45 protein-coding genes (1 of these 45 cut by a window edge) are annotated in these 46,606 nt (G+C 73.2%); 26 read left to right on the plus strand and 19 right to left on the minus strand.

The window, feature by feature from the left end; all coding sequences use genetic code 11:
- Positions 1-562, minus strand: partial view of a Dyp-type peroxidase gene (locus tag PH189_RS24165; protein ID WP_274191395.1) — the 5' portion only. It extends 383 nt beyond the left edge of the window; only the first 562 of its 945 coding nucleotides appear in the window; it begins with the start codon at positions 560-562; its stop codon lies off the left edge, out of view.
- 116 nt (positions 563-678) lie between these two features.
- Between PH189_RS24165 and PH189_RS24170 the strand changes: the two genes are divergently transcribed.
- Positions 679-1,455, plus strand: coding sequence for a class I SAM-dependent methyltransferase (locus tag PH189_RS24170; RefSeq protein ID WP_274191396.1), 777 nt, complete (start codon positions 679-681; stop codon positions 1,453-1,455).
- A 4-nt stretch (positions 1,456-1,459) separates the two neighbouring features.
- Here PH189_RS24170 and PH189_RS24175 read toward each other — a convergent pair whose 3' ends face one another.
- The 3 genes from PH189_RS24175 to PH189_RS24185 form a co-directional block, all read right to left on the minus strand.
- Positions 1,460-1,870 (minus strand): hypothetical protein, encoded by a 411-nt coding sequence (locus PH189_RS24175; protein ID WP_274191397.1) that lies wholly within the window; start codon positions 1,868-1,870, stop codon positions 1,460-1,462.
- 134 nt (positions 1,871-2,004) lie between these two features.
- Entirely contained in the window at positions 2,005-3,186 is a 1,182-nt protein-coding gene (locus PH189_RS24180; protein ID WP_274191398.1) for an MFS transporter, read from the minus strand.
- Positions 3,183-3,329, minus strand: a complete 147-nt coding sequence (locus PH189_RS24185) for a hypothetical protein (protein ID WP_274191399.1) — start codon at positions 3,327-3,329, stop codon at positions 3,183-3,185. Before PH189_RS24185 ends, PH189_RS24180 begins: the two co-directional genes overlap by 4 nt.
- Positions 3,330-3,431: 102 nt before the next feature.
- On the opposite strand from PH189_RS24185, the gene PH189_RS24190 reads away from it, so the two are divergent.
- A complete protein-coding gene (locus tag PH189_RS24190) occupies positions 3,432-3,818 on the plus strand; it encodes an ATP-binding protein (protein WP_274191400.1) in 387 nt (128 codons plus the stop codon).
- A 27-nt stretch (positions 3,819-3,845) separates the two neighbouring features.
- Here the strand turns inward: PH189_RS24190 and PH189_RS24195 are convergent, their stop codons facing one another.
- Entirely contained in the window at positions 3,846-4,121 is a 276-nt protein-coding gene (locus PH189_RS24195) for a hypothetical protein (protein ID WP_274191401.1), read from the minus strand.
- Between the two features lie 111 nt (positions 4,122-4,232).
- Here PH189_RS24195 and glyA point away from each other — a divergent pair, with 111 nt between their 5' ends.
- Genes glyA through PH189_RS24230 form a run of 7 tightly spaced genes read left to right on the plus strand, consistent with a single transcriptional unit; the run spans position 4,233 to position 13,550 of the window.
- On the plus strand, positions 4,233-5,537 hold the full coding sequence (gene glyA / locus PH189_RS24200; protein ID WP_274191402.1) for a serine hydroxymethyltransferase: 1,305 nt from the start codon (positions 4,233-4,235) through the stop codon (positions 5,535-5,537).
- Positions 5,534-6,802 carry a sarcosine oxidase subunit beta family protein gene (locus PH189_RS24205; protein ID WP_274191403.1) on the plus strand — a complete coding sequence of 423 codons (1,269 nt, stop codon included), beginning with the start codon at positions 5,534-5,536 and terminating at the stop codon, positions 6,800-6,802. The genes glyA and PH189_RS24205 overlap by 4 nt, the downstream gene beginning before the upstream one ends.
- Positions 6,803-6,811: 9 nt before the next feature.
- Entirely contained in the window at positions 6,812-7,111 is a 300-nt protein-coding gene (locus tag PH189_RS24210; RefSeq protein ID WP_274191404.1) for a sarcosine oxidase subunit delta, read from the plus strand.
- Positions 7,108-9,891, plus strand: coding sequence for an FAD-dependent oxidoreductase (locus PH189_RS24215; protein ID WP_274191405.1), 2,784 nt, complete (start codon positions 7,108-7,110; stop codon positions 9,889-9,891). The genes PH189_RS24210 and PH189_RS24215 overlap by 4 nt, the downstream gene beginning before the upstream one ends.
- Positions 9,884-10,495 (plus strand): sarcosine oxidase subunit gamma, encoded by a 612-nt coding sequence (locus tag PH189_RS24220; RefSeq protein WP_274191406.1) that lies wholly within the window; start codon positions 9,884-9,886, stop codon positions 10,493-10,495. Before PH189_RS24215 ends, PH189_RS24220 begins: the two co-directional genes overlap by 8 nt.
- A gap of 31 nt (positions 10,496-10,526) precedes the next feature.
- Positions 10,527-13,004 (plus strand): GcvT family protein, encoded by a 2,478-nt coding sequence (locus PH189_RS24225; protein WP_274191407.1) that lies wholly within the window; start codon positions 10,527-10,529, stop codon positions 13,002-13,004.
- Positions 13,005-13,037: 33 nt separating this feature from the next.
- On the plus strand, positions 13,038-13,550 hold the full coding sequence (locus tag PH189_RS24230; RefSeq protein ID WP_274191408.1) for a cyclodeaminase/cyclohydrolase family protein: 513 nt from the start codon (positions 13,038-13,040) through the stop codon (positions 13,548-13,550).
- A gap of 32 nt (positions 13,551-13,582) precedes the next feature.
- Here PH189_RS24230 and PH189_RS24235 read toward each other — a convergent pair whose 3' ends face one another.
- Positions 13,583-14,257, minus strand: coding sequence for a GntR family transcriptional regulator (locus PH189_RS24235; RefSeq protein ID WP_274191409.1), 675 nt, complete (start codon positions 14,255-14,257; stop codon positions 13,583-13,585).
- 100 nt (positions 14,258-14,357) lie between these two features.
- Here PH189_RS24235 and PH189_RS24240 point away from each other — a divergent pair, with 100 nt between their 5' ends.
- On the plus strand, positions 14,358-15,722 hold the full coding sequence (locus PH189_RS24240; RefSeq protein ID WP_274191410.1) for an L-serine ammonia-lyase: 1,365 nt from the start codon (positions 14,358-14,360) through the stop codon (positions 15,720-15,722).
- 23 nt (positions 15,723-15,745) lie between these two features.
- Positions 15,746-16,588: a formyltetrahydrofolate deformylase gene (gene purU / locus PH189_RS24245; protein ID WP_274191411.1), complete on the plus strand. Its 843-nt coding sequence runs from the start codon at positions 15,746-15,748 to the stop codon at positions 16,586-16,588.
- Positions 16,589-16,596: 8 nt separating this feature from the next.
- Here the strand turns inward: purU and PH189_RS24250 are convergent, their stop codons facing one another.
- The 3 genes from PH189_RS24250 to PH189_RS24260 all read right to left on the minus strand — a co-directional run bounded on the left by PH189_RS24250 (position 16,597) and on the right by PH189_RS24260 (position 18,884).
- Positions 16,597-17,394 carry an IclR family transcriptional regulator gene (locus PH189_RS24250; RefSeq protein WP_274191412.1) on the minus strand — a complete coding sequence of 266 codons (798 nt, stop codon included), beginning with the start codon at positions 17,392-17,394 and terminating at the stop codon, positions 16,597-16,599.
- 102 nt (positions 17,395-17,496) lie between these two features.
- Positions 17,497-17,703: a hypothetical protein gene (locus PH189_RS24255; protein ID WP_274191413.1), complete on the minus strand. Its 207-nt coding sequence runs from the start codon at positions 17,701-17,703 to the stop codon at positions 17,497-17,499.
- 41 nt (positions 17,704-17,744) lie between these two features.
- Positions 17,745-18,884: an aromatic ring-hydroxylating oxygenase subunit alpha gene (locus tag PH189_RS24260; protein ID WP_274191414.1), complete on the minus strand. Its 1,140-nt coding sequence runs from the start codon at positions 18,882-18,884 to the stop codon at positions 17,745-17,747.
- A 431-nt stretch (positions 18,885-19,315) separates the two neighbouring features.
- Between PH189_RS24260 and PH189_RS24265 the strand changes: the two genes are divergently transcribed.
- Entirely contained in the window at positions 19,316-20,503 is a 1,188-nt protein-coding gene (locus PH189_RS24265; protein ID WP_274191415.1) for an NAD(P)/FAD-dependent oxidoreductase, read from the plus strand.
- Between the two features lie 19 nt (positions 20,504-20,522).
- Here PH189_RS24265 and PH189_RS24270 read toward each other — a convergent pair whose 3' ends face one another.
- Positions 20,523-21,953, minus strand: a complete 1,431-nt coding sequence (locus PH189_RS24270; protein ID WP_274191416.1) for an MFS transporter — start codon at positions 21,951-21,953, stop codon at positions 20,523-20,525.
- Between the two features lie 172 nt (positions 21,954-22,125).
- On the opposite strand from PH189_RS24270, the gene PH189_RS24275 reads away from it, so the two are divergent.
- Entirely contained in the window at positions 22,126-22,473 is a 348-nt protein-coding gene (locus tag PH189_RS24275) for a bifunctional 3-phenylpropionate/cinnamic acid dioxygenase ferredoxin subunit (protein ID WP_274191417.1), read from the plus strand.
- 7 nt (positions 22,474-22,480) lie between these two features.
- Here PH189_RS24275 and PH189_RS24280 read toward each other — a convergent pair whose 3' ends face one another.
- Together PH189_RS24280 and PH189_RS24285 are read right to left on the minus strand one after the other, a co-directional pair.
- Positions 22,481-22,780 carry a DUF3040 domain-containing protein gene (locus PH189_RS24280; RefSeq protein ID WP_274191418.1) on the minus strand — a complete coding sequence of 100 codons (300 nt, stop codon included), beginning with the start codon at positions 22,778-22,780 and terminating at the stop codon, positions 22,481-22,483.
- A 164-nt stretch (positions 22,781-22,944) separates the two neighbouring features.
- Entirely contained in the window at positions 22,945-23,688 is a 744-nt protein-coding gene (locus tag PH189_RS24285; RefSeq protein ID WP_274191419.1) for a GntR family transcriptional regulator, read from the minus strand.
- Between the two features lie 99 nt (positions 23,689-23,787).
- Here PH189_RS24285 and PH189_RS24290 point away from each other — a divergent pair, with 99 nt between their 5' ends.
- Genes PH189_RS24290 through PH189_RS24310 form a run of 5 tightly spaced genes read left to right on the plus strand, consistent with a single transcriptional unit; the run spans position 23,788 to position 29,036 of the window.
- Complete coding sequence (locus tag PH189_RS24290) at positions 23,788-25,020, plus strand: acyl-CoA dehydrogenase family protein (RefSeq protein WP_274191420.1); 1,233 nt, start codon at positions 23,788-23,790, stop codon at positions 25,018-25,020.
- Positions 25,021-25,032: 12 nt separating this feature from the next.
- On the plus strand, positions 25,033-25,929 hold the full coding sequence (locus tag PH189_RS24295; protein WP_274191421.1) for a fumarylacetoacetate hydrolase family protein: 897 nt from the start codon (positions 25,033-25,035) through the stop codon (positions 25,927-25,929).
- Positions 25,926-26,909, plus strand: a complete 984-nt coding sequence (locus tag PH189_RS24300; protein ID WP_274191422.1) for an alpha/beta hydrolase — start codon at positions 25,926-25,928, stop codon at positions 26,907-26,909. The genes PH189_RS24295 and PH189_RS24300 overlap by 4 nt, the downstream gene beginning before the upstream one ends.
- 9 nt (positions 26,910-26,918) lie before the next feature.
- Positions 26,919-27,527, plus strand: coding sequence for a VOC family protein (locus PH189_RS24305; RefSeq protein WP_274191423.1), 609 nt, complete (start codon positions 26,919-26,921; stop codon positions 27,525-27,527).
- 3 nt (positions 27,528-27,530) lie between these two features.
- Entirely contained in the window at positions 27,531-29,036 is a 1,506-nt protein-coding gene (locus PH189_RS24310) for an FAD-dependent monooxygenase (RefSeq protein ID WP_274191424.1), read from the plus strand.
- Positions 29,037-29,042: 6 nt separating this feature from the next.
- Here PH189_RS24310 and PH189_RS24315 read toward each other — a convergent pair whose 3' ends face one another.
- The gene (locus tag PH189_RS24315) at positions 29,043-29,888 is read right to left on the minus strand and encodes a universal stress protein (protein ID WP_274191425.1); all 846 of its coding nucleotides are present in this window, start codon (positions 29,886-29,888) and stop codon (positions 29,043-29,045) included.
- Between the two features lie 118 nt (positions 29,889-30,006).
- Here PH189_RS24315 and PH189_RS24320 point away from each other — a divergent pair, with 118 nt between their 5' ends.
- From PH189_RS24320 to PH189_RS24330, 3 genes are read left to right on the plus strand one after another with little or no spacing between them, the layout of a single operon-like run.
- Entirely contained in the window at positions 30,007-31,404 is a 1,398-nt protein-coding gene (locus tag PH189_RS24320; RefSeq protein ID WP_274191426.1) for a dihydrolipoyl dehydrogenase family protein, read from the plus strand.
- Between the two features lie 15 nt (positions 31,405-31,419).
- Positions 31,420-31,749, plus strand: coding sequence for a putative quinol monooxygenase (locus PH189_RS24325; protein WP_274191427.1), 330 nt, complete (start codon positions 31,420-31,422; stop codon positions 31,747-31,749).
- Between the two features lie 35 nt (positions 31,750-31,784).
- Positions 31,785-33,164, plus strand: a complete 1,380-nt coding sequence (locus PH189_RS24330) for a dipeptidase (RefSeq protein ID WP_274191428.1) — start codon at positions 31,785-31,787, stop codon at positions 33,162-33,164.
- Positions 33,165-33,176: 12 nt separating this feature from the next.
- Here the strand turns inward: PH189_RS24330 and fahA are convergent, their stop codons facing one another.
- The 3 genes from fahA to PH189_RS24345 are packed head-to-tail and all read right to left on the minus strand — an operon-like array spanning position 33,177 to position 36,829.
- The gene (gene fahA / locus PH189_RS24335) at positions 33,177-34,367 is read right to left on the minus strand and encodes a fumarylacetoacetase (protein ID WP_274191429.1); all 1,191 of its coding nucleotides are present in this window, start codon (positions 34,365-34,367) and stop codon (positions 33,177-33,179) included.
- Positions 34,364-35,569: a homogentisate 1,2-dioxygenase gene (locus PH189_RS24340; protein ID WP_274191430.1), complete on the minus strand. Its 1,206-nt coding sequence runs from the start codon at positions 35,567-35,569 to the stop codon at positions 34,364-34,366. The genes fahA and PH189_RS24340 overlap by 4 nt, the downstream gene beginning before the upstream one ends.
- A 12-nt stretch (positions 35,570-35,581) precedes the next feature.
- Entirely contained in the window at positions 35,582-36,829 is a 1,248-nt protein-coding gene (locus PH189_RS24345; protein WP_274191431.1) for a cytochrome P450, read from the minus strand.
- A 161-nt stretch (positions 36,830-36,990) separates the two neighbouring features.
- Here PH189_RS24345 and PH189_RS24350 point away from each other — a divergent pair, with 161 nt between their 5' ends.
- The 3 genes from PH189_RS24350 (at position 36,991) to PH189_RS24360 (ending at position 41,083) form a co-directional block, all read left to right on the plus strand.
- A complete protein-coding gene (locus PH189_RS24350) occupies positions 36,991-39,327 on the plus strand; it encodes a phosphoketolase family protein (protein ID WP_274191432.1) in 2,337 nt (778 codons plus the stop codon).
- Positions 39,324-40,415: an acetate/propionate family kinase gene (locus PH189_RS24355; protein ID WP_274191433.1), complete on the plus strand. Its 1,092-nt coding sequence runs from the start codon at positions 39,324-39,326 to the stop codon at positions 40,413-40,415. Before PH189_RS24350 ends, PH189_RS24355 begins: the two co-directional genes overlap by 4 nt.
- Positions 40,416-40,498: 83 nt before the next feature.
- Positions 40,499-41,083, plus strand: coding sequence for a dihydrofolate reductase family protein (locus PH189_RS24360; RefSeq protein ID WP_274191434.1), 585 nt, complete (start codon positions 40,499-40,501; stop codon positions 41,081-41,083).
- Here the strand turns inward: PH189_RS24360 and PH189_RS24365 are convergent, their stop codons facing one another.
- Together PH189_RS24365 and PH189_RS24370 are read right to left on the minus strand one after the other, a co-directional pair.
- Positions 41,084-42,091, minus strand: a complete 1,008-nt coding sequence (locus PH189_RS24365; protein WP_274191435.1) for an RNA polymerase subunit sigma-70 — start codon at positions 42,089-42,091, stop codon at positions 41,084-41,086.
- A 77-nt stretch (positions 42,092-42,168) separates the two neighbouring features.
- Positions 42,169-43,137: a CPBP family intramembrane glutamic endopeptidase gene (locus PH189_RS24370; RefSeq protein WP_274191436.1), complete on the minus strand. Its 969-nt coding sequence runs from the start codon at positions 43,135-43,137 to the stop codon at positions 42,169-42,171.
- A gap of 420 nt (positions 43,138-43,557) precedes the next feature.
- Between PH189_RS24370 and PH189_RS24375 the strand changes: the two genes are divergently transcribed.
- Both PH189_RS24375 and PH189_RS24380 read left to right on the plus strand, forming a co-directional pair.
- Entirely contained in the window at positions 43,558-43,839 is a 282-nt protein-coding gene (locus tag PH189_RS24375; protein WP_274191437.1) for a DUF3040 domain-containing protein, read from the plus strand.
- 120 nt (positions 43,840-43,959) lie between these two features.
- Positions 43,960-44,433 (plus strand): GyrI-like domain-containing protein, encoded by a 474-nt coding sequence (locus PH189_RS24380; protein WP_274191438.1) that lies wholly within the window; start codon positions 43,960-43,962, stop codon positions 44,431-44,433.
- A gap of 190 nt (positions 44,434-44,623) precedes the next feature.
- Here the strand turns inward: PH189_RS24380 and PH189_RS24385 are convergent, their stop codons facing one another.
- The gene (locus PH189_RS24385; RefSeq protein ID WP_274191439.1) at positions 44,624-46,249 is read right to left on the minus strand and encodes an MFS transporter; all 1,626 of its coding nucleotides are present in this window, start codon (positions 46,247-46,249) and stop codon (positions 44,624-44,626) included.
- Positions 46,250-46,606: the final 357 nt, after the last annotated feature.

Raw genomic sequence — 46,606 nt, forward strand, 5'->3', positions numbered from 1 at the left:
AGCCGTCCATGTCGTGCAGGTACTTCTGGGTGATCACGTAGCTGCCGCCCGCGAACCCGGGGTCCTCGTCGCCGACGAGCACCGCCTCGCGGGCCGCGGCGCCGTCGGGGTTCTCGGTGCCGTCGACGAAGCCGAGCAGGTCGCGCTCGTCGAAGAACCGGAAGCCGTGGACCTCGTCGACGACCGTGGCGTGCGTGCGCAGGCGCGTGACCAGCAGCTGCGCGAGCTCGAAGCACATGTCCAGGCGATGGGCGCGGAGATGGAACAGGAGGTCCCCGGGCGTCGACGGCGCCTCGTGCGCCCCGTGCAGGGCGCGGAACGGGTGCAGGGACGCCGGCCGCGGGCCACCGAACAGCCGATCCCAGGCCTCCGACCCGATCCCGACGACACAGGTGAGCTCGCCCTCCGGGAGCCGGAACCCGACCGAGCGCTTGAGGCCGGCGACGTCGGTCAGCAGGTCGCGCACCGCCGCCGCGTCACCGCCGGGGTCGAGCGTCAGCGTCAGGAAGATCGACGCCTCGGTGATCGGTGACAGGACCGGCTGGGGCTCACCGTGGACCATGCGTCGCACCCTAGAGGCGCGGTCGGCGCAGGAAACAGTGTTCGGCCATCCGCCCGCGGACCTGTCACGCTGTCGCGGCGACACCGCCGTCCAGGATCGTGCGAGGGGAGTCCGCCGTGACCGAACAGATCGCCGAGCACTACGAGCGTGTGGCCGCGACGTACAACGACCACTGGACCTACGACCCCGACTACGTCCGGCAGCTCGCCCACGCCATGAGCGACGCGCTGCGCCTGACGCGCTCCGACGCGATCGCCGACATCGGCTGCGGCACCGGCCTCTACACGCGCCACATCGCCGACGACGTCCGGCCGACCCGGCCCGTGCTGTGCGTGGATCCGGTGTCGGCGATGCTCGACCAGCTCCCGCGGTCGCCGGCGTTGCAACCGCTGCACGCCAGCGCCGAGGACCTGGCGTCCGGACGCGTCGCGCTCCCGGAGTCGGCCCCGCTGGACGCGATGATCATCAAGGAGTCGATCCACCACATGACGGATCGGCGCGGGACGCTCGAGGGTCTCGTCCGGCTCCTGTCACGCCACGGCCGGATCCTCGTCGTCATGCTGCCGACGGCCATCCACCACCCGCTGTTCCGGGCGGCGCACGAGCGCTTCGAGGAGCTGCAGCCGGACCCCGCGGACATCCAGGAGATCGTGTCCGCCGCCGGGCTCCGGGCGTCGGTGAGCCAGCGGACGTTCCACGTGGCCATCGAGCGCGAGCGCTACGTCCGCATGCTCGAGGCGCGGTACATGTCGGTGCTCGGCGAGTTCTCGGACGAGGAGCTCGAGGAGGGCATCGCGCAGTTCCGGCGGTCCTACCGGGACACCCCGGTGCTGCGGTTCGAGGACCATTTCGCCTTCGTCAAGGGCTGGGTCCCGGGCCGGCCGCCGGCCTGACCCGTCAGCGGCGCAGGACGAGCACGGTGGTGATCAGGAGGACGATCGTGCCGGCCGACTCGACGACGAGTGTGGTCGGCGCCAGGGCGTAGTCCAGGCTGGACTCGATCCCGAAGAGCCCGACGGTCAGGGCGATCACCAGCGCGGCCAGCGTGCCGGCCATGAACAGCAGGCCCAGCACCGTGGCCACCTGCAGGAGCCGTCCCTGCAGCACGGTGATCCCGATGGCCAGCACGAGGCCGCCGATCGCGTTGAGGACGAACAGCATGCCCAGCACGCCGCCCGTGCTCGTGAGCACCAGGTAGAGGTGGATGCCGCCCATCGCCAGCAGGGCGAGGGCGCTGAGCAGCCGCCACACCATGACCGAGCGGGACGAGCCGCTGGCGGGACGCGCCGGGTGCGCAGCGTGGGACATGTCCGTCTCCCTGCCCGGGGACCGTGCGCGGTGCACGGTGCGGTGACGGAACTGGTTACCACAGTTCGGGCGCCGGACCCAGGGGCAGGAGGGACGGCGGCGCAGGTCAGAGGGTGCAGGTCGGACCGCGCAGGTCAGGGCGTCACGAGCCGCCGCGCTCCGGGCAGGCCGAGCAGCAGCGCCGCCCCCGCCGAGACGACCGCCAGCCCGGCGAGCGGGCCGGCGAGACCGCCGGCGCCGGCGAGGGCCGAGAGCAGGTAGGGCACCCCGAAGCCGAGGTACGCGCAGGCGTAGAAGGTGCCGGTGAGCGCGCCGCGCTCGCTCGGGGCCGCCAGCCGCGCGACCGTCGTCAGTCCCGACGCCAGGCACAGCCCGTAGCCCACACCGAGCAGCAGCGCCACGGGGACGAGCAGCGGCCACGCCGCCAGCGCGACCCCGAGGAGGGCGATCCCGAGCCCGAGCGCGCCGGTCCCCAGCCCCACCGGGCCCGCCCGCTCCGCCCCGAGGCGCCGGGCCAGAGGCGGCACGAGCGCGCCCGTCGCCAGGGTCAGACCCGCCACCAGGCCGGTGACGGCCACGGCGATCGACGGCATCTGCGGGGTGAGCAGCAGCGGCAGCAGCGTGACCGCGGTGGACGGGAAGGCGAACACCCCGACCGCGACCGGCACGACGACCAGCGCGAACGGCCGGCGCGCGTCCGGCGGCACCCCGAGGTTCACGACGGGACCGCCGTCGCGCCGACGGTCCGGCGGGAGGGTGTCGGGGATGCCGCGCAGCAGGGCGATCGCGCCGATCATGAGCACGACGTGCAGCAGGTACGGCAGCACCGTCGGGGCGGGCGCCCACTGCGCCAGCAGCCCCGAGAACAGCGGGCCGAGCGCCCAGCCCGCGGCGAGCGCGACCGTCGTGAGCCGCGCCGAGCGCCCCGGCTCGCCGATCAGCTCGCCCAGCCACGCCGTCCCGACGCTGAACACCACCCCGGACACGGCGCCCTGGAGGAACCGTCCGAGGAACAGCACCGCCACCGACGACGCGGCCCCGAGGAACAGCAGCGAGACGAGGCCCGCGAGCACGACGAACGGCACCACGACCGCCCGCCGTCCGAGGCGGTCGGACGCCGGCCCCGACAGCAGCAGCGCCGGGATGAGCCCCGCGGCGTAGACCCCGAAGGCCGCGGTGAGGGCGGTGGGACCGAGCCCGAGCGTGTCCCGGTAGACCAGCAGCAGGGGGGTCGGCACGTTCGTCCCGTAGGCGACGACGAACACCACGACCCACAGGGCGCGGGAGGGAGCGAGGCCCGCGGCGGCGCGTGTCACGGCGCCATCACCAGCGGCGCGTGGGGGTCGCGGACGGGGACCCGGCCCGCGACGCGCGCGATCTCGAACGGGACGGCCTCGACGAGGCGCCCGCCCTCGACACGCGCGCGGGAGGCGCCCCGGTGGGACCCGTGGATGGTCATCGCCGACGATCCTCGCCCGTGCCACGGACCCGGCGCCATCCCCGCCCGGGAGCGCGGGACACTGATGCGCGTCGAGACACCGGCACCCGGGAGGACACGGCTGTGGGGACGTTCCGCGCGTCGTTCGAGTTCCCGCCCTCGCCGCACGCCCCGGGCATGGCCCGCCGCCTGCTCGGGGAGCTCTTCGGCGCGTGGGCGCTCGACGGGGCGCGGCACGTCGACGCGACGATCCTCGTCAACGAGCTCGTGTCCAACGCCGTGGACCACGCCGGCACCGACGTCGTCCTCGAGCTCGACGTCACCGCCTCCGACGGGTGGCTGCGGGTCGGCCTCGCCGACGGCTCGACCATCCGCCCGGTGGTCCGGGAGCTCGACCACAGCGCCCCGCGGGGCCGCGGTATGCAGATCGTCGCGGAGCTGGCCGACCGGTGGGGCAGCGAGGAGCGCGACGGGGGCAAGCGGGTCTGGTTCGAGCTGGGCTCGCCCTGACCGGCTCCTGACCGGCGGGAACAGCCCTCAGGGGCGCTCGTCGACCGGCCAGAACTCCGCCCACAGGGCCCCGGGCTCGTCGACCTCCTGGACGTGCAGCGCATAGCCGCGCCGCCGAGCGATCACCTCGGCGCCGCCGCGGTTCACCCGCCGGATGGTCAGCCCGACGCGGTCGGCCAGCACCCGTGCGGCGAGCTGCTGGTCGAGGCGGCCCATCTCGAAGCCGGCCTCCCACCAGTCGGCGGCGCTCCCGGCCGCGTTCCCGGAGGTGACCCCCGGATCCCCTGACGTCTCCGTCGTCATCCCTGACCTCCGTCCTGTCGCTGAAGACGGCACGAGTGTTGACCCTGCCGACCTTCTGTGTCTACAGTCAGCGCCGCCAGATATATCAATTGGCTACGATGAGGATCGCGAATGTCGGTCACAATCGCCCGCGAGGGTCGGATGCCCGTCGCGTCGGTCCTCGACCGGTCGCTCGCGGCGGCGGACCCCGAGGTGCACGCCCGGATCGCCGACGAGCGGAGCCGCCAGCACCGGACGCTCGAGATGATCGCGAGCGAGAACTTCGCGCCCCGGGCGGTGATGGAGGCTCAGGGCTCGGTCCTGACCAACAAGTACGCCGAGGGCTACCCGGGTCGGCGCTACTACGGCGGCTGCGAGCACGTCGACGTCGTCGAGCAGCTCGCGATCGACCGGCTCAAGGCGCTGTTCGGGGCCGAGTACGCCAACGTCCAGCCGCACTCCGGGGCCCAGGCCAACGCCGCGGTCATGGCCGCGCTGCTGACGCCCGGCGACACGATCCTCGGCCTGGACCTGGCGCACGGCGGCCACCTCACGCACGGGATGCACCTGAACTTCTCGGGGCGCCTCTACGACGTCGCCGCCTACCACGTGCGCCCCGACGACCACCGCGTCGACATGGCCGAGGTCTCCCGGCTCGCCCACGAGCGCCGCCCGGCACTGATCATCGCCGGCTGGTCGGCCTACCCGCGGCAGCAGGACTTCGCGGAGTTCCGCCGCATCGCCGACGCGGTCGGCGCCTGGCTCATGGTCGACATGGCCCACTTCGCCGGCCTCGTCGCCGCGGGCCTGCACCCCTCGCCGGTGCCGCACGCCCACGTCGTCACCTCGACGACCCACAAGACCCTCGGCGGCCCCCGGGGCGGGGTCATCCTGGCGGGCACCCGGGAGCTCGCCAAGAAGCTGAACTCCAGCGTCTTCCCGGGCCAGCAGGGCGGGCCGCTCGAGCACGTCATCGCCGCGAAGGCCGTCGCGTTCAAGCTCGCCGCAGAGCCCGAGTTCCGCGAGCGCCAGGTGCGCACGCTCGCCGGTGCCCGCCTGCTCGCGGAGCGCCTGGTGGCCGAGGACGGCATCGGCGTCGTCTCCGGCGGCACCGACGTCCACCTGGTCCTGGTCGACCTGCGCGACTCCGACCTCGACGGGAAGCAGGCCGAGGACCGTCTGCACCGCGTCGGCATCACCGTCAACCGCAACGCGGTGCCCTTCGACCCCCGCCCGCCGATGGTCAGCTCCGGCGTCCGCATCGGCACCGCCGCCCTCGCGGCCCGCGGCTTCGGCGACGGGGACTTCGCCGCCGTCGCCGACGTCGTCGCCCGGGCCCTGCGACCGCAGGTGACGGAGTCCGAGCTGGACGCCCTCGCCGACCGCGTCGCCGCCCTCGCCGACCGCCACCCCCTCTACCCGGAGCTGCCGGCATGACGCACGCAGGCACGACCGCACCCACGACCGCGCCCACCCCGCCGGGCGCCGACCTGCCCGAGCACCCCGAGTCCCTCTGGCGCAGCGCGGAGCCGAAGAGGTCCTACGACGTCGTTATCGTCGGCGGCGGCGGGCACGGCCTGGCCACCGCCCACTACCTCGCCAAGCTCGGGATCACGAACGTCGCCGTGCTCGAGAAGGGCTGGCTGGCCGGCGGGAACATGGCCCGCAACACCACGCTGATCCGCTCGAACTACCTCCTGGACGAGTCGGCCGGCATCTACGAGCACGCGCTCAAGCTCTGGGAGGGCCTCGAGGAGGACCTCGGCTACCCGATCCTGTTCAGCCAGCGCGGGGTGCTCAACCTCGCGCACACCGAGCAGGACGTGCGCGACTCGGTGCGCCGCGTCGAGGCCAACAAGCTCAACGGGATCGACGCCGAGTGGCTCGAGCCCGACGAGGTCGCGAAGGTCTGCCCGATCGTCAACGTCTCGGGCGACATCCGCTACCCGGTGCAGGGCGCGACGTTCCAGGCCCGCGCGGGGATCGCGAAGCACGACTACGTCGCCTGGGGCTTCGCCCGGCGGTCCAGCGAGGCCGGCATCGACATCATCGAGAACTGCGAGGTCTCGGGCTTCGTGACGGGAGGACCGGGCGGCGACCGCGTCACCGGCGTGCGGACGACGCGCGGCGACATCGCCGCCGGCACCGTCGCGCTGTGCGCGGCGGGCCACACCTCGGTCCTGCTGGACATGCTCGGCGTGCCCGCGCCTCTGCAGTCGCACCCCCTGCAGGCCCTGGTCTCCGAGCTCCTCGAGCCCGTGCACCCGACGATCGTCATGTCGAACGCCGTGCACGTCTACGTCTCCCAGGCCCACAAGGGCGAGCTGGTGATGGGCGCCGGCGTCGACTCCTACAACGGCTACGGCCAGCGCGGCGCGTTCCACATCATCGAGCGCCAGATGGCGGCCGCCGTCGAGCTGTTCCCGGTGTTCGCCCGGGCCCACCTGCTGCGCAGCTGGGCCGGCGTCGTCGACGTCACCCCGGACGCGAGCCCGATCGTCGGGTCCACGCCCTACGCGAACGTCTTCCTCAACTGCGGCTGGGGCACCGGCGGCTTCAAGGCCACCCCGGGCCTGGGCGCGGCGTTCGCCGACACCGTCGCTCACGGCCGTCCCCACCCGCTCATCGCGCCCTTCGGCCTCGACCGCTTCGTCACCGGGGCCCTCGTCGACGAGCACGGCGCCGCCGCCGTGGCCCATTAGGAGACCTCGATGCAGCTCATCGCCTGCCCCTGGTGCGGCCAACGCGAGGAGATCGAGTTCTCCTACGGCGGCCAGGCCGCCGTGGCCTACCCGGCCGACCCCGCGTCGCTGTCCGACGAGCAGTGGGCCCGGTTCGTGTTCTTCCGCGACAACCCGAAGGGCCCCTTCGCCGAGCGCTGGGTCCACAGCGCCGGATGCCGCCGCTGGTTCGGTGCCGTCCGCGACACCCGGACCTACGAGTTCCTCTCCGTCGGGCCCCTCTCCGCCACGACCGCGCGCCCGTCCGTCCTCCCGGAGGCCACCCCATGAGCCGGATCGAGGGCTACGGCCGGATCGACCGCAGCCGCCACGTCACGGTCACCGTGGACGGCGCCGCCTACACGGGGCACCCCGGCGACTCGCTGGCCTCGGTGCTGCTCGCCCACGACGCCCGTCCGGCCAACACCGGCGTCAAGCTGGGACGGCCCCGCGGCATCGGCGCCTCGTGGACGGAGGACCCGACGGGCCTCGTGCAGGTCGAGGAGCCGTTCCCGGAGCCGATGCTGCTGGCCACCACCCTCGAGGCCACCGACGGACTCGTCGCCCGTGGCGTGAACGGGCAGGGCCGGCTCTCCGAGATCCCCGACCTCGCCCGCTACGACCGCCTGCACACCCACGGCGACGTCCTGGTGATCGGCGCCGGCCCGGCCGGTCTCGTCGCCGCCCGCACCGCGGCCCGTCGCGGCGAGGACGTCGTCCTCGTCGACGACCGACCGACCGCCGGTGGCACCCTCACCGGCACCGAGACGATCGACGGCCGTCCCTCCCTGGAGGTCGTCGACGAGATCGTCGCCGAGCTCAGGGCATCGCCGAACGTCACGCACCTCCAGCGCACCACGGCGTTCGGGCACTACGACGACGGCTTCGTGCTCGCCCTCGAGCGGCGGACCTCCCACACCGACGACGGCGGCCTCGCGCGGCGCTCGCGCCAGCGCGTGCACCGCATCCGCGCGGGTCGGATCGTGGTCGCGGCCGGCGCGGTCGAGCGGCCCATCGTGCTCGAGGACAACGACCGGCCCGGCATCATGCTCGCCGCGTCGGCGCGGGACTTCCTGCACCGCTACGGCGTGCTCGCCGGCCGCGAGGTCGTCGTCTTCACCAGCGACGACGCCGCCTACGCCGCCGCGGTCGACCTCCACGACGCCGGCGCCACGGTCCAGGTGCTCGACGCCCGGCCGACGGCTCCCGCGGTCTGGTCCCGGCGCTGCGCGGACCGCGGCATCGCCGTCACGGCGAACACCCACGTCCACGGCACCCGGGGACCCGACCGCATCACCGCCGCCCTCGTCGGCCCGGAGCGCCGCGAGGTCCCCTGCGACCTGCTGCTCACCAGCGGCGGCTGGAACCCCACCGCGCACCTGTTCAGTCACGTCGGCGGCCGTCTCGCCTACGACCCGTCGCTGGGCGCCTTCCGGCCCGCCGCGCCCCGCCCGGGCGTCGAGGTGATCGGCGCCGCCGACGGCACCTTCGGCCTGGCGGACATCCTGCGCCGGGCGGGCGGGGCCGGTGGTGCTGATGACGCGCCCCACGCGGACGACGAGCCCCGCGACCCGACGGCAGTGCTCTGGCGCACCGAGGGCGACCCGGCCCGCCAGTTCGTCGACATCCAGCGCGACGCCACGGTGGCCGACATCGCCCGTGCCGTCGGCGCCGGCATGACGTCGGTGGAGCACGTGAAGCGCTACACGACGATCGGCACCGCCCACGACCAGGGCAAGACCTCCGGCGTGATCGCCTCCGGCATCACCGCCGAGCTCCTGGGCCTGCCCGTCGAGGACCTCGGGACGACCACGTTCCGGCCGCCCTACACGCCGGTCGCGTTCGCCGCGCTGGCCGGGCGGGAGCGCGGCGACCTCTTCGACCCCGTGCGCACGACCCCGATCCACGACTGGCACGTCGCGGCCGGCGCGGAGTTCGAGGACGTCGGCCAGTGGAAGCGCGCGGGGCACTACCCGCATCCCGGGGAGAACATGACCGACGCAGTGCTGCGCGAGTGCGCCGCGGTGCGGACCTCGGTCGGCATCATGGACGCCTCGACGCTCGGCAAGATCGACGTGCGGGGGCCCGACGCGGCGGTCCTGCTCGACCGGCTCTACACGAACATGATGTCGAGCCTCAAGGTCGGACGCGTGCGCTACGGCGTCATGTGCGGCAACGACGGCATGGTCTTCGACGACGGCACCGTCCTGCGCCTGGCCGACGACCGCTTCCTCGTCACCACCACCACCGGCAACGCCGCCGCCGTCCTCGACTGGATGGAGGAGTGGCTCCAGACCGAGTGGCCGGAGCTGCGGGTGCGGCTGACCTCGGTCACCGAGCAGTGGTCGATCGTCGCGGTGGCGGGTCCCCGCTCCCGTGACGTGGTGGGCGCGGTCTTCGCCGATCTGGACGTCTCGAACGGGACCTTCGGCTTCATGACCTGGCAGGACACCGCCCTCGACGGGGTGCCCGTGCGCGTCGCCCGCATCTCGTTCTCGGGCGAGCTGGCCTTCGAGGTCAGCGTCAGCGCCTGGTACGCGGCGGCGGTGTGGGCGCGCCTGCTCGAGGCCGGCCGCGCCCACGGGATCACGCCCTACGGCACCGAGACGATGCACGTCCTGCGGGCCGAGAAGGGCTACCCGATCATCGGGCAGGACACCGACGGCACGGTCTCCCCGCACGACCTCGGCATGGCCTGGGCGGTGTCGAAGAAGAAGCCCGACTTCGTCGGCCGGCGCTCCTTCAGCCGCGCCCAGAACCAGGATCCGCGGCGCAAGCAGCTCGTGTCGCTCCTGCCGACCGACGCCGCGACGAAGCTGCCCGAGGGCTCGCAGATCGTGCGATTCGCCGACGACGGACGGCTGCCCGCGCCGCCCGTCCCGATGCTCGGGCACGTCACCTCGAGCTACCACAGCGCCGCCCTCGACCGCCCGTTCGCGCTCGCCCTGGTCAAGGGCGGGCGGGAGCGCATCGGCGAGGTCGTCGGCGTCCCCGTCGCGGGCGAGCTGGTGGCCGCACTGATCGGCGAGACCGTGCTGGTCGACCCCGAAGGAGCGCGCCGCGATGGCTGACACCTCCATGCTCGTTCGACACCCCCTCGAGGCGCGGCGCACGCAGCTGACGGAGCTCTCCGCGGAGCTCGACGGCGTGGCCCTCGAGCTCGAGACGCCGGTCGCGGCCGTCGACCTGCGGCTCGACCCCGCCGACCCCGGGCCCGCCGCCGTCGCGGACGTGGCCGGCGGTCCGCTGCCGGCGCAACCCGACACGTGGACCGAGCTCGTCGCCGGGCAGGCGCTGCGCCTCGGACCCGACGAGTGGCTCCTGACGAGCACGGCGGCCCGGCCCGAGGACTGGGAGTTCGGCCTCGACGAGGCCGCCGCGGAGTTCGGCGGCACGGCCGTCGACGTGTCCGCGCAGCGCACGACGGTGCGGGTGCGGGGCGCCTCGGCCCGCCGGCTGCTCGCCTCCGGGTGCGCGATCGACCTGCGCCCCGCGTCGTTCCCGCGCGGGCGCTGCGCCCAGACCCTGCTGGGCCAGGCGGGCGTCCTGCTCGTCGCGCACGGGGTCGACACACGGGGCGACGACGACCTGCAGCTGTTCGTCCGTCCCTCCTTCGCGGGCTACGTCGTCGACTGGCTCGTCGACGCCGCGCAGGAGTTCCGCCGCCCCACCTGAGACCTCGACACGACCCTCGAAAAGAGACGCCATGAGCACCACCCCCCGCGTCGTCGTCATCGGAGCCGGGATCGTCGGCGCGAACGTCGCCGACGAGCTCACCGAGCGCGGCTGGACCGACGTGACCGTCCTCGACCAGGGACCGCTGCCGCTCACCGGCGGCTCGACGTCCCACGCCCCCGGCCTGGTGTTCCAGACCAACGCCTCGCGGACGATGAGCGCGTTCGCGTCGTACACGGTCGAGAAGTTCCTCGCCCTGGGCAGTGTTCTCGGGGGAGGGGACGGCGCCTGGTGCTTCAACCAGGTCGGTGGGCTCGAGGTCGCCACCACCGCCGAGCGCCTGGCCGACCTGCACCGCAAGCAGGGCTGGGCCACCGCCCGGGGCATCCCCGCCGAGGTCGTCGACGTCGACGAGTGCGTCCGCCGGCACCCGCTGATCGACCCCGAGCGCATCCTCGGGGGTCTCCACACCCCCACCGACGGGCTGGCCAAGGCCGCCCGCGCGGTGACGGCGCTGATGCGGCGCGCGGAGGCCCGCGGGGCGGTGTTCCGCGGCTCCACGCGGGTCACCGGCATCTCCCGGTACGGCGGGCGCGTCACCGGCGTGCAGACCGACCACGGCGAGGTCCCGGCCGACGTCGTCGTCTCCTGCGCCGGCTTCTGGGGGCAGGCGATCGGCGACATGGTCGGCATGCGCGTGCCGCTGCTGCCGCTGGCGCACCAGTACGTGTTCACCGGCCAGGTGCCCGAGCTCGTCGGGCTGGGCGACGAGGCGAGCGAGGCGCGGCTGCCGATCCTGCGTCACCAGGACCAGGACCTGTACTACCGCGAGCACAACGACCGCATCGGCATCGGCTCCTACGCCCACCGTCCGATGCCGGTGTCGCTGCACGAGCTGCCCGAGGTCGACGACGTCAGCGAGGCGCGCCAGCCCTCGATGCTGCCGTTCACCGAGGACGACTTCGCGGCCCAGTGGGAGCAGAGCCGGCTGCTGCTGCCGTCGCTGCGGGACACCAAGATCGACACCGGCTTCAACGGCATCTTCTCGTTCACCCCGGACGGCGGGCCGCTGATCGGGGAGTCGACGGACGTCGCGGGCTTCTGGATCGCCGAGGCGGTGTGGGTGACCCACTCCGCCGGGGTCGCCCGCAGCGTCGCCCAGCTCCTGATCGACGGGCGCAGTGAGATCGACCTGCACGGCTGCTCGGTGCACCGGTTCGAGGAGTTCCAGACCGCCGACGACTACGTCTCGGCCACCGCGCAGCAGAACTTCGTCGAGATCTACGACATCGTGCACCCGCTCCAGCCGCGGCTCGCGCCCCGCGACCTGCGCGTGAGCCCGTTCCACGCGCGTCAGTCCGAGCTCGGGGCGGTGTTCCTCGAGTCCCACGGCTGGGAGCGCCCGCACTGGTACGAGGCCAACGCCCCGCTCGTCGCGGACCTGCCGCCCGAGTGGGCACCGGTGGCCCGCGACCCCTGGTCGGGGATGTTCGACTCGCCGATCGTCGCGGCCGAGGCGTGGCGGACACGCACCGCCGTGGCGATGTACGACATGACCCCGCTGACCCGCATCGAGGTGTCCGGCGCCGGCGCGCTGGCGTTCCTCGACCGGCTCACCACGGGGAAGATGGACAAGTCCGTCGGCGCCGTCACCTACACCCTCGCGCTCGACGAGGCCGGCGGTATCCGCAGCGACCTCACCGTCGCCCGCCTGGGCCCGGAGCTCTTCCAGGTCGGCGCCAACGGGCCGCTCGACGTCCACCACCTGCAGACGGCGGCGGCCGTCGAGGACGACGTCGTCGTCCGGGACATCACCGGCGGCACCTGCTGCGTCGGCGTCTGGGGCCCGCTCGCCCGCGACCTCGTGCAGCCGCTGACCTCGACCGACCTCTCGCACGAGGGGCTCAAGTACTTCCGCTGCGTGCGGGGGCAGATCGCGGGCGTCCCGGTGATCGCGATGCGCCTGTCGTACGTCGGCGAGCTCGGCTGGGAGATCTACACGACCGCGGAGTACGGGCAGCGGCTCTGGGACGTCCTGTGGCGGGCCGGGCAGCCGCTGGGCGTCGTGGCCGCGGGCCGGGCGGCCTTCAACAGCCTGCGCCTCGAGAAGGGCTACCGCAGCTGGGGCACGGACATGACCAGCGAGCACGACCCCTACGAGGCCGGGGTCGACTTCGCGGTGCGGCCGCGGACGAAGGGCGACTTCGTCGGTCGTGCCGCCCTGGAGGGCCGCTCCGCGCCGACCCGCTCCCTGACCTGCCTGACCATCGACGACGGGCGCAGCGTGGTCGTCGGCCACGAGCCGGTGCTCGTCGACGGCGTCCCCGCCGGCTACGTCACGTCGGCGGCGTTCGGGCACACCATCGGCCGTCCCGTGGCCTACGCCTGGTTGCCCGCCGGGCTGGAGGTCGGCACCTCGGTGTCGATCGAGTATTTCGGGCAACCCGTCCGCGCGACGGTGGCCGCCGAGCCGCTCGTCGACCCGGAGATGGCGCGCATCCGGCGCTGATCCCCGGCGGGTCCTTCGTCAGAGAGGCGTCGAGTGCGCACTGAGACGGTCGAGCACTTCCTGGAGTCCCTGGCCGCCCGGAGCCCCGCTCCGGGTGGTCGGACCGGTGCCGCGCTGTGCGTGGCCCAGGGCGCGGCGCTCGTCGCCAAGGTCGCGCGCGACAGCGGGGTCGTGTCCTCACCGGAGCGGGCCGATGCGCTGCGCGAGACCGCGCTGGCCCTGGCCGCCGCCGACGCCGAGGGCACCGGGCCCGCGGGACCGGGACGGTTCTCGACCGAGGTCATCGCCGTGGCCGCGCAGGTCCTGGCCCTGGCGGAGGCGATCCGCCCGGTGGCGCGCCGCACGGCCGTCGCCGATCTCGCGGCGGCGGCCGAGGCGGTGCGCGCCGCGACGGGCACGGCCCGGGTCGACGTCGAGGTGGACCTCGTCGGGATCACCGATTCCGACGAGCGGGAGCGGCTCCTCACGGCGATCGAGCCCGTCGACGACCTCGTCCTGCGCGCCGCGAAGCTCACCGCCGTCGTGCGGGAGCAGATCCTGCGGTGACCCACGTGCGTGGGTCGGGTCAGATGACGGCCCTAGATGACAGCCCTGATCGCCTTCTCGAAGCCCTGCACGTGGTGGCGGGCCTTGCGGGCCGCGCCGTCGGCGTCGCCCTCGGCGATCGCGCGGAGCAGGCCCGCGTGCTCCTCGACGTGGGAGACGAAGTCGGACATGCGGTCGAGGAAGATGCAGAAGATCCGGGTGGCCAGGTTGTCGTAGCGCACGAGGGTGTCCTCGAGGTGCGGGTTGCCCGCCGCGCGGTAGATCGAGCGGTGCACCCGCAGGTCCCAGCGCATCAGCTCGTCGCGGGTCAGCTCCGGGATGTCGAGCGCGTCGGTGGCGTCGGCCAGGTCCTCGAGCTCCGCGCGCAGCGCGGGGGACGTCGCGGCGTTCTCGGCCGCGCGGCGCGCCGCCAGCGGCTCGAGCTGCACGCGGATGTCGGAGATGTAGGCCAGGTCCGTGATGTCGACGGCCGTGGCGAACGTCCCGCGCCGGGGGTAGGAGACCACCAGCCGGTCGACCTCGAGGCGCTTGAGCGCCTCGCGCACCGGCGTGCGCCCCACCTCCAGCGACTCCACCAGGGCGACCTCGTCGATCGGCGCCATCGGAGGGATCTCCAGCATGATCAATTTGTCCTGGATCGCCGCGTAGGCGCGCTCGGAGAGCGACAGGGGCGGACCGGTCTCCTGCTCATCGCTGAGGACGCTCACGGGCGGAGCCTACAACAGACGGAGCAACTCTTCTGGGTTGGCGCCATAACTGATATACTAGTCCTACCTCAACCGCCCTGCGATGTGTCAGGGGTGCTCCATGGCCATCTCGGTGTTCGACCTGTTCAAGGTCGGGATCGGCCCCTCCAGCTCACACACCGTCGGGCCGATGCGCGCCGCCTTCCTGTTCGTCTCGCGGCTGCACGACACCGGCCTCCTCGAGCGTGTGGCCTCGGTGCGCTGCGAGCTGTTCGGCTCCCTGGGCGCCACCGGGCACGGCCACGGCAGCGTCCCCGCCGTCGTCCTCGGCCTGTCCGGCGAGCAGCCCCACCTCGTCGACCCGGTGGAGGCGGAACCGATCGTGGCAGCCGTGCGGTCCGGCGGGCGGCTCGCTCTCGGCGGCAAGCACACCGTGGCGTTCTCGGTCGACGACGACGTCGTGCTCCACCGCCGGGGCCGGCTGTCCTTCCACAGCAACGGCATGGTGTTCCTCGCCCTCGACGCCGAGGGCCGTCCCGTCGACCGCCGCGAGTACTACTCGGTCGGCGGCGGCTTCGTCCTCGACGAGGACGAGACGGGCGAGCCCGTGCTCCGCGAGGACCCGACGCCCGTACCGCACCCCTTCGGCTCCGCGGACGAACTGGTCGCCCGTGCACGGGAGCACGGCCTGCGGATCAGCGACGTGATGCTCGCGAACGAGGCCGTGTGGCGCCCGGAGCAGGAGACCCGCGCGGGCCTGCTGCACCTCTGGTCGGTCATGCGCGCGTGCGTCGAGCGCGGGACGACCACGGGCGGGGTGCTGCCCGGGGGCCTGCGCGTGCGCCGGCGCGCCCCCGAGTTGCGGCGTCACCTCGACGAGGAGGTCGACGCCGCGGAGCCGATGGACCGCGTCACCCTCCACGCCCTGGCCGTCAACGAGGAGAACGCCGCCGGCGGCCGGGTGGTCACCGCCCCCACCAACGGCGCGGCCGGCATCGTGCCCGCGGTCCTGCACCACGCGGCGAGCACCGTCCGCGGGTTCGACGACGACGCCGTCGTGCGCTTCCTGCTCACCGCCGGCGCGATCGGGCTGCTGTTCAAGAGGAACGCGTCGATCTCCGGCGCCGAGGTCGGGTGCCAGGGTGAGGTCGGCTCGGCGTGCTCGATGGCCGCGGCCGGGTTCGCCGAGCTCCTCGGCTGTTCTCCCGAGCAGGTCGAGAACGCCGCCGAGATCGGGATCGAGCACAACCTGGGCCTGACCTGCGACCCGGTCGGCGGCCTGGTCCAGATCCCCTGCATCGAGCGCAACGCCGTCGCGTCGGTCAAGGCCATCACGGCCGCGCGGATGGCCCGGCGCGGCGACGGTGTCCACCACGTCTCGCTCGACAAGGCGATCAAGACCATGCGGGAGACCGGCGCCGACATGTCGGTGAAGTACAAGGAGACCGCCCGCGGCGGGCTGGCTCTCAACGTCATCGAGTGCTGATCCCGAACCGAGCGAGGACCCCCGTGACCGATCCGTTCGTCCTGACCCTGAGCTGCCCCAACCGGGCCGGGATCGTGCAGGCCGTGAGCAGCCACCTCGGCACCTACGGCTGCGACATCGTCGAGCACCAGCAGTTCGACGACCCCGTGAGCGGGCGCCTGTTCATGCGCACCCGGGCGTCGACCGACACCGAGCTCGACACCCTGGCCGCGGGCTTCGCCGACGTCGCGGCCGCCTTCGGCATGGAGTACGCGTTCCACCCGCGCCGCGACGTGCGGGTGCTGGTCATGGTGTCGCGCTCGGGCCACTGCCTGAACGACCTGATCTTCCGCTGGCGCACCGGCAGCCTCGACGCCGAGCTGGTGGGCGTCGTCTCCAACCACGAGGACCTCCGCGCCATGGCCGAGTCCGCCGGCCTGCCGTTCTTCCACGTACCCGTCACCCCGGCGACGAAGGCGGACGCCGAGGCCGAGCTGCTCGCGCTCGTCGACGACCTCGACGTCGAGCTCGTGGTGCTCGCCCGCTACATGCAGATCCTGTCCGACCTGACCTGCGTGGCCCTGCGCGGGCGGGCGATCAACATCCACCACTCGTTCCTGCCCGGCTTCGTGGGCGCGAAGCCCTACCACCAGGCCTACGACCGCGGCGTGAAGCTCGTCGGCGCCACCGCGCACTACGTCACCCCGGACCTCGACGAGGGGCCGATCATCGAGCAGGAGGTGGTCCGCATCGACCACTCCTACGACCCCGAGGCGCTGCAGACCGTCGGGCGCGACGCCGAGGCGCTGGCGCTCTCGCGGGCCGTGCGCTGGCACTGCCAGCGGCGGGTGCTCGTGGACGGGCACCGCACGGTGGTGTTCCGCTAGGGGTACCGCTAGGTCTCGCCCCGGTACCCGAGCTTCGCCGACAGCTCGGCCGCGCCCTCGCGGAGCTCGCCGACGATCGCGCGGGCCCGGCGGCGCGGGAGCCGGTAGGCCGGGCCGGTGGCGCTCAGGGCCGAGCCGACGGTGCCGTCGAAGGAGAAGACCGGCACCCCGACGGCGTGCATCCCGACCTCGAGCTCCTCGAACGAGCGGGCGTGGCCCTCGTCGAGCACCCGGGCGAGCTCGGCGCGCAGGTCGGACGCGGTGACGATGGTGTCGTCGGTGAACCGGGTGAGCTTCTTGCGCAGCACCTGACGCCGCTCGTCCTCGGTCATCCACGCGAGCAGCACCTTGCCCGCGGACGAGGCGTGCAGGGGCGTCCGACGGCCCACCCAGTTCTGCGAGGTGATGGCGGCCGTGCCGTCCTCCTGGGCGACCGTGATGCCGGCCTCACCGTCGTGGACGGCGATGTTGACGGTCTCGCCCAGGCTCTCCGCGAGGCGCTGGCAGATCGGCTGGCCGAGCCGCGCCACGTCGAGGCGGGCGGTGGTGGCCGCCGCGAGCCGCACGATGCCGAAGCTCAGCGTGTACTTCCCCCGCTCGGAGAGCTGCTCGAGCAGGTTGCGGTGCTGCAGCGCGGCGACGAGACGCGACGCCGTCGACTTGTGGACGTCGAGCTCCTCGGCGATCTCGGTGATCCCGACCTCGCCGCGGGTGGCCACGAGTTCCAGGATCGAGATCGCGCGGTCGACCGATTGGACCGAGGATGCCTTCTCCGTGGATTCCTCCGGTCCCCGCGTCGCAGACATCATCATATGCTACCTGACAGTAGGTGGAGCTCCGTCACCGCATTCGTCCGTGTGCGGGCCGACCTCTCCCCGCATTTCGCGGCGGAATCCCGGGAAATGTGTTCAGTCGGTCGAGTCGCGCCGGATGGCCCGCGCGAGATCGCTCAGGAGTCCGGTGAGACGGCCGGCGCAGGTCGGGCAGACGCAGTCGCTGCCGTGCACGGCGAGCTCGTCGGCCACGGCGAACGCGTCGCGGTAGCGCGCCGGGCCCGCCGTGGTCGCGAGCGGGTCGGCGTCGTCGGAGGGGCTCCCGGGGGAGACAGGGTGCATGGTGTGGTCCTCGTGTCGGTGCTGGTCAGGACGGTGAACGGTCAGTCGATCTTCTTCTGGACCCAGTCGTGGAACTCGCCGATGTGGTGCTCGCTCGGGACGAGCACGCCGCCACGCGCGTAGGCGCGGGAGTCCATCGCCACCTGGCAGCGCTCGCAGGCGGCGAAGTCCTGCTGGTTGACGCGGTGGAAGAGCTCCACCGAGCGCTCGATGTCGGCGCCCGCGTCGACCACCTCGGGGAGGTAGAGCCAGTCGCAGCGCACGAGGGTGCGCGTGGGCGAGAGCGGGAACATGCGGTGGAACACGACGTGGTCGGGAACGAGATTGATGAAGACCTGGGGCCGGACGGTGATGGCGTAATAGCGGCGGTCCTGGTCCTCGGCGATGCCGGGAATGCGATCGAGGCCTTCCGAGCCGTCGACGGTGAAGCCTGCGACGTCGTCGCCGAATGCGGCGCCGTGACCGACGAAGTACTGCGAGGCGAGGCCCTCGGCGAACTCCGGGAGGACCTCGGTGAGCTCCGGGTGGATCGTCGCGCAGTGGTAGCACTCCATGAAGTTCTCGACGATCTGCTTCCAGTTCGCCGCGACGTCGTAGGAGATGCGCCGCCCCAACTTCAGGTCCGCCACCTGGTAGCCGACGATCGCGTCGGGGGAGCCCAGCCGCTCGCCGACGTCGGCGATCACCGTGTCCTCGAAGGACGGCGGCTCGTCGGCCAGGCACAGCCAGACGTAGCCGAGCCACTCGCGCACGTGGACGCGGTTCAGGCCGAATTCGACACGGTCGACGTCGGGCATGTCACCGATGTTGGGCGCGGCGATGAGCTTGCCGTCCAGGCTGTAGGTCCACGCGTGGTACGGGCACTGGAAGGACCGACGGACGGCGCCCTTCTCCTCGGTGCACAGCCGTGCGCCGCGGTGGCGACAGACGTTGAGGTAGGCGTGGACCGCGCCGTCGCGTCCGCGGGCGATGATGACGCTCTCGCGGGCCACCTGGACGGTCTCGAAGGCGCCGGGGGCCGGGATGTCGGCAGCGAGCACCGCGCAGAACCAGTGCGTCTCGAAGATCAGGGCCTGCTCGGCCGCGAAGATCGTCGGGTCGGTGTAGTACCGGCCCGGCAGCGTGCCCCGCAGGCTCGCCGGCAGCCCCGACACCGTCGGCGCCATCTCTCCAGTGGTCATTGAATCCGTGCTCCTCGGAGTGCAGCAGGGGCGGGGCGACGGCGCCAGTGGCGGGTGTGTTGCCTCAGTGTTGCGTATAGAACAACGTGGTTCGCAGTACGCAACACACACGGTCCGATCGCCGCGTCGTGTTGTCAAGGGTCCGCGCCGGTGACGTCGTCCGGTCGGCCGGTGGATCTCGGGCGGATCACCTCTTGACAGGCGGTTCCGTCTCTCCCACCGTCAACTGTTGCGAGATGAGCACCGTGTTTCTCATCTCGCAACGCACTCCAGCCCGTGGGTGTTCGCTCACCGGTCGTCAGCGACGACGCCCGACCGGCCCGTCCCCCGAGACCTCCCGACCCCGGGCCCGACGGCCACGCGGGGGCGTGAGGACACGCGCGCGCGATCCGCGCGCCACCCCCAGTACCGCAGGCCGACCAGGAGGCCGCATGAAGACCATCGCGATCGTGGGAGGGTCCGTCGCCGGGGTCCGGTCCGCCGAGGCCCTGCGCGCCGCGGGCTACGACGGACGGCTGGTGCTCGTCGGCGACGACGTGCACCGCCCCTATGACCGGCCGCCGCTGTCGAAGGGGTTCCTCGACGGCAGCGTCGACGAGGACGCCATCGGCCTGCTCGACCCGGCCGACGACGACGAGCTGGCGCTGGAGCTGCGGCTCGGTGTCACGGCGTCCCGGCTCGACGCCGCGGGCGGACGTGTCGTGCTCGCGGACGGCTCCGACGTCCGCGCCGACGGCGTCGTGCTCGCCACCGGCGGACGGGCCCGCCGCCTGCCGGGCACCGAGGGCGTCGAGGGCGTGCACGTCCTGCGCACGCTCGACGACGCCGTCGCGCTCCGGGCGGCCCTGCGCGACGGCGACCCTCGGGTGGCCATCGTCGGGGCCGGCTTCATCGGCGCCGAGGTGGCGTCGACGTGCCGCGGGCTCGGCCTCGAGGTGACCGTCCTCGACGGCACCGATCTGCCCCTGGCGCCCGCTCTCGGCCGCCGCATCGCCCGCAGCTGCGTCGACCTGCATGCCGCGCACGGGACGTCCCTGCAGGTCGGTGCCGCCGTCGCGGGTCTGGCGACGGTCCCGAGCGGCGAGGGCCGGCGGGTCGTCGGCGTCGAGCTGGGCGACGGCAGCACGGTGAAGGCCGACATCGTGGTGGTGGGCATCGGGATCGTCCCGAACACCGGGTGGCTGGAGGGCTCGGGCGTCAGGCTGGACCGCGGTGTCCGTACCGACGCGGGCCTGGTCACCGACCTCCCGACCGTCGTCGCCGTCGGCGACGTCGCCCGGTGGACCGACGGGGCCGAGGCGGGCACCCACCGCCACGAGCACTGGACCAGCGCGGGGGAGCAGGCCGCCGTCGCGGTGGCCAACCTGCTCGGTGGGCGCGGCAGCGCGACCTTCCGACCCAGCGGCTACGTGTGGTCCGAGCAGTACGGGCGGATGCTGCAGCTCGCCGGGCACCCGTCGGTCGACGACGAGATCGAGATCGTCGACGGCGACGTCGCCGACGGCCGGTTCGTCGCGCGCTACACCGACGGCACCGGGACGACGACCGGGATCTTCGGGATGGGCAACCCGCGCATCTTCGGGCGCTTCCGCCGCACCGAGCTCCGGCGTCCCGCGTAGGGGGCCATCCCGGAGTGGGTCACTCGCCCGGGCGCTCCAGGGGCACGCCGTCCGCCGACACCGGTGGCGGCGGCAGCTCGGCGCTCGAGGTGAGCGGCGCGGCCCCCGCGAGCGGCCGACCGGCGGACTCCCTCAGGAACGCCACGCTGACCACGCCGATCGCGCCCGCCGCCACGAGGTAGTAGCCCGGCCAGTCGAGGTTCCCGGTGGCCGTCGTCGCTGCGGCGATGACGGTCGGCGCAGTGCCGGCGAACACCGAGACGGAGATGGTGAACGTCAGGGCCAGGCCGCCGTAGCGCACGAGCGTCGGGAACATCGCCGGGAGCGTCGACGGGGCGACCGCGGCGAAGCACACGAGGCTCGCCCCCATGAGGACGAGGCCCGCGAGCTGGCCGCCGAGGCCCTGGCGCAGCAGCCAGACCGACGGCAGCCCGAGGACGACCAGCGAGAGGCTCCCGGCGAACAGGACCGGCCGGCGTCCGATGCGGTCGGAGAGCCGGCCCAGTGAGGTGATCACCGCGAGCATCGCGACCATGACGATCACCTGCAGCAGCGTCGACGTGGCCGTCCCCGCGCCCGTCCCACCGTGCTCGGCCAGGGTGCTGGTGAGGTAGGTCGGCACGTAGCTGGTCATCACGTAGTTGGCGATGTTCCAGGCCACGATGAGGCCCCCGGCCACGGCGAGCGCCCGGCGGTGGCGGCGGACGAGGATGTCGAGGGCGCGTCGCAGCGGCATCGTCGCCAGCGCGGGGGAGCGCTCCATGAGCTGCCGGAAGGCCGGGGTGTCCTCGAGGCGCAGGCGCAGGTAGATGCCGACGACCCCGAGGGGCAGCGCCAGCAGGAACGGCAGCCGCCAGCCCCAGGCGAGGAGGTCGTCGTCGGGAAGAAGGCCGATCACGGCCGCGCTCACGCCTGCGCCGAGCGTGTAGCCGGTGATGGTGCCGAACTCCAGCCGGCTCCCGAACACTCCGCGACGGGAGTCCGGGGAGTACTCGGCGATCATCGTGAGCGCGCCGGTGTACTCCCCGCCCGCCGAGAACCCCTGCAGCATGCGGATCGCCAGCACGAGCACGGGGGCCGCCGCGCCGAGGGCCCCGTGCGTCGGGACGAGCCCGAGCAGCACGGTCGCCACCGCCATGAGGAGCACCGTCATCGACAGCACGCGGGTGCGTCCGATGCGGTCGCCCAGCGGGCCGAGGACCAGGCCCCCGAGCGGGCGCATCAGGAACGCCGCAGCGAAGGCGCCGAGCGTGTACACGGTGGCCCAGGGGCCCGCCTCGGGGAAGAACACCCTGCTCAGGACCGCCCCGGTCAGGTAGGAGTAGATCCCGAAGTCGTACCACTCGGCGACGTTGCCGATCGCCGCGGCGGCCGTCGCGCGCCGCAGGGTGTGCTCGCCCTCGACGGCCCGGGCGACACCGTGGCCCGGGGGCGGTCGCTGCGAGGTCATGGGGCGGCCATCGTAGCGTGCTCGAAATATCAGTGGAATATCAATGTTGGATGCTCGGCACGACACATCTCGTGGTGACGTCGGCCAGGGAGGTTGACGGGCGACTTCCGAAGCTTCACGCTAGTGTTGCGAATTACAGGACTCGATGCGCAGAGCGCAACAGGAGCTCGACATGATCTACGTGGCGGAGCTGGCCGACATCCCCGAGGGGGAGTCGGTGCGGGTGCAGGGCTCGGTGGCCATCGCGGTCTTCAACGTGGACGGCGATCTCTATGCCATCGACGACACGTGCACCCACCAGGACGCGTCGTTGTCCGACGGCTGGCTCGAGGGCTGTGCGGTCGAGTGCCCGCTGCACGCGGCGTGCTTCGACCTGCGCACCGGTCGCCCGAGTGGCCCGCCGGCGAAGAAGCCGGTGCGCACCCATCCGGTGCACGTGGTCGAGGGCGTCGCCTATGTCGAGGAGGCGGTGACGGTGGAGGCCGCCGCCGAGCCCGCGCAGCAGGCGACCGCGGCGTAGACCGCCGTCACGGCTCGCGGCGCTCGGGCCGCAGCGCCGTGGTGATCCGGTCGAGCCGGGGGCGCCAGCCCAGGCCGACCAGGGCGCCGACGCCCACCATCACCACGAGCAGGGCCTGACCGGGGAGTGCGAGCCAGAAGAGCCCGACGACCAGCGCCACGGTCACGAGCACGACGACGGACCGGTGGCGCGCCGCCCGGGCGCGACGGGCACCGGGCCGGCGCATCCGGCGCGCCAGGGAGGGATCGTCGCGGGCCAGCGCCCGTTCGGTCTCCTCGAGCACCGTGCGTTCGTCGTCGTCGAGCATCGCGGGGTCCCTCCCCCAGGAATCTCCGGCCGCCTGGGATCGCCGGCCGTCGGGAGAGGTGTTCGTGCGCCGGCCGCGGCCCGTTCGATGGGCCGGCGCCGCAGTCCCACTGTCTGGTTCGCCTCGTACGGCCCGTCCCCGCTCGCACCTCGGCCGTGCCCGTCTCAGGCGGTGGCGTCGCGACCGCTCCAGAGCCGCCGGCGTGAGATGTCGATCGTGCTCATCTCGTCGAGCATCGTCGTGAGGTTGTTCTCCAGATGCTCGCGCACGGCGGCGCGGACGGTCTCCGGATCGCGGGACCGGGCGGCATCGACGAGCTCGTCGTGGGCGTGGGCGCGACGGGTCGCGAACGACTCGGGCGCCTCGACGGGGTCGAACACCAGGCGCGTGTAGCGCTCCGAGGCATCCCAGAGCGGGGCGAGCATGCGCCGGTCCCAGTCGCTCGCGGCGGGCTCGATCATCGCGGCGTGGAACGAGCGGTGCGGCTCCCAGAACGCCTCGCCGAGGACGTCGCCGAACGTCGCGCGGACCATCCCGTCGAGCTCGGCCACCTCGGCGTCGGTGCGGTGCGGGGCCGACAGCGCGGCGAGCTCGGGCTCGACGGTCATGCGCAGCCGGTAGAGCGCGCGCAGGTCGTCGGGGTCGAGCGGGGTGACCGTCGCGCTGCGCGAGGGGCTCAGGGTGACCAGCCCCTGGGCCTCGAGCTGGCGCAGGGCCTCGCGGACCGGGACGTGGCTGACGCCGAGGCGTTCGGTGAGGGCGGGCACCGTGAACGGCTGACCCGGCGGCAGCGCCCCGGACAGGATCGAGCGGCGGATCTCGTGCAGCACGAGGTCCACTGCCGACGCCTTGCGCGCCGCCACCGACCGCACGCCCGAATGCACGTCCCGGACCCCGTCCACCGTCACGGCGAGCAGCGTAGCGCAGATTGACATCTTATAAGTTAGCGGCCTAGCGTCCGTGATGGCCCGCGTCACGTCGCCGTGACCACCGACCCGGAGGTGCCCATGTCCTCGCCGCCCACGCCCGGCTGCTCCCTCGACCGTCCCGGGACCTCGGACGAGGCGCGTGCACTGCGGGCGGAGCTGGTGGGGCGGGCCCGCGAGATCGTCCCCGTGCTCGCCCGCAACGCGCCCCGCACCGAGGCCGAGCGGCGGGTGGTCGAGGAGAACATCGCCCTGATCGACGAGGCCGGCCTCTTCTCGATCATGCGGCCGAGGCGGCTCGGCGGGCTCGAGACCGACATCCGCACGAAACTCGAGGTGTCCCGCGAGCTCGCCCGCGGCTGCGGCTCGACCGCCTGGGCGACGACGCTCATGAACGTCTGCGCGTTCTTCGCGGGCCTCTTCCCCGACCAGGCGCAGCGTGACGTGCTCGAGGGCTCGCCCGGCAACCGCATCGCCGGGGTGCTCGCGCCGACGGCGGAGGCGACCCGGGTGGACGGCGGCTACCGGCTGACGGGCTCCTGGGGCTGGGCGTCGGGCTGCCTGCACGCGCAGTGGGCCGTGGTCGGGTTCCCGGTGCCGGACGAGCACGGCGAGGTCGTCGACCAGGGCCTGGCGCTGGTGCCCATGACCGATCTGACGATCGAGGACACGTGGTTCGTCGCCGGCATGCGCGGCACCGGCTCGAACACCCTGGTCGCGCGCGACATCCTGGTGCCGGAGCACCGCGTGATCTCGATCCCCGCCGCGATCGGCGGGCGCTACGCCACCGAGCACACCGGCGAGGCGCTCTACCGGTCGCCGTTCATCCCGGTCGCCGCGATCGTGCTCGCCGGCCCCCAGCTCGGCCTGGCCCAGGCGGCCCTGGACCTGGTGCTCGAGAAGGCGCCGAAGCGCGGCATCTCCTACACGTTCTACGACACGCAGACCGAGGCGCCGACCGTGCAGCTCGCGGTGGCGAAGGCGGCCTCGCTCATCGACGCGGCGCACCTGTTCGCCTACCGCGCGGCGGCCGACATCGACCAGGCCGCCGCCGACGGCGTCTACCCCGACTACGCCGCCCGGGCGCGCGTCCGGATGGACACCGGCGCCGCCATCGAGAACGCCCGCGAGGCGATCCGCACGCTGGTCTCGGCGCACGGGGCCGGCTCGTTCGCCGAGGTCAGCCCGATGCAGCGGATCTGGCGCGACTCCGAGGTCGCGTCCCGCCACGCGGTCATCAGCCCGGCGATCTCCTCGGAGGTCTACGGCCGGGCCCTGCTCGGTCTCACCGACGGCGTCACGGCCCTGGTCTAGGAGAGGAACCTCGTGCGCATCGCCAATCACGCGGGCCGGCTGGCCCTGGTGGAGCCCGACGCCGAGTCGTCGGGCGGTCTGCGCGGTCTCGACGTGGAGCGCGCCAGCGACGGCCGCTTCGCCGCCGACCCGCAGGCCGTCTACGACCGGTGGGCGGAGTTCCGGGACTGGGCCGCGTCGGCGGACCTCGCCGCCGCCGTCCCCCTCGGGGCGGGCGCCCTCGGACCGGTCGCCCCGCGTCCGCCGCAGGTCTTCGCGGTCGGCCTGAACTACCGCGACCACGCCGCCGAGTCGGGCATGGAGCTGCCGACCACGCCGCTGGTGTTCACCAAGTACGCGTCGAGCTTCACCGGCCCGCAGGGCGACATCCGGCTCTCGCCCGGCAACGTCGACTGGGAGGTCGAGCTCGTCGCCGTCATCGGCAGGGCAGGTCGCCACATCCCGGCGGCGCACGGGTGGGACCACGTCGCCGGGCTGACCGTCGGCCAGGACATCTCCGACCGCATCACCCAGTTCGCCGCCCCGCCCCCGCAGTTCGGGATGGGCAAGTCGTACCCCGGGTTCGCGCCGGTGGGCCCGGCCCTCGTGAGCGTCGACGAGCTCCGCGGTGCCGGTCTCGACCCCGACGACCTGGAGCTGGGTTGCCTCGTCAACGGCGAGAGCGTCCAGAAGGGACGCACCGGGGCGATGATCTTCTCGGTCCCGGACCTGGTCGCCGAGCTCTCGGCGATCGTCACCCTGCTGCCCGGCGACGTCGTCTTCACCGGCACCCCGGCGGGGATCGGCGCCGGGCGGACCCCGCCGCGCTACCTCGGAGACGGCGATGAGCTCGTCACGTGGTGCGCCGGGATCGGTCAGATGCAGCACCGCTTCGTGGCGGCCGAGAACCCGAGTGGGAGCCTGGCGTGACCGTCCTCGAGGCCGCGGACCGTGCGGCGACCTTCGTCCCGCACGCGTTCCCGGAGCAGACCGTGGACCTCGGCGAGGTCCGGATGAACTACGCCGTCGCCGGCGACCCGTCGCTGCCCGCGCTGCTGCTGATCCCCGGCCAGTCCGAGTCGTGGTGGGGCTACGAGGCGGCCATGCCGCTGCTCGCCGAGCACTTCCGTGTGTACGCCGTCGACCTGCGCGGGCAGGGCCGGTCGACGTGGACCCCCGGCCGCTACACGATCGACAACTTCGGCAACGACCTCGTCCGCTTCATCGACCTGGTGATCGGACGGGAGACGCTGGTCAGCGGGATGTCCTCCGGCGGGGTCCTCTCGGCCTGGCTCTCGGCGTACGCGAAGCCCGGCCAGATCCGGGCCGCGGTCTGGGAGGACCCGCCGCTGTTCTCGTCCCAGACCGCACCCGCGATCGGGCAGAGCATCCACCAGGCCATCGGCCCGATCTTCGCGGCGTGGAACAAGTGGCTCGGCGACCAGTGGTCGATCGGTGACTGGGCGGGGCTCATGCGCGCGATGCCGACCGAGATCCCGATGCCGATGCTGGTCAACCTCGCCGCGATGATCCCGCCGGACCCCGGGGCTGATCCCGACGCGGGCCCCGCCGACGGCGTGCCGCAGAACCTGCGCGAGTACGACCCGGAGTGGGGACGGGCGTTCGTCTCCGGCACCGCCACCGCGTCGTGCGACCACGTGACGATGCTCGAGCAGGTCCGCGTGCCGGTCCTGCTCACGCACCACTTCCGCACCGTCGACGCCGCGACGGGCCGCCTCGTCGGGGCGGCGTCCGACGACCAGGCCCGACGGGCCCAGGAGATCGTCGCCGCCGCCGGCGGGCGGATCGACTACCGCTCGTTCCCGGACGCGCCGCACTCGATGCACGAGCACCTGCCCCAGCAGTACGTCGGGGTCGTCCTCGACTTCGTCACGACCCTCGACCGATAGGAGACACCCATGGCCGGAGAGCACCTGCAGGCCCCGATCATCCCGCCGAAGCTGCACCACGCCACGTTCCTCACGCTCAAGCTGGACGAGATGGTCCGCTGGTACGGCCTGGTCTGCGGGCTGTACCCCGTGCACTACGCCGAGAGCGCGGCCTGGCTGACCAACGACGAGGCCAACCACCGCATCGCGCTCATCGCCCACCCGGCCGTGCACCGGCCGGTGGACAAGCCGACCAGCGCCGGCCTGCATCACACGGCCTTCGAGTACGGCTCGTTCGGCCAGTGGCTCGACAACTACGAGCGGCTGCGCGACCACGGCATCACGCCGTTCATGTGCCTCGACCACGGCATCACGATGTCGATGTACTACGCCGACCCCGAGGGCAACGGCGTCGAGATCCAGTTCGACGCCTTCGGTGATTGGGCGGTGTCCAAGGAGTGGATCTGGGCATCGCGCGAGTTCGCCGAGAACCCCATCGGCGAGTTCTTCGATGCCGACAAGCTCGTCGAGGCCCGCGCGCAGGGCCTGTCCCAGGACGAGATCCACGAGGGGGCGCGCGCCGGGAAGTACCGGCCGGAGGAGCTGCCGGCCGACATCCTGCTGCCCGAGGTCTACTGAACCGTGCGCAGGACCCAGGTGCTCGTCGCCGGCGGCGGGCCCGTCGGGCTGGCCGCGGCCGTGGAGCTCGGCCGGCGCGGCGTCGAGTGCCTCGTGGTCGAGCCGCGCGCGACGGTGTCGCACGCCCGGCCCCGGTGCAAGACGGTCAACGTGCGCACCATGGAGCACCTCCGCCGGTGGGGGCTCGCCGACCGCCTGCGCGACCGGGCCCCGCTGCCGCGCGGGTTCTCCACCGACGTCGTGTTCTGCACGTCGCTGGTGGGCCGCGAGCTCTCCCGCTTCACCGGGGTGCTCGGCCTCGCGGCGCAGGGTGGCCGCTTCCCGGAGGTCGGTCAGCAGGCGCCGCAGTACGTGCTCGAGGAGCTGCTCCGGGAGGTCGTCCTCGGGCTCGACACGGTGACGGTCGCACTGGGCTCCCGCGTCTCCGGGCTGGTGCAGGACGCCGACGGGGTGACCGTGCGCCTGGACGACGCCGAGTCGGTGCGGGCCGACCACGTCCTCGGGTGCGACGGCCCGCGCAGCGCGGTGCGCGGGCTCGTCGGTGCGGACTACGTGGGCGAGCACGCGCTGCGCCCGAACTTCGGGATGGTCTTCCGGGCGCCGGGCCTCGCCGAGCGCGTGCCGCACGGGCCGGCGGTGCAGTACTGGACGGTGAACCCGCAGGCGCCCGCGCTGCTCGGCCCGCTCGACCCGGCCGCCGGGACCTGGTGGGTCATCACGTTCGGCGTGGACCGCGCGACCGGCGAGCGCGACGGCGCGGCGTTGATCGACGCAGCGGTGGGCTCACCCACCGACGCCGAGGTGCTCTCCACCGACCCGTGGACCGCGCGCATGCAACTCGTGGACCGGGCGCGCGTGGGCCGGGTGTTCCTCGCCGGCGACGCCGCCCACCTCAACCCGCCGTTCGGTGGGCACGGGCTCAACACCGGGATCGGCGACGCCGTCGACCTGGGCTGGAAGCTCGCCGCCGTCCTGCAGGGATGGGGCGGGCCGGGCCTGCTCGACAGCTACGAGGCCGAGCGGCGCCCCGTTCAGGACCGCGTCGTGAAGGCAGCGAGCGAGAACATGCGGACGCTGTCCGGCGACCTCGTCGCCGACGACCTCGAGGCCGACACCCCGGCCGGGGACGCCGCCCGCCGGCTCGCCCACCAGCGGATCCAGGACATGAAGAGCGCCGAGTTCCACGCGCTCGACCTCGTCCTCGACGTCGGGGTGGCGGGCTCGCCGGTGGTGGCCGACGGGGCGGGCGACCGGCTGCCCCACGCATGGCTGCCCGACGGCCGGTCGCTCTACGACGTCCTCGGCGCGGGGTTCACGCTGCTGACGCCGCCCGGCTTCGCGAGCGGGTCCCTCGTCGACGCCTTCGCCCGGCGCGGCGTCCCGCTGGCCACCGCGCCGCTGCCGTCCGGGGACGAGGCCCTGCTCGTCCGGCCGGACCAGCACGTCGCCTGGCGCGGCGGGCACCCGCCCGCCGACCCACTGTCGCTGGTGGAGCGCGTCACCGGCTGAGCAGGCTCACGACGCCTCGGCGGGCACCACCAGGACGGGCCGGTGCGCGTGGTGGAGCACGGCCATGGCCGTGCTGCCCAGCACGAGCTTGCGCAGCGTCGAGCGTCCCCGCGAGCCGACGACGACGACCCCGGCCTTGCGCGCGGCGGCCTCGGCGTCGATCGCCTCGGCGATCGCCCGTGGGCCCCAACCGTGTGCCCGCACGGACACGGCGTCCGGAGGGCCGCCCTCCTCGTCCGCGGAGGCGGTGACGTGGACGTCGATCCGCTCGCGGCCGGGCAGCAGCGCCGCGGCCGCCGCGCCCGCACGGCCCGCGCCCTCGGACCCGTCATGGGCGACCACGACCGGCCCGGTCGCCGCCCGGGCGCGTTCCCAGCTCAGCAACGGGGGAACGACCAGCACCGGGACGGGGCTGTGGTGCACGGCGAGGTCGGAGACGCTGCCCAGCAGCGCGGACGCCCCGCCGAGGCCGCGCGAGCCGACCACCATCGCGGCGGGCCGGAGCTCGGAGGCGAGGAGAGCGAGCTCGGCCCCCGGGTCGCCGTAGGAGCGGCGGGTGAGCGGCTCCGCCGACCAGCCGGCCGCGCGGGCCAGCGCCGTCCCGTCGGCGGCGACGTGCTCGGCGTCGATGCCGCATTCCCGCAGCATGAGGTCGCCCAGGTCGCCCAGCCTGCCCCTGTGGTGGGTCACCCGCTCGCGCAGCGCAGGGTCGGCGCCGGGGGGCGCCCACACGTGCACGACGCGTGCGGCGAGGTGGGGCAGCACGCGTGCGCCGACCGCGATCGCCCGGGACGCCTCCCGCGAGCCGTCGAAGCCGACGAGGACCACGCCGGCGCCACCGTCTGTGCTCATGGCGCCGAGTATGCCGCGAATCGGGCATCGCCTCGTTCCGTGTGTGGTGGGCGCACACCCACCGCGTCAGGGGCAGACTCGCCCACGGCGTGACGACGACCGAGGAGGAGACGGACGGATGAGCGATCTCGACGTGGACGTCGTGGTGATCGGGGCCGGCCCGGTGGGCGAGAACGTCGCCGACCGCGCTCACCAGCAGGGGCTCTCCGCGGCGATCGTCGAGGACCGGCTGGTCGGCGGCGAGTGCTCCTACTACGCGTGCATCCCGTCGAAGGCGCTGCTGCGTCCGGTCGACCTGCTCGCGGCGACGCAGCGCGTGCCGGGCGTCGAGGCCGGCCCGATCGACGTCGCGAAGGTCCTGGAGCGCCGCGACGGGTTCGCGAACCCGGACGACTCCGGCCAGGCCGACTGGCTCTCCGGCGCCGGCATCACCCTGCTGCGCGGACACGGTCGGCTGGCCGGCGAGCGCGCCGTCGAGGTCACCCACCACGACGGCACCACGACCTCGGTCGCGGCCCGGTACGTCGTCGTCGCCACCGGCTCGGTGCCCGCGTTCCCGCCGGTCGACGGCCTGGACACGGTGAACGCCTGGACCAACCAGGAGGCCACCCAGGTCAAGGAGATCCCGGAGTCGCTGCTGATCCTGGGCGGCGGCGTGGTCGGGGTCGAGATGGCGACGGCCTACCGGCGCCTCGGCGCGCAGGTCACGCTCGTCCAGCACGGGGACCGGCTCCTGCCGACCACCGAGCCCGAAGCGGGTCGCCGGGTGCAGGCCGCGCTCGAGGCCGACGGCGTCGACGTGCGCCTGTCCACCTCGATGACCGCGGTCCGCCGCGACGGCGACGACGTCGTGGCGGCGCTCGGCGACGGCTCCGAGGTGCGCGGCGCCGAGCTGCTCGTGGCAGCGGGCCGCCGGCCCGCGACCTCCGACCTCGGGGTCGACACGGTCGGGCTCGAGCCCGGCACCCACCTCGAGGTCGACGACGCGACGACGGTGCTCGGCGACTGGCTGTACGCGGTCGGCGACGCCTCCACCGGCGCGCAGCTCACGCACATGGGCAAGTACCAGGCGCGAATCTGCGGCGACGTGATCGTCGCCCGCTCGCGCGGCCAGGAGCTCGGAGGCCGGTACTCCCACCACGCCACCACGGCGGAGCACACCGCCGTGCCGCAGGTGATCTTCACCGACCCGCAGGTGGCGAGCGTGGGCCACACCGAGGCGTCGGCGGGCCGCGCGGGCCTGTCGGTGCGCGCGGTGAGCTACGAGATCGGCAACGTCGCCGGCGCCGCGCTGCAGGCCGACGGGTACGACGGCGTCGCCATGCTCGTCGTCGACACCGATCGCGGTGTGATCGTCGGCGCGACCTTCGTCGGCCAGGACGTCGCGGACATGGTGCACGCGGCGACGATCGCGGTCGTCGGCGAGGTGCCGCTCGAGCGCCTCTGGCACGCCGTGCCCTCGTTCCCGACCATGAGCGAGGTCTGGCTGCGCCTGCTCGAGACCTACGGGCTGTAGAAGGAGACCGAGATCGTGATCTTCATCGTGATCAGCATCGACGTCCGTCCGGACCGGCGGGACGCCTTCCTCGAGGGCATCCGGCGCTACAGCGCCCAGGTCCGTGAGGAGCCCGGCAACCTGCACTTCACCTGCTACGAGAGCGTCGAGGGCGGCGACGAGTACGTCGTGGTGGCGAACTATCGCGACCAGGCCGCCGGCGAGGCGCACGTGTCCTCGGCCCACGCCCAGTGGTTCTTCGGGTGGCTCCCGTCGGTCGTCGCGCGCGTCCCGAAGATCGTCTACCAGGAACTGCCCGCGGGCGTGGACTGGTCGGAGATGGGCGAGGTCGCCGCGCACATGTGAGCGTGCCGGCGCCTGGCCGCTCGTAGGCTCACGGCATGTCGTCCCCGCCGTCCGAGCCCCCTGCCGACCTGCGCGCCGCGGTGGACGCGGTGCTCCCCGACGCCCGCGCCGACCTCGAGGCGCTGGTGCGCATCCCGAGCATCTGGGCCGACCCGGCTCACGCCGAGGACACCCGGCGCTCGGCCGACGCGGTCGCCACCCTCGCGCGGGGGGCCGGGGCGCAGCACGTCGACGTCCTCGCCGCCGAGGGAGGCGCGCCCGCCGTCGTCGCGCACTGGCCCGCCCCTGACGGCGCTCCGACCGTGATGCTCTACGCGCACCACGACGTCCAGCCCACCGGCGGTGACGAGCTGTGGACCACGGCGCCGTTCGAGCCCCACGAGCGCGACGGCCGCCTGTACGGGCGCGGGGCCGCCGACGACAAGGCCGGCGTGATGACCCACCTCGCCACCCTGCGGGCCTTCGACGGCAGGCCACCGGTGGGCGTGCTGCTGTTCGTCGAGGGCGAGGAGGAGTCCGGGTCGCCGACGCTGCCCGCGCTGCTCGCCGAGCACCGCGACTCCCTCGCGGCCGACGTCATCGTGATCGCCGACGCCGCCAACCCCGCCGTCGACGTCCCCGCGCTCACCACGAGCCTGCGCGGCCTGGCGAACATCGTGGTCGAGGTCTCGATGCTCGAGCGCGCGGTGCACTCCGGGATGTTCGGCGGCCCCGCGGGGGACGCCCTGACCGCCCTGTGCCGCCTGCTCGCGACGCTGCACGACGACAAGGGTGAGGTCGCGGTCGCGGGTCTGACGGTCGGCTCCTCAGCCACACCCGATCCGGAGGCGCCCGACGTCGAGGACGACATCTTCCGTGGCGACGCCGGTCTGCTCGACGGCGTCGAGCTGCTCGGCACCGGGACGATCACCGAGCGCCTCGCCCACAAGCCGGCGATCGCCGTGCTCGGCATCGACGCGCCGGCCGTGGACGGGTCGGCGAACATCCTGCTGCCGCGCGCCCGTGCGATGGTCAGCGTCCGGCTCGCGCCCGGCGACGAGAGCGGGCGCGCGGTCGAGGCCGTCACCGAGCACCTGCGGCGCCACGTCCCCTGGGGCGCGCACCTCGACGTCACGACGCGGGCGACCGGCGAGCCGTTCGCACTCGAGGCCACCGGCGACGTCTACGATCTCGCCCGCGAGGCGCTGTCCGCCGCGTTCGGCCACGGCACGGTCGAGATGGGCATGGGCGGCACGATCCCGTTCATCGCCGAGTTCGCGCGGACGTTCCCCGGCGCGGCGGTGCTGGTCACCGGCGTCGGCGACCCGGCCAGCCGCTGGCACGGCGTCGACGAGAGCCTCGACCTGGGGATGTTCGGGCGCTGTGTCCTCGCGGAGGCGATGCTGCTGCGCTCCCTCGCTCCCGGCGAGCGCTGAGCGACGCGCGGGTCAGCCGGCGGGCGTGACGACGCCGGTGACGGGGCCCAGCGCGATCGTCCGACCGCCGGGTCCCGGGGCTCGGGCGGTGATGGTGACCTCGTCCCCGTCGGCGAGGAAGCTGCGCCGGCTCCCGTCGGGGAGCGTGAGAGGCTCGCGGCCGCCCCAGCTCAGCTCGAGCAGTGACCCGTACTCGTCGCGCCCCGGGCCACTGACCGTCCCGCTGGCGACGAGGTCTCCGGGTCGCGTCGGTGCGCCGTTGGACGTCAGGTGGGCGAGCTGCTGGGCGGCGGTCCAGTAGGTGGTCCGGAACGGCGGACGGGAGATCACGTGCCCGTTGAGACGGACCTCGAGGGCGAGGTCCAGGGCGGCGTCCCCGGGGTCGACGAGGTGGGGCAGCAGCGGCACGTCCCGCGGGGGCGGGGCGACGCGCGCGTGCTCGAGCGCGGCCCAGGGCACCACCCACGCCGAGATCGACGTCGCGAACGACTTGCCGAGGAACGGGCCCAGGGGCACGTACTCCCAGGCCTGCACGTCGCGGGCGGACCAGTCGTTGACCAGCACCACCCCGAAGAGGTGGTCGGCGGCCTCGCCGACCGGGATCGGCTCCCCGAGCCCGCTGTGCCCGCCGACCACGAACCCGACCTCGGCCTCGATGTCGAGGCGCTCGGTCGGCCCGAACGTCGGGGGCCCGTCGTCGCTCCGACGCTGCCCGTTCGGCCGGCGGACCGGCGTCCCCGAGACGACGACCGACCCGGCCCGCCCGTGGTAGGCGACGGGCAGGTGCTTCCAGTTCGGCGCCAGGGGCGGCGACCCGGGGCGCAGGATCCGTCCGACGTTCGCGGCGTGGTGCTCGCTCGCGTAGAAGTCGACGTAGTCGCCGACCGTGAAGGGCAGGTGCATCGTCACCGCGTCGCGTCGGTGGCGCAGCGGTCGCGGCGAGCGGGCGGTCCGCCACCCGGGAGAGCCCAGCCAGCCGGTGAGGGCCTCGCGCACCCGATGCCACAGGGCCGGGCTCCCGGCGAGCAGCGGGTCGAGCGAGGGCACGTCGAGGACGTCGACCAGCGCCGACCCGTGGGCCGCGGCGAGGGCGCCGACGTCGATCACCTCGTCGCCGAGGGCCACGCCGAGCCGGCGGCCGTCGCCGGAGTCGAAGACGCCGTAGGGCAGGTTGTCGAGGCCCCAGCCGTCGTCCGTTGTCACCGCGCCGGTCCGCGACCCGCCCAGGTCCAGGCGTAGCGCCCGTCGTCGGACGCGACCCCACCCTCGCCCAGCTCGAGGGGCCGGAACGTGTCGACCATGACCGCGAGCTCGTCGAACGACTCCGCACCGAGGGAGCGCTCGACGGCGCCCGGCTGCGGCCCGTGCGAATGGCCACCGGGGTGCAGGCTCACCGAGCCCTGCCCGATGCCCGAGCCCTTGCGGGCCTCGTAGTTGCCGCCGCAGTAGAACATGACCTCGTCGGAGTCGACGTTGGAGTGGTAGTAGGGCACCGGTACCGACAAGGGGTGGTAGTCGACCTTGCGGGGCACGAAGTTGCAGATCACGAAGCCGGCTCCCTCGAAGACCTGGTGGACCGGCGGGGGCTGGTGCACCCGCCCGGTGATCGGCTCGAAGTCGGAGACGGGGAACGTGTACGGATAGAGGCAGCCGTCCCAGCCGACGACGTCGAACGGGTGGGTCGGCACGACGTAGCGGGTGCCGGTGACGCCTCCGCGGGAGTCGCGGTGCTTCACCAGCACCTCGACGTCCGCGTGGAGCTCGTCGGCGAGCAGCGGCCCGTCCGGCCCGTGGATGTCGCGCTCGCAGTAGGGCGCCGTCTCGAGGAACTGGCCGTAGCGCGACAGGTACCGGGCGGGCGGCGCGATGTGCGAGTTCGCCTCGATCACGTAGCAGCGCAGCGGCTCGTCGCCGCCCGGGAGCCAGCGGTGGGTGGTCGCGCGGGGGAGGAGCACGTAATCGCCGCCGACGACCGGGAGCGTGCCGAAAACGGTCTCCACCACGCCCTGCCCGGACTCGACGTAGACGCACTCGTCGCCGACCGCGTTGCGGTAGAGCGGCGACGTCTCCCCGGCGACGACGTAGGAGATGCGGACGTCCGCGTTCCCGAGCACGAGCCGCCGGCTGGTCACGGGGTCGGCGGCCTTCCACTCCTGGCCGGGGAAGAGGCCGTGGAGGGCGAGGTGCCGCGGCAGCAGCGGCTGGTTCGTCGTCGTGGTGAGGTCGCCGGGGGTCCACGGGGTCGCGTCGACGATCGCCGAGGGGATCGCGAGGTGGTAGAGGATCGAGGAGTCCGAGCTGAAGCCCTCCTCGCCCATGACCTCCTCGGCGTGCAGGGCGCCGGAGGCGTCCCGGTGCTGGGTGTGGCGCTTGGGGGGCACGTTCCCGACCCGTCGGTAGTACATGGCTCCTCCTGGTCACCAGCGCAGCGGCATGCGCGTCAGGCCGTTGATGAAGTTCGACGTCAGCCGCCGCGGGGCGCCGTCGAGCTCGACCTCGGGCAGCAGGTCGAGGAACGCGGTGAAGAACTCCCGCATCTGCAGGCGCGCGAACTGCGCGCCCAGACAGAGGTGCGGGCCCTGGCCGAACGCGAGGTGGTCGCAGGGGTCGCGGGCCACGTCGAAGCGGAACGGGTCGGCGAAGTGGCGTTCGTCGTGGTGCGCCGACACGTGGTAGACGACGACCTTGTCGCCCGCCGCGATCTCGACCCCGCGCAGCGTCGTGTCCCGCGCCGCCGTGCGGCGGAAGGTCAGCACCGGTGGGTGCCACCGCAGCATCTCCTCGAGCGCGCCCGGCAGCAGTGACCGCTCCTCGCGTAGGCGGCGGTACTGCTCGGGGTGCTCGACGAGCGCCAGGACGCCACCGGGCAGGGCGGAGCGCACGGTGTCGTTGCCGGCGATCGTGAGCAGGAAGAAGAACATCTGCAGCTCGGTGTCGTCGAGCGACTCCCCGTCGACCCGGGCCTCGACGAGCGCGGTCATGACGTCGTCGGCGGGGTGGCGCCGCTTGTGGTCGGCCAGCTCGCCCGCGTAGGCGAACATCTCGGCGAGCATCGCCGGCGACCGCGGGTTCACCGGCCGCCCGCGCTCGTCGCGGACGACCTGCGCGTGCTCGTCGTCCTGGTAGCCGATCACACGGTTGGTCCACTCGAGCAGCAGGTGCCGGTCGGACTCGGGGACGCCCATGAGCTCGGCGAGGTTGGCCAGCGGGAAGTCGTCGGTGACCTGGCGCGGCAGGTCGCACGCCCCGGCGCCGGCCACGTCCGCCAGCAGGCCGCGGGCCCGGGCGGCGACGTCGTCGGTGAACCGCTCGAGGCGCCGCCGTGTGAACGCGGCCGTCACGAGCTTCCGGAGCCGCTGGTGCTCCGGCGGGTCCATGTTGAGGATCATGCGGCGGATGAACGGCAGGTCCTCGGGCTCGGGATCGCGGATCTGGGTCGCGCCCCGCGCCGAGCTGAAGATCTCCGGGGTGCGCAGGACGTACCGGACGTCGTCGTAGCGCGTCACGGCCCAGAAGCCGGGGCCCGAGGGCCAGTCGCCGACGGCGTGCTCGTCCTGCCAGGCGACCGGCTGTTCGTCCCGCAGCCGCCGCAGCGCCTCGTGCGGCACCCCGCGGGCGAAGACGGCCGGGTCGAAGACGTCGTCCTCCGCACCCACGCGCGTCATCCCCGACCTCCCCGGTGAACGGTCTACCACGGGGACGACGCCTGCTACCAGGGACGCGGTCGGAGCCTCCTCATCGGCCCGGCCAGGGCCGTTCGGCGCTCGCCGGGGGCCGTCGCGGAGGGCTACGTTCCGGATCTGATCGCTCGACGCGAGGAGCACGGATGCCCCAGCCGGCGACCGCCGACGACCTGGCCCTGCTCGACGCGTACTGGAGGGCGGCGAACTACCTCTCGGTCGGGCAGATCTACCTGCTGGACAACCCGTTGCTCCGGGAACCGCTTCGTGCGGAGCACGTCAAGCCGCGGCTGCTGGGCCACTGGGGCACCACCCCGGGCCTCAACCTCCTCTACGCGCACATGAACCGGGCGATCCGGCAGCGCGACCTGAACGCGCTGTACGTGACCGGGCCCGGGCACGGCGGCCCGGGGCTCGTCGCGAACGCGTACCTGGAGGGCAGCTACAGCGAGGTCTACTCGAGCCTCGGCGAGGACGTCGACGGCATGCGGGGGCTGTTCCGGCAGTTCTCCTTCCCGGGCGGCATCCCCAGCCACGTCGCGCCGGAGACGCCGGGCTCGATCCACGAGGGCGGCGAGCTCGGCTACGCGCTCGTGCACGCCTACGGCGCGGTGTTCGACAACCCGGACCTGCTGGCGCTGTGCGTGGTCGGCGACGGCGAGGCGGAGACCGGGCCGCTCGCCGCGAGCTGGCACTCGAACAAGTTCCTCGACCCGCGCCGCGACGGGGTCGTCCTGCCCGTGCTGCACCTCAACGGCTACAAGATCGCCAACCCGACGGTGCTCGCCCGCATCCCGGACGACGAGCTCGCGTCGTTGATGCGCGGCTACGGCCACACGCCGCACTTCGTCGTCGGCGACGAGCCGTCCGCCGTGCACCAGGAGTTGGCCGCGACCCTCGACACCGTCCTGGACGACATCGCCGCCATCAAGGCCGATCCGGGCTCCAAGCGCCCCGCCTGGCCGATGATCGTGCTGCGCACGCCCAAGGGCTGGACGGGGCCGAAGGAGGTCGACGGGAAGCAGGTCGAGGGCACCTTCCGCGCCCACCAGGTCCCGCTCGCCGGCACGCGGACCGACGCCGGGCACCGGGCCCAGCTCGAGGAGTGGATGCATAGCTACCGCCCCGAGGAGCTCTTCGACGCCGACGGTCGCCTCGTCCCCGAGCTCCGCGCGCTCGCGCCCGAAGGGACCCGGCGGATGAGCGCCAATCCGCACGCGAACGGCGGTCGCCTCCTGCGGGACCTCGCGATGCCGGACTTCCGGAACTACGCGGTCGAGGTCGAGAAGCCGGCCGCGTCGACGAGCGCGGCGACCGCCGTCCTGGGCGAGTTCGTGCGGGACGTCGTGGCCCGCAACGACGACCGCTTCCGGCTCTTCGGTCCCGACGAGGTCGCGTCCAACCGCTTGCAGGCGGCGTTCGAGGTGACCGACCGGGCGTGGAACGCCACCGTGATCGACGGGGACGACCACCTCGCCCCGGGCGGTCGCGTGATGGAGATCCTTTCCGAGCACCTGTGCCAGGGCTGGCTCGAGGGCTACCTGCTGACCGGACGGCACGGCCTGTTCACCAGCTACGAGGCGTTCATCCACATCGTCGACTCGATGCTCAACCAGCACGCCAAGTGGCTCAAGACGACGCTCGGCATCCCGTGGCGCGCACCGATCGCGTCACTGAACTACCTGCTGTCCTCGCACGTCTGGCGTCAGGACCACAACGGGTTCTCGCACCAGGACCCGGGCTTCCTGGACCATGTGATCAACAAGAAGGCGGAGATCGTCCGGGTCTACCTCCCGCCGGACACCAACACGCTGCTGTCGGTGGGCGACCACTGCCTGCGCAGCAGGCACTACATCAACGTCATCGTCGCGGGAAAGCAGCCGCAGCTCACCTACCTGACGATGGACCAGGCGATCGCCCACTGCATCCGGGGCGTCGGCATCTGGGAGTGGGCCGGGAACACCGAGGGCGAGCCGGACGTCGTCCTCGCGTGCGCGGGCGACATCCCGACCCTGGAGACCCTCGCGGCGGCGAAGCTGCTGCGCGAGCACTGCCCGGAGCTCGAGGTGCGGGTGGTGAACGTGGTCGACCTGATGAGGCTGCAGCCCGCGAGCGAGCACCCGCACGGCATGTCGGAGAGGGACTTCGACGCGCTCTTCACCCCGGACAAGCCGGTGATCTTCGCCTTCCACGGCTACCCGTGGCTCATCCACCGGCTCACCTACTCCCGGAGCAACCACCACAACCTGCACGTCCGTGGCTACAAGGAGGAGGGCACGACGACCACGCCCTTCGACATGGTGATGCTCAACGACCTGGACCGCTTCCACCTGGTCATGGACGTCATCGACCGGGTCCCGGCCCTCGGCAGCAACGCCGCGGTCCTCCGACAGCGCATGGAGGACGCCCGGCTCGCCGCCCGCCGCTACACCCGCGAGCACGGCGAGGACGACCCGGCGATCTCCGGGTGGACCTGGGAGTGAGCCGGGTCCTCGTCGTCAACGCCGGCTCGTCGAGCCTCAAGCTCCGCCTGCTCGGCGGGAACGACACCGTCGAGCAGGCGGCGGACGTCGAGGCGGGACCGGGCGGTGTGGCCGGCGACGACCTGACGTCCCTGCTCGAGGGCTGGGCGACGCCGGACGCGGTCGGCCACCGGGTCGTCCACGGCGGTACCCGCTTCACCCGGCCCACCGTGATCGACGCGCAGGTCCGGCACGCCCTGGAGGAGCTCGGCTCCCTCGCGCCGCTGCACCAGCCGAAGTCCCTCGCCGGGCTCGACGCCGTGTCCCGGCTGCTGCCGCACGTGCCTGCGGTGGCCTGCTTCGACACCGCCTTCCACGCCACGATCCCGGACGCCGCCGCGACCTACGCCGTCCCGGCGGAGTGGCGGGAGCGCTACGCGATCCGCCGGTACGGCTTCCACGGGCTCTCGCACGGCTACTGCGCCGGACGGGTGGCCGAGCTGACGGGGCGGACCGACCAGCGGGTGGTGACCTGCCACCTCGGCGCCGGGGCGTCCCTCGCCGCGGTCGTCGGCGGTCGCAGCGTCGACACGACCATGGGGTTCACCCCGCTCGAGGGCCTGGTCATGGCCACCCGCTCCGGGAGCGTCGACCCCGGCCTGGTCCTGTGGCTGGAGGAGCACGAGGGCCTCGCCCCGCACGAGATCGCCACGACCCTGGAGACGCGGTCCGGGCTCTCCGCGCTCGCCGGGACGGCGGACATGCGCGAGATCGTCGCCGCGGTCGGGCGGGGCGAGCCGGACGCGACGCTCGCGCTCGACGTCTACCTGCACCGCCTCGTGGGCGGCATCGCCTCGATGGCCGCCGCGGCCGGCGGCCTCGACGTCCTGGCGTTCACCGGCGGGGTGGGGGAGAGAGCGCCCCTCGTGCGCCGTCGCGCCGCCGAGCGACTCGCCTTCCTCGGCGTGGAGATCGACGAGGCGAGGAACGACGCCGCCGACGGCGACACCGACATCGGCGCCGGGGACGCCCCGGTGGCGTCGTTCGTGGTGGCCGCCCGCGAGGACCTGGCCATCGCCGCGGGGACCCGCGCCGCGCTCGTCGGCTGAGCCTGCCCCCGGTGCGCGGACCGATCAGGTTTCCGCGCCGCGCCCGTCGGTACCTGTGAGATCGACCTACGGGAGGCTGCACGATGCGCACACTGATCTTCGCCATGAACACGACACTGGACGGCTACATCGCCGCGCCCGGCGACGATCTCGGCTGGAGCGGGGGCGAGGGACCGGACTCGTCGGCGGGCGACGAGCTGTTCCAGTGGTGGTCCGACCGGGTCGGCGCGACGGGCCTGGCGCTGTACGGGCGCAAGCTGTGGGAGGAGATGAGCGCCCACTGGCCGACGGCCGACGAACAGCCGGGCGCCACACCGGCGGTGATCGAGTTCGCTGCCCGCTGGCGGGACATGCCGAAGGTGGTGTTCTCCTCGACGATCGACGAGGTCGACGGGAACGCCCGCCTGGTCACCGGCGACGCGGTCGCCGAGATCACCCGGCTCAAGGCCGAGGACGGCGGACCCATGGACATCGCCGGCGCGACGCTCGCGGGGGCAGCCATGCGGGCCGGACTGATCGACGAGTACGCGATCGTCACCCATCCGGTCCTCGTGGGTGGCGGCACGCCGTTCTTCACGACCCTGGACCACTGGGTGAACCTCGACCTGGTCGAGACGCGGACGTTCCCCGGCGGCGTGCTGCTGACCCGGTACGAGCGGAGGAGATGATCACAGCGTCGGGGGCAGCTCCAACCATGGCGTGTCGGTGGCGTCGAACCCGATGAGCTCGGCGATCCTCCCGTCGACGACGTGCAGGACCGCGAGGGCGAACAGCCGGTGGACCGGGTCGTCGGGGGTGCGGAGGTACAGCACGGCGGCAGGCATGCGGTTGACCATCGTGATGGTGCCGCGCCAGTCGTCGTGGCCACGCCGGAAGAGCCCGCCGGAGACCCAGCCGTCCACCGCGTCGTCGGCCGTCATGAGCACGGGGCCCACCTCGGGCAGCATCGCGAAGCGCAGGTCGTCGCGCAGCAGGGACGTCAGCCCGTCGAGGTCGTTGCGCTCGTGGGCGTCGATGTACGCCTTCACCACCGCGCGTTCGTCGTCCGACAGCTCGTGGGTGGCGGGGCTCCGCCAGTCGAGGCGGCGGTCGGGCAGCTGCTCGCGCATCGTGACGCGGGCCCGCTGCAGTGCGCTGGTCACCGAGGCGACGGTCAGTGCGAGGGCGTCGGCGGCCTTCGACGCCGGCCAGCCGAGGACGTCGCGCAGGATGAGCACCGCCCGCTGCCGCGGCGGCAGGTGCTGGACGGAGACGATGAACGCCAGCTCGATCGTCTCCCGCGCCACCACCGATTCCTGCGGGTCCTCGGGGAGCATCCGGTCGGGGTACGGCTGCAGGTACAGCAGCTCGGAAGCGGGGTCCGGCAGCTCGGACGGCACGGGTGTGCGGTCGTTGCGCTTGTCCAGTAAGTCGAGGCAGGCGTTCGTCGCGATCCGGTACAGCCAGGTCCGCAGCGCGGCGTGGCCCTTGAACGACTCCCGCTTGTTCCACGCTCGCAGGAACGTCTCCTGCGTCATGTCCTGGGCGTCGTCGTAGTTCGCGAGCATCCGGTAGCAGTGCACCTGCAGCTCCCGACGGTGGCGCTCCGTGAGGGAGGCGAACCGTGCCGCGTCGCCCGAGCGGACCGCCGCGAGGAACGTGGTCTCGTCGGCGTCCAGCGGGCCGGCGTCGGTCATGGTCGTCGATCCTTCCACCGGTGTGAGGGGCACCAGAACCGACGACGTGGCGGAGGATTCCTGATCGGTGACGCCGCTCAGGGTCCCTCTCGGCGAGACGCCACCCCTGTGGTCTCGACGGCCCGGCGCCGGGCCAGCACCAGCACGGCTGCCACGTAGAGCGCCACCGCGAGCGCCGAGATGACGAACACCCCGGCTCCGACCTCGGTGTAGTCGGCGATGGAGTCGGTCGCGCCGTAGGCGGCCGAGGCGACCCAGGCGACGCCATTATGGACCAGGTGCAGAGCCAGGGCTGCCTCGAGGCCCCCGGTGCGCAGGGTCAGGACCGACAGCGCGACCGCGAACACGACGAGGTCGGCGAAGCCCCACGCGCTCGCGGTCGCGCCCTCGTGGACCAGCGCGAACAGGACAGCACTCACCGCGACGCCGGGCCACGGGCTGCGGACGACGGCGCCGAACGTCTGCACGATCCAGCCCCGGAACAGGTACTCCTCGGCCGCGACCTGGAACGGTGTGAGCACGAGCGCCACGACGGCGACCCCGAGGAACGACGACCAGCCCGCGTAGGTGCCCTCGGTCGGGTCGACGAGCTCGCCCACCAGGCCGGCCAGGAGGGAGACCGTGAGCGCGGGGACCAGGCACACGGCAAGCCAGCGACCGCGCAGGCGCCCGGTGACCGACGACAGCGTCCCGGGCCGGCGCCGCTCCACGAACCGCACGACCAGCAGCACCGCGGGCAGGGCGACGGCGACGAACACCAGGGTGGCCGCGGCCGACCATCGGGGATCGGCCGGGAGGCCGCCGGTGTCGAAGGGGATTCCCGCGATCACCGTGGCGAGGCCGAAGGTGAACCCGACCACGAGCATGAACAGCAGGCCCGTGACGACGATCGACAGCAGCGCCGCAGGACCGTGGTACCAGCGGCGGCCTGCGGTCCGCGCGAGGTGGTCGTAGGTCACCGGGGCCAGGACGACCGGGGAGGTGCCCACGGGGACGTCGTCCTCCGGAGCCGGTGTCGGTGGGGCGGACGAGTGCGTCGCGGTCATGGTGGGTCCTCCGACGAGGTGCAGAACGGCACGGGTGGCGGGCGTGACGGCCCTTCACGCAAGCGTCGACCGGTCCTCCGACGCGGTCTGTGGCGTCGCGGCGCGACTTTCGTGGCCGCAGGACAAGGCAGTTGTCACCAGAAGGAGAGGTCCGCGGTCGACCGCGAGGCACTCTGCGTCCGGGGAAGGGACGTTGGACCGGTCGCACCCTGGGTCGAGCCGGCACCGGGAGTGCACTCGACCGGGCGCGCCGACCGTTCCCTCGGCCCGCCCGTGAGGGCCCCGCGACCTGTGGGGACAGGGCCGATGGTCCTACCCCGACAGCCTGTTCAGGGGTGCCCTCGAAGGGACGCATCCGTGGGGTCGACGAGGGGGAAGCAGCCGCGGCGGTGCAGGGAACTGGCAAGGAGGGCGGGCGGCATGCTCAACGATCGCGACCGGCAGGTGTTGGAGGAAGTCGAGCGCGAGCTCGCGTCGGCGGACCCCGTCCTCGCACGACGGATGCGACGGTGGACGTGGCGCGGACGGGCCGCCTGGCGGGTCGTGCTCGCGGCGACGGGCGTGGCCCTCGCGATCGCGCTCCTGGCGCTCGGTCTCGTCGTGCAGGCGGTCCTCGTCCTGATGATCTCGTCCTGGCCCGTCACCGCGCCCCTGCTGCGCAGGAGGGGACAGCAGCACCCACCGACGTCGAGCCGACCTTGAGTGGTCGCGGCAGGGCACGAGATCGCCGATCGCCCTTGTGTGCGTCGTCCCGGGACCTCCGTCCCTGGTGTGGGCGCCCGGTCCCCGGTTTCGTCGCGATCCCCGGAGGAAGGACGACCCATGGGCCACGTCGATGACGTCACCATCACCCACGAGAGCGGCCGTCGGCTCGCCGTTGTCCACTACGAGTCCCGGCCGGAAGACATCGGGTCGAAGGCGGGCGAGGCCTTCCGGAGAGTCGCCGCCCACCTTGCCCGGACCGGGATGCCGATCGCCGGCCCGGCCGTGTCCTTGTTCGAGGCGGACGAGGACGCCTTCTCCGTCACGTCCGGCTTCGTCGTCGAGAGTGACGTCGAGCCGGGCGAGGGTGTCGAGCCGTTCCGGCTCCCGGAGGTCGAGGTCGCGACCACCACGCACGTCGGGCCGTACGAAGAGCTGGACAAGGCCTACGACGTGCTGGGCCGGGGGGCCGCCGCCCACGGCCGTCAGGTCGATGACACGGGTCCGATGTGGGAGGAGTACTGGAGCGGCCCGGAGACGCCACCGGCCGTGACACGCACCGTCGTCTTCCGCCCGTTGAGGCCCCTGCACTGAGCGGCATCCTGGCCGCGCAGGGGTCGTGACCGCTGTGTCCCGGCGGGCCGAGCCCTCCTCGCCGCGCAGTGACCTTCGGTCCGCGGCTCTGCGATGTGCGCCGGCCCTGGACGCCGTGCTGGTGCCCTTCCACGCTCGCTGCGAGGTTCGTGGCGTGGGTCGGGGTCGGGTCCCTGCCCCCGACCCGTGCTCACACCGGCGCAACATCACCCGGGCGCTCGCGACGAGGGGTCGCGGACGGCAGGGCGCCGGTCACGACCAGGCTCGCCAACGCGATCGCGGCGACGGCCAACAACCCGGCGCGCAGTGCCTGCAGCTGGGCTTCGGCGTAGGCCTCGACCACGGCGGCGGTCTGCTCGGGCGGCACCCCGGCCCTCGTGAGCGCCGCCTCGGCCTGGCCGACGGGGATGAAGTCCAGCCCGCCGGAGACCGCGACCCCGACCCGGTCGGCGAGGTCGGCCGGGATACGCGGGTCGCCCTCCACCCCGCGCGAGGCCGCGCCACCCAGGGCGGCGATGAGCACGGAGCCGACGAAGGCGGTGCCCAGGGAGGAGCCGAGGTTCTGCGCGGTGTACTGCAACCCGCCGGCGGCTCCACGGTCGTCCTCGCCGACGCTCGACTGGGCGATGTTGCCGAGCTGGGCGGCGAGCAGACCCATCCCCACCCCGAGCAGGGCGGTCGCCCCGGCGAAGGCGGCGTCGTCGAGCTCGGGCTCGACCGTGGCGAGCAGCCACAGGATCGCCACCACCAGGATGCCGAGACCCAGCCGTACTGCCTGGCGGGGCGCGAGGAGGCCGGCGAGGCGCGGCGCGGCGAGGGCGGTGGCGAGCATCGTCGCCGAGATCGGCAGCAGCCGAAGACCGGTCTCGAAGGCGTTGAGCCCCAGCACGACCTGCAGGTAGAGCGGGATCGAGAAGAACAGGCCGAGCAGCACGAGGTTCTGGGCGAGCAGGCACCACAGGGCGGCCCGCAACGGCGGGACCGCGGTCAGCGACCACCGGAACAGCGGATGGCGACCGGACGCCTCGCGGTACCGCACCCAGGAACGCAGGAGGGCGAGCACGACGAGGCCCGCCGCGACGACGAACAGCGTCGGCGCGAACCCGAGGAGGGCCACCTGGGGGTCCCGCGGGCGCAACCAGCCCCAGGTCGTGCTCTGCAGGACGCCGAGCACGACCAGGGCGACCCCGAGTACCGAGAGCGCCGCGCCGACCACGTCGAGGCGAGGTCGCGGCCCGCTCAGCGGGGCGTCCCGCACCCACCGCAGCCCGACCAGGATCAGGAGCACCAGGACGACCTCACCGGCGAAGACCAGGCGCCAGCTCAGATAGGTCGTCACCCAGCCCCCGAGCAGGGGCCCGACCGCGATCCCGGCCCCGGCAAGGGCGCCCACCACGCCGTAGGCGAAGGTGCGCTCCTTGCCCGCCGCGTAGTTGCCGCCGACGAGGGCGGCCAGCGCGGGCAGCACGAGTGCGCCCCCGAGACCCTCGATGATCGACCAGCCGAGAGTCAGCACTCCGACGGTCGGGGCGACGGCGGTGATCAGGGAGCCGATCCCGTAGACGACCAGGCCGGCGGCGAACGTCCGCCGCCGACCGAGCACGTCGCCGATCGTTCCGCCCGTGAGCAGGAACGCGGCCATGACCATGGTGTAGACGGTGATGACGCGCTGGATCGTCGTGACGTCGGTCTGAAAGTCCGCCACCAGCTGACTGATCGATACGTTCATCACCGAGGTGTCGAGCACCACCAGGAACTGCGCCGCTCCGAGCGCCCCCAACGGCGCCAGGCGCGACCTGCCCGTAGTCATCATCATCGTCACTCGTCTGCTCGTCCGCGCTCACCGTCTGGCGAAGACCTCCGCCCGCCGGCGGCCGGGGACACCCTGGTGGTTGCTCCAGGGTCGACGAGGTGCCGGACCGTGGCGTCACCCCCTGCGGGTGATCCGGCGCGACGGCCGTCGTCGACCGCCACCACCGTGTTCCGCTCGTCGTCGGCCAGCACGAGGTCGGCGGCCCGGGCCGACACCCACCCACCCCGAAATGACCACCGCCCGAACCCACACAAACGTGGGTCCGGGCGTCCGGGATGTCCTGAGACATCACACGGCGCCCCCGGCAGTGTGCTGTTTCAGGACATAGGCATGGCGTGTCTCAGGACATGCGCATAGCGC

The sequence above is a fragment of the Actinomycetospora chibensis genome (genome assembly GCF_028737215.1).
GTDB classification, from domain to species: domain Bacteria; phylum Actinomycetota; class Actinomycetes; order Mycobacteriales; family Pseudonocardiaceae; genus Actinomycetospora; species Actinomycetospora chibensis.

Excerpts from the sequence above, each read along its gene's own strand:
- PH189_RS24175 (WP_274191397.1), bottom strand. The coding sequence starts at position 1,870 with ATGTCCCACGCTGCGCACCCGGCGCGTCCCGCCAGCGGCTCGTCCCGC.
- PH189_RS24185 (WP_274191399.1), bottom strand. The coding sequence starts at position 3,329 with ATGACCATCCACGGGTCCCACCGGGGCGCCTCCCGCGCGCGTGTCGAG.
- PH189_RS24195 (WP_274191401.1), bottom strand. The coding sequence starts at position 4,121 with ATGACGACGGAGACGTCAGGGGATCCGGGGGTCACCTCCGGGAACGCG.
- glyA (WP_274191402.1), top strand. The coding sequence starts at position 4,233 with ATGTCGGTCACAATCGCCCGCGAGGGTCGGATGCCCGTCGCGTCGGTC.
- PH189_RS24205 (WP_274191403.1), top strand. The coding sequence starts at position 5,534 with ATGACGCACGCAGGCACGACCGCACCCACGACCGCGCCCACCCCGCCG.
- PH189_RS24210 (WP_274191404.1), top strand. The coding sequence starts at position 6,812 with ATGCAGCTCATCGCCTGCCCCTGGTGCGGCCAACGCGAGGAGATCGAG.
- PH189_RS24215 (WP_274191405.1), top strand. The coding sequence starts at position 7,108 with ATGAGCCGGATCGAGGGCTACGGCCGGATCGACCGCAGCCGCCACGTC.
- PH189_RS24220 (WP_274191406.1), top strand. The coding sequence starts at position 9,884 with ATGGCTGACACCTCCATGCTCGTTCGACACCCCCTCGAGGCGCGGCGC.
- PH189_RS24225 (WP_274191407.1), top strand. The coding sequence starts at position 10,527 with ATGAGCACCACCCCCCGCGTCGTCGTCATCGGAGCCGGGATCGTCGGC.
- PH189_RS24240 (WP_274191410.1), top strand. The coding sequence starts at position 14,358 with ATGGCCATCTCGGTGTTCGACCTGTTCAAGGTCGGGATCGGCCCCTCC.
- PH189_RS24250 (WP_274191412.1), bottom strand. The coding sequence starts at position 17,394 with ATGTCTGCGACGCGGGGACCGGAGGAATCCACGGAGAAGGCATCCTCG.
- PH189_RS24255 (WP_274191413.1), bottom strand. The coding sequence starts at position 17,703 with ATGCACCCTGTCTCCCCCGGGAGCCCCTCCGACGACGCCGACCCGCTC.
- PH189_RS24260 (WP_274191414.1), bottom strand. The coding sequence starts at position 18,884 with ATGACCACTGGAGAGATGGCGCCGACGGTGTCGGGGCTGCCGGCGAGC.
- PH189_RS24265 (WP_274191415.1), top strand. The coding sequence starts at position 19,316 with ATGAAGACCATCGCGATCGTGGGAGGGTCCGTCGCCGGGGTCCGGTCC.
- PH189_RS24270 (WP_274191416.1), bottom strand. The coding sequence starts at position 21,953 with ATGACCTCGCAGCGACCGCCCCCGGGCCACGGTGTCGCCCGGGCCGTC.
- PH189_RS24275 (WP_274191417.1), top strand. The coding sequence starts at position 22,126 with ATGATCTACGTGGCGGAGCTGGCCGACATCCCCGAGGGGGAGTCGGTG.
- PH189_RS24280 (WP_274191418.1), bottom strand. The coding sequence starts at position 22,780 with ATGCTCGACGACGACGAACGCACGGTGCTCGAGGAGACCGAACGGGCG.
- PH189_RS24290 (WP_274191420.1), top strand. The coding sequence starts at position 23,788 with ATGTCCTCGCCGCCCACGCCCGGCTGCTCCCTCGACCGTCCCGGGACC.
- PH189_RS24305 (WP_274191423.1), top strand. The coding sequence starts at position 26,919 with ATGGCCGGAGAGCACCTGCAGGCCCCGATCATCCCGCCGAAGCTGCAC.
- PH189_RS24315 (WP_274191425.1), bottom strand. The coding sequence starts at position 29,888 with ATGAGCACAGACGGTGGCGCCGGCGTGGTCCTCGTCGGCTTCGACGGC.
- PH189_RS24320 (WP_274191426.1), top strand. The coding sequence starts at position 30,007 with ATGAGCGATCTCGACGTGGACGTCGTGGTGATCGGGGCCGGCCCGGTG.
- PH189_RS24330 (WP_274191428.1), top strand. The coding sequence starts at position 31,785 with ATGTCGTCCCCGCCGTCCGAGCCCCCTGCCGACCTGCGCGCCGCGGTG.
- PH189_RS24340 (WP_274191430.1), bottom strand. The coding sequence starts at position 35,569 with ATGTACTACCGACGGGTCGGGAACGTGCCCCCCAAGCGCCACACCCAG.
- PH189_RS24345 (WP_274191431.1), bottom strand. The coding sequence starts at position 36,829 with ATGACGCGCGTGGGTGCGGAGGACGACGTCTTCGACCCGGCCGTCTTC.
- PH189_RS24350 (WP_274191432.1), top strand. The coding sequence starts at position 36,991 with ATGCCCCAGCCGGCGACCGCCGACGACCTGGCCCTGCTCGACGCGTAC.
- PH189_RS24360 (WP_274191434.1), top strand. The coding sequence starts at position 40,499 with ATGCGCACACTGATCTTCGCCATGAACACGACACTGGACGGCTACATC.
- PH189_RS24365 (WP_274191435.1), bottom strand. The coding sequence starts at position 42,091 with ATGACCGACGCCGGCCCGCTGGACGCCGACGAGACCACGTTCCTCGCG.
- PH189_RS24370 (WP_274191436.1), bottom strand. The coding sequence starts at position 43,137 with ATGACCGCGACGCACTCGTCCGCCCCACCGACACCGGCTCCGGAGGAC.
- PH189_RS24375 (WP_274191437.1), top strand. The coding sequence starts at position 43,558 with ATGCTCAACGATCGCGACCGGCAGGTGTTGGAGGAAGTCGAGCGCGAG.
- PH189_RS24380 (WP_274191438.1), top strand. The coding sequence starts at position 43,960 with ATGGGCCACGTCGATGACGTCACCATCACCCACGAGAGCGGCCGTCGG.
- PH189_RS24385 (WP_274191439.1), bottom strand. The coding sequence starts at position 46,249 with ATGATGATGACTACGGGCAGGTCGCGCCTGGCGCCGTTGGGGGCGCTC.